The sequence below is a fragment of the Bdellovibrio sp. KM01 genome (assembly GCF_013752535.1).
In the GTDB taxonomy this organism is placed as follows: Bacteria; Bdellovibrionota; Bdellovibrionia; order Bdellovibrionales; family Bdellovibrionaceae; genus Bdellovibrio.
Map to the genome: position 1 here is coordinate 1 of NZ_CP058348.1, position 57671 is coordinate 57671.

At 44.5% G+C, this 57671-nt stretch carries 58 protein-coding genes (1 of these 58 running past the window's edge); 40 read left to right on the forward strand and 18 right to left on the reverse strand.

The genetic code is table 11. The annotated features are described in order from the left end of the window. The 11 genes from dnaA to HW988_RS00055 all read left to right on the forward strand — a co-directional run bounded on the left by dnaA (position 1) and on the right by HW988_RS00055 (position 12487). Positions 1-1419 carry a chromosomal replication initiator protein DnaA gene (gene dnaA, locus HW988_RS00005; RefSeq protein ID WP_181605681.1) on the forward strand — a complete coding sequence of 473 codons (1419 nt, stop codon included), beginning with the start codon at positions 1-3 and terminating at the stop codon, positions 1417-1419. Positions 1420-1654: 235 nt separating this feature from the next. Continuing rightward, positions 1655-2761, forward strand: coding sequence for a DNA polymerase III subunit beta (gene dnaN, locus HW988_RS00010; RefSeq protein ID WP_181605682.1), 1107 nt, complete (start codon positions 1655-1657; stop codon positions 2759-2761). Beyond that, the gene (locus tag HW988_RS00015; RefSeq protein ID WP_181605683.1) at positions 2761-3885 is read left to right on the forward strand and encodes a DNA replication/repair protein RecF; all 1125 of its coding nucleotides are present in this window, start codon (positions 2761-2763) and stop codon (positions 3883-3885) included. Before dnaN ends, HW988_RS00015 begins: the two co-directional genes overlap by 1 nt. 87 nt (positions 3886-3972) lie before the next feature. Beyond that, positions 3973-6402 carry a DNA topoisomerase (ATP-hydrolyzing) subunit B gene (gyrB, locus tag HW988_RS00020; protein WP_181605684.1) on the forward strand — a complete coding sequence of 810 codons (2430 nt, stop codon included), beginning with the start codon at positions 3973-3975 and terminating at the stop codon, positions 6400-6402. A gap of 23 nt (positions 6403-6425) precedes the next feature. After that, positions 6426-8915, forward strand: a complete 2490-nt coding sequence (gene gyrA / locus HW988_RS00025) for a DNA gyrase subunit A (RefSeq protein ID WP_181605685.1) — start codon at positions 6426-6428, stop codon at positions 8913-8915. Positions 8916-9006: 91 nt separating this feature from the next. Then, positions 9007-9714: a tetratricopeptide repeat protein gene (locus HW988_RS00030; RefSeq protein WP_255490125.1), complete on the forward strand. Its 708-nt coding sequence runs from the start codon at positions 9007-9009 to the stop codon at positions 9712-9714. Continuing rightward, positions 9714-9938: an AtpZ/AtpI family protein gene (locus tag HW988_RS00035; protein ID WP_181605687.1), complete on the forward strand. Its 225-nt coding sequence runs from the start codon at positions 9714-9716 to the stop codon at positions 9936-9938. Before HW988_RS00030 ends, HW988_RS00035 begins: the two co-directional genes overlap by 1 nt. Next, a complete protein-coding gene (locus HW988_RS00040) occupies positions 9939-10310 on the forward strand; it encodes a hypothetical protein (RefSeq protein WP_181605688.1) in 372 nt (123 codons plus the stop codon). Continuing rightward, on the forward strand, positions 10285-10989 hold the full coding sequence (gene atpB / locus HW988_RS00045) for a F0F1 ATP synthase subunit A (protein ID WP_142698431.1): 705 nt from the start codon (positions 10285-10287) through the stop codon (positions 10987-10989). The genes HW988_RS00040 and atpB overlap by 26 nt, the downstream gene beginning before the upstream one ends. 37 nt (positions 10990-11026) lie before the next feature. Next, positions 11027-11338, forward strand: a complete 312-nt coding sequence (locus HW988_RS00050) for an ATP synthase F0 subunit C (protein ID WP_142698432.1) — start codon at positions 11027-11029, stop codon at positions 11336-11338. 168 nt (positions 11339-11506) lie between these two features. Then, on the forward strand, positions 11507-12487 hold the full coding sequence (locus tag HW988_RS00055; RefSeq protein ID WP_181605689.1) for a MerR family transcriptional regulator: 981 nt from the start codon (positions 11507-11509) through the stop codon (positions 12485-12487). Between the two features lie 81 nt (positions 12488-12568). Here HW988_RS00055 and HW988_RS00060 read toward each other — a convergent pair whose 3' ends face one another. Genes HW988_RS00060 through HW988_RS00095 form a run of 8 tightly spaced genes read right to left on the reverse strand, consistent with a single transcriptional unit; the run spans position 12569 to position 20121 of the window. Beyond that, entirely contained in the window at positions 12569-13936 is a 1368-nt protein-coding gene (locus HW988_RS00060) for a phosphomannomutase/phosphoglucomutase (RefSeq protein WP_181605690.1), read from the reverse strand. Between the two features lie 49 nt (positions 13937-13985). After that, positions 13986-14942, reverse strand: coding sequence for a 4-hydroxythreonine-4-phosphate dehydrogenase PdxA (locus tag HW988_RS00065; RefSeq protein ID WP_181605691.1), 957 nt, complete (start codon positions 14940-14942; stop codon positions 13986-13988). Further along, positions 14935-15879, reverse strand: a complete 945-nt coding sequence (locus HW988_RS00070) for a peptidylprolyl isomerase (protein ID WP_181605692.1) — start codon at positions 15877-15879, stop codon at positions 14935-14937. Before HW988_RS00070 ends, HW988_RS00065 begins: the two co-directional genes overlap by 8 nt. Next, complete coding sequence (locus HW988_RS00075; protein WP_181605693.1) at positions 15872-16840, reverse strand: peptidyl-prolyl cis-trans isomerase; 969 nt, start codon at positions 16838-16840, stop codon at positions 15872-15874. Before HW988_RS00075 ends, HW988_RS00070 begins: the two co-directional genes overlap by 8 nt. Positions 16841-16851: 11 nt before the next feature. After that, on the reverse strand, positions 16852-17661 hold the full coding sequence (locus HW988_RS00080; RefSeq protein WP_181605694.1) for a peptidylprolyl isomerase: 810 nt from the start codon (positions 17659-17661) through the stop codon (positions 16852-16854). A gap of 52 nt (positions 17662-17713) precedes the next feature. Then, the gene (locus HW988_RS00085; RefSeq protein WP_181605695.1) at positions 17714-18367 is read right to left on the reverse strand and encodes a lysophospholipid acyltransferase family protein; all 654 of its coding nucleotides are present in this window, start codon (positions 18365-18367) and stop codon (positions 17714-17716) included. A 2-nt stretch (positions 18368-18369) separates the two neighbouring features. Continuing rightward, the gene (locus HW988_RS00090) at positions 18370-19338 is read right to left on the reverse strand and encodes an electron transfer flavoprotein subunit alpha/FixB family protein (RefSeq protein ID WP_181605696.1); all 969 of its coding nucleotides are present in this window, start codon (positions 19336-19338) and stop codon (positions 18370-18372) included. A 9-nt stretch (positions 19339-19347) separates the two neighbouring features. Further along, a complete protein-coding gene (locus HW988_RS00095; protein WP_181605697.1) occupies positions 19348-20121 on the reverse strand; it encodes an electron transfer flavoprotein subunit beta/FixA family protein in 774 nt (257 codons plus the stop codon). Between the two features lie 182 nt (positions 20122-20303). Between HW988_RS00095 and HW988_RS00100 the strand changes: the two genes are divergently transcribed. From HW988_RS00100 to HW988_RS00125, 6 genes are all read left to right on the forward strand, one after another. Then, positions 20304-20960: a succinate dehydrogenase cytochrome b subunit gene (locus tag HW988_RS00100; RefSeq protein ID WP_181605698.1), complete on the forward strand. Its 657-nt coding sequence runs from the start codon at positions 20304-20306 to the stop codon at positions 20958-20960. A 12-nt stretch (positions 20961-20972) separates the two neighbouring features. Then, positions 20973-22889 (forward strand): fumarate reductase/succinate dehydrogenase flavoprotein subunit, encoded by a 1917-nt coding sequence (locus HW988_RS00105; RefSeq protein WP_181605699.1) that lies wholly within the window; start codon positions 20973-20975, stop codon positions 22887-22889. 10 nt (positions 22890-22899) lie between these two features. Then, positions 22900-23688 carry a succinate dehydrogenase/fumarate reductase iron-sulfur subunit gene (locus tag HW988_RS00110; protein ID WP_181605700.1) on the forward strand — a complete coding sequence of 263 codons (789 nt, stop codon included), beginning with the start codon at positions 22900-22902 and terminating at the stop codon, positions 23686-23688. 215 nt (positions 23689-23903) lie between these two features. After that, complete coding sequence (locus HW988_RS00115; protein WP_181605701.1) at positions 23904-24149, forward strand: hypothetical protein; 246 nt, start codon at positions 23904-23906, stop codon at positions 24147-24149. A gap of 176 nt (positions 24150-24325) precedes the next feature. Next, the gene (locus HW988_RS00120) at positions 24326-25927 is read left to right on the forward strand and encodes a S8 family serine peptidase (RefSeq protein WP_181605702.1); all 1602 of its coding nucleotides are present in this window, start codon (positions 24326-24328) and stop codon (positions 25925-25927) included. Between the two features lie 135 nt (positions 25928-26062). Beyond that, positions 26063-26623, forward strand: a complete 561-nt coding sequence (locus HW988_RS00125) for a hypothetical protein (RefSeq protein WP_181605703.1) — start codon at positions 26063-26065, stop codon at positions 26621-26623. Here HW988_RS00125 and HW988_RS00130 read toward each other — a convergent pair. After that, positions 26620-27501, reverse strand: coding sequence for an alpha/beta fold hydrolase (locus HW988_RS00130; RefSeq protein ID WP_181605704.1), 882 nt, complete (start codon positions 27499-27501; stop codon positions 26620-26622). The genes HW988_RS00125 and HW988_RS00130 overlap by 4 nt on opposite strands. 13 nt (positions 27502-27514) lie before the next feature. After that, a complete protein-coding gene (locus HW988_RS00135; RefSeq protein WP_181605705.1) occupies positions 27515-28204 on the reverse strand; it encodes an FHA domain-containing protein in 690 nt (229 codons plus the stop codon). A 146-nt stretch (positions 28205-28350) separates the two neighbouring features. Between HW988_RS00135 and rpsF the strand changes: the two genes are divergently transcribed. From rpsF to HW988_RS00155, 4 genes are all read left to right on the forward strand, one after another. Continuing rightward, on the forward strand, positions 28351-28797 hold the full coding sequence (gene rpsF / locus HW988_RS00140; RefSeq protein ID WP_181605706.1) for a 30S ribosomal protein S6: 447 nt from the start codon (positions 28351-28353) through the stop codon (positions 28795-28797). Positions 28798-28812: 15 nt separating this feature from the next. After that, positions 28813-29700, forward strand: coding sequence for a DUF2232 domain-containing protein (locus HW988_RS00145; protein WP_181605707.1), 888 nt, complete (start codon positions 28813-28815; stop codon positions 29698-29700). 40 nt (positions 29701-29740) lie between these two features. Next, positions 29741-30187: a 50S ribosomal protein L9 gene (rplI, locus tag HW988_RS00150; RefSeq protein ID WP_142698455.1), complete on the forward strand. Its 447-nt coding sequence runs from the start codon at positions 29741-29743 to the stop codon at positions 30185-30187. A gap of 197 nt (positions 30188-30384) precedes the next feature. Further along, on the forward strand, positions 30385-31470 hold the full coding sequence (locus tag HW988_RS00155) for a trypsin-like serine protease (RefSeq protein ID WP_181605708.1): 1086 nt from the start codon (positions 30385-30387) through the stop codon (positions 31468-31470). Between the two features lie 93 nt (positions 31471-31563). Here HW988_RS00155 and HW988_RS00160 read toward each other — a convergent pair whose 3' ends face one another. The 5 genes from HW988_RS00160 to HW988_RS00180 form a co-directional block, all read right to left on the reverse strand. Next, the gene (locus HW988_RS00160; RefSeq protein ID WP_181605709.1) at positions 31564-31767 is read right to left on the reverse strand and encodes a hypothetical protein; all 204 of its coding nucleotides are present in this window, start codon (positions 31765-31767) and stop codon (positions 31564-31566) included. Between the two features lie 124 nt (positions 31768-31891). Further along, a complete protein-coding gene (locus HW988_RS00165; protein WP_181605710.1) occupies positions 31892-32818 on the reverse strand; it encodes an SDR family oxidoreductase in 927 nt (308 codons plus the stop codon). 17 nt (positions 32819-32835) lie between these two features. Further along, positions 32836-34251, reverse strand: a complete 1416-nt coding sequence (gene dnaB / locus HW988_RS00170) for a replicative DNA helicase (protein ID WP_181605711.1) — start codon at positions 34249-34251, stop codon at positions 32836-32838. 241 nt (positions 34252-34492) lie between these two features. Continuing rightward, positions 34493-34792: a helix-turn-helix domain-containing protein gene (locus tag HW988_RS00175; protein WP_061834327.1), complete on the reverse strand. Its 300-nt coding sequence runs from the start codon at positions 34790-34792 to the stop codon at positions 34493-34495. A 42-nt stretch (positions 34793-34834) separates the two neighbouring features. Beyond that, complete coding sequence (locus tag HW988_RS00180) at positions 34835-35473, reverse strand: radical SAM protein (RefSeq protein ID WP_181605712.1); 639 nt, start codon at positions 35471-35473, stop codon at positions 34835-34837. Positions 35474-35610: 137 nt separating this feature from the next. On the opposite strand from HW988_RS00180, the gene HW988_RS00185 reads away from it, so the two are divergent. The 11 genes from HW988_RS00185 to HW988_RS00235 all read left to right on the forward strand — a co-directional run bounded on the left by HW988_RS00185 (position 35611) and on the right by HW988_RS00235 (position 46000). Then, positions 35611-38022, forward strand: a complete 2412-nt coding sequence (locus HW988_RS00185; RefSeq protein ID WP_181605713.1) for a DNA translocase FtsK — start codon at positions 35611-35613, stop codon at positions 38020-38022. A gap of 70 nt (positions 38023-38092) precedes the next feature. Further along, positions 38093-38668, forward strand: coding sequence for a hypothetical protein (locus tag HW988_RS00190; protein WP_168196514.1), 576 nt, complete (start codon positions 38093-38095; stop codon positions 38666-38668). Between the two features lie 3 nt (positions 38669-38671). Further along, a complete protein-coding gene (locus tag HW988_RS00195; protein ID WP_181605714.1) occupies positions 38672-39526 on the forward strand; it encodes a hypothetical protein in 855 nt (284 codons plus the stop codon). Then, the gene (locus HW988_RS00200; RefSeq protein ID WP_181605715.1) at positions 39510-39725 is read left to right on the forward strand and encodes a hypothetical protein; all 216 of its coding nucleotides are present in this window, start codon (positions 39510-39512) and stop codon (positions 39723-39725) included. The genes HW988_RS00195 and HW988_RS00200 overlap by 17 nt, the downstream gene beginning before the upstream one ends. Before the next feature lie 5 nt (positions 39726-39730). Next, a complete protein-coding gene (gene dapF, locus HW988_RS00205) occupies positions 39731-40579 on the forward strand; it encodes a diaminopimelate epimerase (protein ID WP_255490327.1) in 849 nt (282 codons plus the stop codon). After that, positions 40576-41460, forward strand: a complete 885-nt coding sequence (gene dapA / locus HW988_RS00210) for a 4-hydroxy-tetrahydrodipicolinate synthase (protein WP_181605717.1) — start codon at positions 40576-40578, stop codon at positions 41458-41460. Before dapF ends, dapA begins: the two co-directional genes overlap by 4 nt. After that, positions 41457-42140 carry a 4-hydroxy-tetrahydrodipicolinate reductase gene (locus HW988_RS00215; RefSeq protein WP_181605718.1) on the forward strand — a complete coding sequence of 228 codons (684 nt, stop codon included), beginning with the start codon at positions 41457-41459 and terminating at the stop codon, positions 42138-42140. Before dapA ends, HW988_RS00215 begins: the two co-directional genes overlap by 4 nt. Positions 42141-42142: 2 nt before the next feature. Beyond that, entirely contained in the window at positions 42143-42652 is a 510-nt protein-coding gene (locus HW988_RS00220) for a hypothetical protein (RefSeq protein WP_181605719.1), read from the forward strand. A 55-nt stretch (positions 42653-42707) separates the two neighbouring features. Next, on the forward strand, positions 42708-43355 hold the full coding sequence (gene fsa, locus HW988_RS00225; RefSeq protein ID WP_181605720.1) for a fructose-6-phosphate aldolase: 648 nt from the start codon (positions 42708-42710) through the stop codon (positions 43353-43355). Beyond that, entirely contained in the window at positions 43355-43792 is a 438-nt protein-coding gene (locus HW988_RS00230; RefSeq protein ID WP_255490126.1) for a hypothetical protein, read from the forward strand. The genes fsa and HW988_RS00230 overlap by 1 nt, the downstream gene beginning before the upstream one ends. Before the next feature lie 57 nt (positions 43793-43849). After that, positions 43850-46000 (forward strand): hypothetical protein, encoded by a 2151-nt coding sequence (locus tag HW988_RS00235; RefSeq protein ID WP_255490127.1) that lies wholly within the window; start codon positions 43850-43852, stop codon positions 45998-46000. Here HW988_RS00235 and murD read toward each other — a convergent pair. Beyond that, the gene (murD, locus tag HW988_RS00240; protein ID WP_255490128.1) at positions 45990-47294 is read right to left on the reverse strand and encodes a UDP-N-acetylmuramoyl-L-alanine--D-glutamate ligase; all 1305 of its coding nucleotides are present in this window, start codon (positions 47292-47294) and stop codon (positions 45990-45992) included. The genes HW988_RS00235 and murD overlap by 11 nt on opposite strands. Before the next feature lie 29 nt (positions 47295-47323). Between murD and HW988_RS00245 the strand changes: the two genes are divergently transcribed. Continuing rightward, entirely contained in the window at positions 47324-48787 is a 1464-nt protein-coding gene (locus tag HW988_RS00245) for a metallophosphoesterase (RefSeq protein WP_181605722.1), read from the forward strand. A 104-nt stretch (positions 48788-48891) separates the two neighbouring features. Continuing rightward, positions 48892-49086, forward strand: a complete 195-nt coding sequence (locus HW988_RS00250) for a histone-like protein (protein ID WP_142698475.1) — start codon at positions 48892-48894, stop codon at positions 49084-49086. Between the two features lie 59 nt (positions 49087-49145). On the opposite strand, the gene ligA is transcribed toward HW988_RS00250, so the two are convergent. Further along, positions 49146-51137 carry an NAD-dependent DNA ligase LigA gene (ligA, locus tag HW988_RS00255; RefSeq protein WP_181605723.1) on the reverse strand — a complete coding sequence of 664 codons (1992 nt, stop codon included), beginning with the start codon at positions 51135-51137 and terminating at the stop codon, positions 49146-49148. Positions 51138-51286: 149 nt separating this feature from the next. Between ligA and gatC the strand changes: the two genes are divergently transcribed. The 6 genes from gatC (at position 51287) to HW988_RS00285 (ending at position 57241) form a co-directional block, all read left to right on the forward strand. Then, positions 51287-51568: an Asp-tRNA(Asn)/Glu-tRNA(Gln) amidotransferase subunit GatC gene (gene gatC, locus HW988_RS00260; RefSeq protein WP_181605724.1), complete on the forward strand. Its 282-nt coding sequence runs from the start codon at positions 51287-51289 to the stop codon at positions 51566-51568. Positions 51569-51577: 9 nt separating this feature from the next. After that, a complete protein-coding gene (gatA, locus tag HW988_RS00265; RefSeq protein ID WP_181605725.1) occupies positions 51578-53050 on the forward strand; it encodes an Asp-tRNA(Asn)/Glu-tRNA(Gln) amidotransferase subunit GatA in 1473 nt (490 codons plus the stop codon). Further along, positions 53040-54473 (forward strand): Asp-tRNA(Asn)/Glu-tRNA(Gln) amidotransferase subunit GatB, encoded by a 1434-nt coding sequence (gatB, locus tag HW988_RS00270; protein WP_181605726.1) that lies wholly within the window; start codon positions 53040-53042, stop codon positions 54471-54473. Before gatA ends, gatB begins: the two co-directional genes overlap by 11 nt. Position 54474: 1 nt before the next feature. Then, positions 54475-55395: a Ppx/GppA phosphatase family protein gene (locus HW988_RS00275; RefSeq protein ID WP_181605727.1), complete on the forward strand. Its 921-nt coding sequence runs from the start codon at positions 54475-54477 to the stop codon at positions 55393-55395. Then, complete coding sequence (locus HW988_RS00280; protein ID WP_181605728.1) at positions 55352-55801, forward strand: DUF192 domain-containing protein; 450 nt, start codon at positions 55352-55354, stop codon at positions 55799-55801. The genes HW988_RS00275 and HW988_RS00280 overlap by 44 nt, the downstream gene beginning before the upstream one ends. A 105-nt stretch (positions 55802-55906) precedes the next feature. Beyond that, positions 55907-57241 carry a LysM peptidoglycan-binding domain-containing protein gene (locus tag HW988_RS00285; RefSeq protein ID WP_181605729.1) on the forward strand — a complete coding sequence of 445 codons (1335 nt, stop codon included), beginning with the start codon at positions 55907-55909 and terminating at the stop codon, positions 57239-57241. A gap of 101 nt (positions 57242-57342) precedes the next feature. Here the strand turns inward: HW988_RS00285 and HW988_RS00290 are convergent, their stop codons facing one another. Further along, positions 57343-57671, reverse strand: partial view of a PilZ domain-containing protein gene (locus tag HW988_RS00290; RefSeq protein WP_142698483.1) — the 3' portion only. The gene runs 40 nt beyond the window's last position; 329 of the gene's 369 nt are visible here — the last part of the coding sequence; its start codon lies beyond the right edge, outside the window; its stop codon occupies positions 57343-57345.

The following is a 57671-nucleotide window of genomic DNA, read 5'->3' on the forward strand; positions in this document are numbered from 1 at the left end:
ATGGAGTTAAACGCTTCTTTCTGGACATTGATTAAGACAAAAATGAAAAGTCGTAATGATAACAATAAGTTATTAGATACGTGGCTAGACCCTATTGAGTATATCAGTACTGGGGGCTCGTTTGAGCGTCCCAAATTGATACTCGGAGTACCCAACGCCCTCCACCAATATTTCGTAATTGAGAACCTGCAGGATAAGATTTATACTGAGATTTCAGATACTTATAAAAGACCTTTCGAAGTTGAGTTTAATGTTACGGGCACCAAAGTGAATACCCACATTGAAACCATGAACACTGTTGAGGAGTCTCCTTCTCACCAAGGTTCCGAGGTTCTTCAGGCGCAACTTTCACGTGCTCAGGCTATTCAGACTACTCAACCTAGGTCCAGCGACACTTTAAATGTGGATTTAACCTTTTCGACCTTCGTCGTGGGTAAGAATTCTGAGTTTGCACATGCAGCTTGCTTTAATGTAGCCAGAAATCCAGGAGCGGACGATTACAACCCACTCTATATATATGGACCGGTTGGAATGGGTAAGACCCATCTTTTGCACGCGGCTGGAAATCACATTCGCGAACAATTTCCACAGCTTAGAATCACTTATTTATCAGCTGAACGCTTTATGAATGAATGTATCTCAGCGATTCGTCGTCACGAGATGGACAAGTTCCGCCAAAAATACCGCGAAAACTCCGACATCCTATTAGTGGATGACGTGCAGTTCATTGCGCGTGGTGAAGCTGTTCAAGAAGAGTTCTTCCACACAGTGAATAGCTTCATCGACACTCGTAAGCAGGTTATCCTGGCAAGTGATCGTATGCCGAAGGATATCCACGGCCTTGAAGATCGCAGTCGTACCCGTCTTGAACGTGGTTTGATCGCAGACATCACAATGCCCGATTTGGAAACTCGTATCGCGATCCTTAGATATAAAGCTGAAAAGTTTAATATGCGCCTGCCTGAAGATGTTGTTCATCACATCGCACGCATCTCTAAACGTTCTATCAGAGAGCTGGAAGGCAACCTTAAAAAGGTTAAGATGTTCTCTGAGCTTCAAGGTCTGCCGATTGATGGCGAGCTTGTGAAGCGCATCCTTTCACACCATGAAACTCAATCTACTATCTCTGTTGAAGAGATTATGAAGATGACTGCGGATCACTTTAAAGTCCGTGTTTTGGATCTAAAATCCTCTACGCGCGCCAAGCCAATTGTCGTTCCACGTCAAATCTCGATGTATTTGATTAAGAAGTTTTTGGACAAATCACTCGTGGATATCGGCAAAGCTTTTGGCGGAAAAGATCACACAACCGTGATGAACGCGCTGGATCGAGTGAAATCTCTACAGGCGACGGATCAAGATATCGCAAAAGATATCGAGGATTTAGAGCAGAGAATCCACAATATCACAGGTGTGTGAATGTGGACTGTGGATAGAGTTGTGGAAGGATCTGGGGGAAGAAATGTGGATCCAAGTTACCCCCAAAATTCGCAACTTTCAGCCAAACTTGTACAGAGGCTTTATCCACAATTGTTTTTTAGTGTTTACACGCACTTACAGGATTTGTTAGGTTTTCCACGCCCCTACTACTACTACTAGTTATTTATATTAATAGTAATAGATAATAAGAAGGGTGTTTTAAGAGGAATTAGTTATGAAGATCGAAATTGATAAAAGAGATCTATTAAGCCTTATCGGTAAAACTCAAAACATCGTTGAGAAGCGCAATACAATGCCCATTCTCATCAACGTACTTCTTGAAGCAGATCAAAATTTACTGAAAGTATTCGCAACAGATTTGGAAGTAAGCCTTACGGACCAAATCAAAGCGCAAGTTCATCAACCAGGTAAAGTTGCAGTATCTGCAAAAAGTCTTTTCGAAATCGCAAAAGAACTTTCTGAAGGTCCAATCACTTTAATCAAAAAAGAAAATAACTGGTTAGAGATCAAACAAGGGAAATACACATCCAAGATTGTTGGTATCTCTGCAGAAGAATATCCGATCTTCCCTACTTACAACTCTCAAGCATTCATCAAAATTGCAGCGCAAGTTTTGAAAGAGATGATTGATAAAACAATTTACTCAGTATCAAACGATGAAACTCGTTACCACTTGAACGGTGTCTTCTTCGAATTGAATCCACAAGCTGGTTTCAAAATGGTTGCAACTGATGGTCATCGTATGAGTTTGGTTTCGAAAGAATCCACGGACGTCAAAGTTTCTGCCACTCAAGGAGTGATCATTCCTCGTAAAGGTCTTCATGAAATCAAAAAGATTTTGGAAGGTATCGACGGGTCTGTGGAAATAGCTGTGGAAGGCTCCCAATTCGTATTAAAACATTCATCAACAATCTTGATGATTCGTTTGATTGAAGGAAAGTACCCGAATTATCAACAGTTTATTCCACAGAAGCTGACGCAAAAAGTGATGATCAACAAGGAAGCTTTCCTAACTTCACTAAAACGCGTTTCTCTTTTGGCGAATCAAAAATCAAAAGCAGTATTGTTGAATCTTTCAAACGGTCGTATGGAAATTTCTTCGAACAATCCAGAGTTGGGTGACGCGAAAGAGGAAATCGAAGTTGAATACGCTGGTGGCGATATCAAAATCGGTTTCAATGCAAAATACATCACTGACATTTTGACGAGCATGAACCACGACAAGATCGATTTCGAATTGAACGATCACTTGTCACCGGGTTTGATGAGACCTCATAACGACACTTCTTACACTTGTGTTGTTATGCCTATGAGAATCTAATGATCTTTGAACGACTACGTCTTGTAAATTTTCGTAACTACCGAGACGTAGTATTAAAGTTTTCCCCTCGCGTGAATGTTTTCGTCGGAGACAACGGTCAGGGGAAAACAAATCTCCTTGAAGCAATGTACATGATCTCTCAGGGCGATTCCTTCCGCTACTCTGACAATTCCACCATGATCAACTCGAATAATCAGGAAGCGCTTATTCAAGCACTGATTACTCAAAACGATCTTCACTACAAATTAAAATTAGGATTGTCGAAAAGTCGCAAGGTACTAACGTTGAATGAAAAACGTGTGACCTCTGCCGACGTTCGCAAAATTTTCGCTAGTGTAGTGTTCAGCCCGGAAAGTTTAGCAGCGATCAAAGAAGGCGCTGATCACCGCCGCGAACTGGTTGATGATTTACTCGTGACCTTTGATCGCAAGAACACCGATTTAATCGCCGATTATCGAAAAGCTCTGAAAACACGCAACAAGATGCTTAAGAACTTTGTTGAAGGTGAGGCTGACCGAGGGCTTACTCAGAACCTTTTAGAGTCCCTACACCCCCAATTTGTGCGTTTAGCGACGGATTTGACTCATGCGCGCATCACCGCTTTGGCTGGTTTGGCGAAAGATTTTAATAATGCCATGCAATACATTTCTGGCACTTCTGCTGTGGATATCTCAGTGGAATACCTGATTTCAGATGAAAATGCTGTGAGTTTCACTCGTGAACAAGTCCAAATGTCGCTCGAAAAACGTCTTGGAGAATTGCATGATGCGGAGCTCTCATCTGGAACCAGTTTGGTGGGGCCACACAAACATGACATCGTCTTCCTATATGGTGGAAAAGACTCAAGATTTTTTTGTAGCCAAGGGCAGCAAAGAGCGATCATTCTTTCTTTCAAAATGGCTCAAATTGTGTATCATAGGAAGGCTCACGGAACCTATCCTGTGCTGATGTTAGACGATGTCTTATCTGAGCTCGATAAAACCAAAAGAGATGCGCTGATTACGTTCTTACACGAGATCAACACTCAAATTTTTGTTACGACGACAGACTTCACATTGCCTGACTCTTTCAGCCTCGATCAGCTTTCCGTTGTGCGCATCAAGGATGGCCAAATTCTTGATTAATCGTTTCAGTTTTTAAACTGCGATGAATGTATGAACGCGACTTACTCGACAGCGTCGAGTGGTATGCAAAAGCAATGAGGGGTTACAGTGTCTACAGAAGAACAACAGCAACCAGCTTCCTATTCAGCTGATTCGATTCAGGTTCTTGAAGGTCTCGAAGCGGTTCGTAAACGTCCTGGGATGTATATCGGTGATACACAGTTCAAAGGTTACCATCACCTTGTGTATGAAATTGTGGATAACTCGGTAGACGAACATCTTGCGGGATATTGCAAAACAATCAAAGTTTCTATCAACGCCGATGAATCCATCACAGTCGAAGATGACGGTCGTGGTATTCCTGTTGCGACTCAAAAACAAACTGGTAAATCAGCTCTTGAGCTAGTTATGACCGTACTTCACGCCGGTGGTAAATTCGACGGCGGTGGATATAAAGTTTCCGGTGGTCTACATGGTGTGGGTGCTTCCGTTGTGAATGCCCTATCGACTCGCGTAAGTGTTGAAGTTCAACGTGAAGGTCATTTCTGGAGACAAAACTACGAACGTGGTAAAATCTTGGCGCCAATCGAAAAAGGCGAAGAGACTACTAAAACTGGAACGAAAACAACTTTCAAACCAGATCGTGATATTTTCAAAGATGAAACTTTGACTTACGATTTCGCGACTCTTGCTAATCGTTTCCGTGAACTTGCATTCCTAAATGCGGGCCTTCACATTTCTTTGTCTGACGAACGCACAGGTAAAAAACAAGACTTCCAATACGCTGAAGGTGTTGCGGAATTCGTGAAGTACATGAATCAATCTAAAAAATCTCTTCACAACGAAGTGGTTTATTTCAAAGGCGAAAAAGACGAAGTCGAAGTTGAGATCGCTATGCAGTGGAATGATTCTTATTCAGAATCTATTTTCACATATTGTAACAACATCAACACGCATGAAGGTGGTACTCACCTGGTGGGTTTCCGTGCAGCGCTGACTCGTACAACGAATGCGTATGCTACTGAAAAAAATCTTTTGAAAGATCTAAAAACGAATCTTGAGGGTGAAGACATCCGTGAAGGTTTGGCAGCAGTTATCTCCGTAAAAGTTCGCGAACCGCAATTCGAAGGACAAACGAAAACAAAACTTGGTAATGCCGAAGTCAAAGGTATCGTCGAGTCTTTGGTAAATGAAAAACTTGCTGACTGGATGGATCGCAATCCTTCCGTTTCTAAAAACGTTATCATGAAATGCGTGGAATCAGCGCGTGCTCGTGAGGCGGCTCGTAAAGCTCGTGATCTTACTCGTCGTAAGACAGCGTTGGATGGTGGTTCATTGCCAGGTAAAATGGCGGATTGCCAGGAACGTGATCCAGCTCTTTGCGAACTATACCTGGTGGAAGGGGACTCCGCGGGAGGTTCCGCGAAGCAAGGTCGCGATCGTCGTACGCAAGCGATTCTGCCGTTGAAAGGTAAAATCCTAAACGTAGAAAAAGCGCGCTTTGACAAAATTATTTCATCTGAAGAGATCAAAGTTATTATCTCGGCACTTGGTACTGGTATCGGTAAAGACAACGTGAACGTTGATAAAATCCGTTACCACAAAATCATCATCATGACCGATGCCGACGTCGACGGATCTCACATCATGACTCTTCTTTTGACGTTCTTCTATCGTCAAATGCCATTGGTACTTGAGCGCGGTTATGTGTATATCGCACAACCACCTTTGTATCGTGCGAAAAAAGGTAAAGAAGAAACATACTTGAAAAATGAAGCTGCATTGACTGAGTATCTTTTGAGCTCGGGTCTTAACAACTTCAAAATCAAGGGCAAAGAAAACTTGCCTGAAGCAGATCTTCGTCAGTTGATCTTGAACATCCAAAAACTAAACAGCTTGATCCGTGTTTCTTCCAAGAAATACGACAAAGACGTTTTGTATTTCATGCTAAGCAAAGTTGCTGATCTTGAAAAAACATTGGCTGATGAAGGTAAGTTGAAAACTGTTCTTGCTGACATGACGGCTTGGGTGAATGCGGATCCAAAACTTGGAATCACAGAATTCAAAGCGGAAGTAAAACAAGATGAAGCCACTGGAAAACCATACGCGGACATCTACACTGTTCGTTATGCAGACCGCATGACAACGAAGTTCAGTCTGGATAGCTTGCGCTCTTCAGAAATGATCGAACTTCGCAATATCTGGGGTCAAATCCAAGGTATCAGCACATTGCCATTAACAATCATTGAGGGCGAAAACGAAGTTCAATTCGAAAGCTACAATGAGTTCTATGAACACGTTATGGAATCTACGAAAAAAGGAATCTACATCCAACGTTATAAAGGATTGGGAGAGATGAATCCGGAGCAGTTGTGGGAAACTACACTGAACAAGGAAAACAGAACTCTTCTAAGAGTTTCAATCGAGGACGCTGTTGCGGCCGATGAAACATTCTCTATCTTGATGGGTGAGATGGTTGAGCCTCGTCGTAACTTTATCCACGAAAATGCTCTTCTTGCTCGTAGCTTAGACGTTTAATTTTTAAGTATTGGTGATTGAATATGGAAAATAGTAATCAAGAAAAAGGCGTCACGGTTGTCGATATCAGCAAGGAAATGCGAGGAGCATACCTTCAGTACTCGATGTCAGTTATCGTGGGTCGTGCACTTCCAGACGTACGTGATGGTTTGAAACCTGTTCATCGTCGTGTTCTTTTCGCACAAAGTGAAATGAACAACCGTCACAACAGACCGTATTTGAAATCTGCCCGTGTGGTGGGTGACGTCATCGGTAAATACCATCCGCATGGTGACTCGGCTGTTTACGAAACGATGGTTCGTATGGCCCAGGACTTCTCTCTTCGCTACCCGCTTGAAGATGGTCAAGGTAACTTCGGTTCTATCGACGGCGACAGCGCAGCAGCCATGCGTTATACGGAAATCCGTATGACTCCGATGGCAGAAGAACTTCTGAATGATTTAGAAAAAGAAACTGTCGCGTTCGGTCCGAACTACGATGACTCTTTGCAAATCCCATTGGTATTGCCAGCGAAATTCCCAAATCTTTTGGTGAATGGTTCTTCTGGTATCGCGGTTGGTATGGCGACAAATATTCCGCCACACAATTTGGGTGAAGTGATCGATGGTACAATACATTTGATCAACAACCCAACTTGCCAACTTGAAGACTTGATGGTGCACATCAAGGGACCTGACTTCCCTTCTGCGGGTGTGATTGCAGGACGTGAAGGTATCTTGCAGGCTTACAAGAAAGGCCGCGGTATCATTTCACTTAAAGCGGTTGCGGAAATCGTTCCAAACAAAGACCGTGAGGATATCATCATCACGGAAATCCCGTACCAAGTTAATAAAGCGAAACTTATCGAAAGCATCGCGGACCTGGTTCGTGACAAAGCAATCGAAGGTATCTCTGATATCCGTGATGAATCTTCTCGTGAAGGTATGCGTATCGTGATCAATCTAAAACGTGGCGAAAACGCTTCCGTTATTTTGAATCGCTTGTACAAATTCACTCAGATGCAAGTTTCAGTTGGTATCATCATGCTTGCGCTTGATGCGAAAAACCAACCGGTCACTTTCGATTTGAAAGGCATGCTTGAGGCCTTCGTAGATCACCGTCGTGACGTCGTTACGAAACGTTGTATCTTCGAACTTAAAAAAGCCCAAGAACGCGCGCACATCTTGGAAGGTTTAAAAAAAGCCCTAGATCACATCGAAGAAGTTATCAAGACGATCCGTGCTTCCAAGGAAGCGCACGCAGCTCGTGAAGCCTTGATGTCTAAATTCGAATTCTCTGAACGCCAAGCAGTTGCAATCCTGGAAATGCGTTTGCAACGTTTAACTGGTTTAGAGCGTGATAAAATCATCGAAGAACTTGCTGAACTTCAAAAAACAATCGATTGGTTGAAATTCGTTTTGGCCGATGTTCGCGAAATCTACAAAATTATCGTAGGCGAACTTGAAGACATGAAAAAACGTTATGCAGATCCTCGTCGTACACAACTTCAAGGCAGCCTGGATGACATCGAAGACGAAGATTTGATCGCTGACGAAGATATGGTTGTGACTGTCACAAACACAGGTCTGATCAAGCGTATGCCAACAGCTGAATACCGTGTTCAAAAACGTGGTGGTAAAGGCTTGAAAGGCATGGAAACAAAAGAAGAAGACTATGTAACAGACTTGTTCTCTGCTTCCACAAAAACGATGCTTCTGGTGTTTACTGATAAAGGTAAAGTGTACTGGGTGAAAGTTCATAAACTTCCACTTGGCAGCAGAACTTCAAAAGGTAAGTCATTGGCAAATGTTGTCCAACTTGCTTCAGGCGAAAGTGTTCGTGCGATTCTTCCGGTGGATGAATTCAACGAAAACAAATTCGCTGTTATGTTGACTGAAAAAGGTATTATCAAAAAAACATCTTTGGATTCATTCGCTAATCCAAGAACTGCGGGTGTTATCGCTCTGACGACAGATCTTGATGACGGTATTATCGCTGTTAAGATTTCTGATGGTCAGTCAGACATCTTCATCGCAACTAAAGAAGGTATGTCGATTCGTTTCAACGAAAACGACGTGCGTGGAATGGGTCGTACTGCCCGCGGCGTGAAAGCAATCACTCTTGCGAAAGACGACGTAGTTGTGGCGATGGAAGTGCTTGAGAAAAATACTCCAGATACAATCTTGATGGTAACGTCTAAAGGTTACGGTAAGCGCTCAGAAGTGGGTGAATACCGTGTTCAATCTCGTGGTGGTGTAGGTATCATCACTCAGAAAACGACGGACAAAGTTGGTAGCGTTGTCGGTACCAAAAAAGTTTCTGAGAAACACGAATTGATTCTTTCAACAGACAATGGGCAAGTTATCCGTATGAAAATGACGGACATCTCTGTTCTTGGCCGTAACACTCAAGGTGTTCGTTTGATTAACATCGACGAAAAAGACGAGACAGTAACTGGTTTGGCAGTGGTTGAAGACGATCACTCTGATGAAGCAGCTTCTGCTCCGACTGCACCTGAAGGCGTAACTCACTAGTATGATCAGAGGAGTACTGGCTGTAATATTCCTACTCCTCACCGCCTGCTCCACCCAGGAGCAGGGTGATTATAAGACCGCAGAAAAAAATGTGTCCCAGGGTAACTACAAGGTCGCCCTGGAATATTTTGACCGAGTCATTCTTCGCAATAATAAATCAGAATACCCCATGGAAGCAGCTCGTGAAGCTGCCCGTGTCGCTTTCTTCGAATTAAAAGACTATGAGCGCACGATTGGGTATCACCGCTTTATCGTTCTGCATTCGAGTGATGAGAAAGAGCGTCTGCAATCGCAAAAGCAAATTGCAGAGATCTATTTTAACAATCTTCAGAATTACCAGGCTTCGATTGTGGAGTTTAGTAAGCTTCAGCAAATGCCTCACACCGATCTAGAGGCTTCTCAATATCAGATGAGTGTTGCACGTGCGCACTACTACATGAATAACTTCTTTCAGGCTGAATCAGAGATTGATTCGTTGTTGCGTTTGAAATCTGACGACAATATTCGCTTCCAAGCATTGATGCTAAAAGGAAATATTCTAGTCGCTAAGAAAGAATTCAATAAAGCTACGGATATCTTTAAAGGCATTATCGAGAAATACCCTCAACGTGCTATTCAAGAAAATGTGGGACTGACTTTGGCCGTCTGCTATGAGGAAAATGATAATTTCAAAGAAGCGATCAAGGTTCTTGAGGGTTATCGCGGAAAATACAGCCCACCAGAATACATCGAGCTTCGTATTAAACGTCTGCAAGAGCGTATGAAAAATGCCCCGGGTGCGAAAGGCTTTAGGAAGTAATGAAAAAGTATATAATTTTTGCATCTATCGGCTTCGAACTTGTCGGTTTGATCATCGGGTGTTTTTACTTGGGCGAACTTCTGGATAGTAAGTATCAAACCAAGGGCATGGCCTTTGTTGGTTTGAGTTTGGCCGCCCTGGTGGGTTGGCTCGTCCGTGTGATTTGGCTTTTAAAGCGCATGGATGCCCAAGAAGAAAATGAAAACGCGAATAAGAAACCATAAATGATTAGAGTTTTAATTTCTCAGGCCCTCATTACAGCCCTTGGCTACCTTGCCCTGCTGTTTTTTGCTGCACCTAATCATGCAAACTCTTACGTCTGGGGCGCCTCAACCATCCTTTTAAGCTTTTCCATGATGGGCTTGGGCTACGGGCTTATCTTCCGAAAGAAATTGGTTGCCCTAGGCATCTCCCTCATTGTATTTAAGTACGCGATTTTAGGCATTATTATCTTCACTCTGGTTAAACTCGATTGGTTTTCATCAATCTGGTTTGCGATGGGTGTTGCTAGCTTTATTTTATCGGCAATTTACTATGCGATCAGTGAAGCTTTGAGAGAGGAAAGAGAAGATGGCGGCAGAACACCACCCGTTTAACTGGACACAGCTTATCCCTGCAGTTGGCGTTGAGTATTATCACATTGCAACTCTTGCGATCGCAACGGTAGCAACTATCGGTATCGGTTTGATGGCTCGTGCATCTTTGGGTAAAGGCGAGGTTGCAGTTCTTCCAGCTGACAAATTCTCTCTTCGCGGAATCATGGAGATGCTGACTGAGATGATGTCAGGTCTTTCTGAAATGGTTATCGGCGAGCACGGTAAACACTACGTTCCTTTCTTTACTTCTGTATTCTTCTTTGTGGTATTCAACAACTTGATCGGTATGATCCCGGGTATGACTCCGGCGACTGAAAACATCAACACGACATTTGGTTTCGGTATCTTGATGTTCTTGTTCTATAACTTCCAAGGTGTAAAAGAAAACGGCCCTATCGCTTACCTTAAACACTTCATGGGCCCAGTTATCTTCTTGGCTCCGTTGATGTTCGTAATCGAAATCGTTTCCCACTTGGTTCGTCCCTTCTCATTAGGTCTTCGTCTTGCGAACGTAATGATGGGTGACCACACGGTACTATCTGTATTCTTGGATCTAGTACCAATCGGCGTACCAATTCCATTCTATATGATGGGATTGTTCGTATGCTTTGTTCAGGCTTTTGTATTTACTTTGCTTTCAATGGTTTACGTAGCATTCGCGATTGCACACGACCACTAAGAAGCAAATATTTAACCGTTCTCTAAAGGAGACACACATGAAAAAAATGATCGTAACTTTGGTAGCTATGTTGGTATCTGTATCTGCATTCGCTCAAGAAACTGCTGCTCCAGTAGTTGCTGCAGCTGGCACTGACAAAGGTTTGGTAGCTATCGCTGCTGCTTTGGCAATCGCTTTGTCTGTATTCGGTGGCGCTTTGGCACAAGGTAAAACTGCTGCTACAGCTCTTGATGGTATCGCTCGTAACCCAGCGGCTTCTGGTAAACTTTTGATCCCAATGATCTTGGGTCTAGCTCTTATCGAGTCTCTAGTTATCTACGCGTTGATCATCGCTTTGAAACTTTCTTAATTCCTCGCTGCAAAAGCAGCAGAATTAAAAAGATCAGAATTGATTTCAAAAAGGCTGGGTTCATCCCGGCCTTTTTTATTTGGTACGGACACACTTTCTCCATCCGGCCTAACTTTTTTCTATTTACCTTGCCCCAAGGACAACCTCGATAAATAACCTGAGGTTAGGATGAAGAACTGGCTTACAATCGGACAATTTGCGAAAGAAATTGGTGTTTCGGCGAAGGCCCTCCGCCTTTACGAGGAAATGGGTTTACTAAAATCCCACGTACGTGGAGAAAATGGCTATCGCTATTACGATGAAGCGCAATTGGAAATCGCCCGCCGTTTAAGGGAATTCAAAGATCTGGGTTTTACTTTAAGTGAGATCAAAAATCTCCTTGAGGCAGATATAGATTTGGATTCTAAGAAGTTAATCCAAGCAATGCAGCGAAGATCTCGTGCGATTGCCCTGCAAGCCGAGGTTCTAAAGTCACAAAAAGATCAAATCGATGAAATTCTCTCCTCTTTGGAAATGAAAACCGGGCCACTGGCGGCCCAACAAAGGAGAGCTATCATGAATTATTACGGAAAAGCTTCAATACTGGTCGTTGGAAAGTCTGATTTGGAAAGCACGGCCACTTTTATCAGTAAGCAATTTCAAAACTCTGGAATCAACATTCCCATTTATGAATGGAGTAAGTTAGAAAACCTTCCCGAAGAGAAACCCTACATTCTTATTCTTTGTGAAAATGACTTAGATAAAAACGTAAAGTCTATAAATGCTGATATTATTGTCGTTCGCAGTATTGGTGGCATCTCTGAAGATATAGAAAAGAAATACCTGCAACTGTTTGAAGGTGTGGGTCCCCATGTCTCGACAATTATTCATGCAGATGATGCCGCAGGATTAGCTATTGCCCGTCACAAGCAGGTGCAAAAGGGTCGTATCTACTATGTTACTAAGAATGGAAATCTTGAGCCACAAATGAAGAAAATTGGTGGCGTATATAGTGATGGTGAAGAGATGAAAATCTTTGGCCTTAATTGGACGCCGCTAACTGAATTAAAGACCTCTCGCGCTTATTCTTTTCAAGAGGAACTATCACTGATGTATTCACTATGTGCAGTTTTGCACATGGATTTAAAAAAAGACGATCTGTTTGTTTAACAATAAGGGGCTGACGTATTTGCGTCAGCCCTCTATTTTAGAACAAAATATTTTGCGTTGGAGAAAGTGTGTCCGTACCTTTTAAAGGTATTTATTCACGACGGCTTCGACGCGGTCTTGGATGCGTTTCATACCTTCGGCGGTTGTTGCTTCATAACGAACAACCAATACGGGTTGCGTGTTTGAAGCTCTGCAAAGTGCCCAACCGTCTTCGAAGCTTAGGCGAATACCATCAGTCAAGTTTACTTGGTAATCTGCACCAGGGCCGCCCTTGAAAGCTTCTTTCATTTTCTCGACGATCAAGACTTTTTTCTCTTCGGTCGTGTCGATACGAATTTCTGGAGTGTTGAATGCTGGAGGCAAACCTTCAAGCAATTGCGGGATGGTTTTACCAGTTTTCGCCAGGATTTCTACCAAACGAAGACCTGCGTATGGAGCATCGTCGTAACCGAAATTGCGATCTGCAAAGAAGATGTGACCAGACATCTCGCCGCCGAATGGTGCTTTTTCCACTTTGATTTTTTCTTTAATCAAAGAGTGACCTGTTTTCCACATGATCGGTTGGCCATCGTGTTTAGCGATATCGTGGTACAGACGATCAGAACACTTCACGTCACCTACGATTTTCGCACCTTTGTTTGTTTCAAGGATAGCGCGGGATACGATCGTCATAAGCTCATCGCCATAAACCATGCGACCTGTATGATCCACGACACCGATGCGATCTGCGTCGCCGTCAAAACCGATACCGCAAACGGCACCTTCTTTTTTAACTTGAGCAGCAAGATCCACCAAGTTTTCCTCAACAGTTGGATCCGGATGGTGATTTGGGAATGTGCCATCTGGTTCTTCAAACATGATTGTCGGCTTCAAGCCGCATGCCTCGAATAAACCACGAACAACAGAACCGCCGGCACCGTTGCCGCAATCCAAAACGACTTTAACGTTCTTCATTTGTCCGAATTCTTTTTTGTAGTGCTCGTAGTAGCTTGGGCGGATATCGAAAGATTCAACAGAACCTTTACCGTCGATATATTCACCCTTTTCGATGATTTTACGAAGCTCTTGAATTTCTTCACCAAAGATCGTCGTTTTACCCAAAGAGATCTTGAAGCCGTTAAACTCTGGAGGATTGTGTGAGCCAGTCACTTGAACAGCGCCATCCACTTTCATTGTGAATGTTGAGAAATAGCACACAGGGCTGGTTACAAGGCCCAAGTGAATAACCTTAGCGCCCGAATCAACAAAACCTTTTTCCATGCTCTTAACGATTGATGGAGAGCTTACACGGGCATCGTGGCCGATAGTCAGTGTTGGATTAGAAATGTTTTTAACGTTCTTCATGTGAACTACGAATGCGCGCGCCAAAAGATAGGCGAAATTGTCGTCAAACTGACCGTTGTAAACGCCACGGATGTCGTATTCTCTGAAAATTACCGGTTGATACATAGAAACCTCACTTCAACTAGGTATTGGAAAATATTAGAAATAATCCTAACTAGGACTGCTGTCGAGTCAAATTAATAGACCAGCGAATAGCATCAATCATAGAGTTGGGATTGGCTTTGTTTTTGCCAAAAATATCCTTCGCTGTGCCGTGATCGACACTGGTGCGAACAAATGGAATTCCCAGACTGATGTGAACACCACTGTCTTGTCCGTGAATCATTTTAAAAGGGATTAAACCTTGGTCATGATACAGACATAGATACACGGAATATTTTTTCCAGTTCTCTTTAAAGAAAGCCGCATCTGGAACTAATGGACCCACATAGGGAATACTTTTTTCTTTAGCAAAAGAAGCAAGATTTGGAAAAACCAAAAGTTCTTCGCCACCGATCATCCCCTGCTCGCCAGCGTGGGGATTTAGGCCTAAAACGCCAATGGGTTTTGAGCGTTTGGATGCAGGTAAAGATTTACGCAATTGATCCGCATGCAACAAGGCCTCAGCGACGGTGCTAAAACTAATGTGCTTTGAAATATGAGCAACCGACAAATGCCCCGTTGCCAAAACGACATTGAATTCGCGGCCCGCAAAACCCATGTGCACAGTTTTAGTTCTGGAAACTCGTTTAAGAATATCGGTGTGTCCAAGATCTTTGAAGCCGGCTTCTTTGATCAAAGTTTTTGATAAAGGAGCTGTTGCCATCCCGTCGAGTTGTTTTTTCATGCAGGCTTTGGCCGTGCTTTCAACCCAATGAGCCGGCGACAAATCAGAGCATATATCAACCAGGTAAGGGCCTTCGATTTTTAGGCCCTCTTCCAGTGAGTCGACAACAATACGTTCGAATTTCTGATCAATAAGTCTTAAATATTTTGCAGAGGCGTTGTCGTTTCGCCACAAGAAGAATTGCACACCCTTTTGTGGGCCGAGCTTGTGCAGGGCTTTGGCTGTGACTTCAAAGCCAATACCATCATCGTCACCCGTGGTAAGTGCAATTCGTTTGTTACTCATTAATTCTGATGAACGAGTCGTCGCGTTTGTTTTGCAACCAAAGACGAAGTTGTCTTTTGAAACTAGTTTCCAAAAGTTGAGCTTTAATACGGTCTTTTTGTTTTTCAAATTTAGGATCTGGCGTCAGCTTTTTAGTCGTCAATTTTACGATGTGGAAACCCAGGCGAGATTTTACGATACCTGTTGTTTCACCCACTTTAAGACTGGAAATAGCTTCTTCAATTTCCGGAATAAATTCGCCGGATTTGAAAGTACCTAAAGCACCACCAGCTGAGAAGTTTGGATCTTCACTGAATTGCTGTGCCAGAGTTTCAAAGTTTTCACCGGAACGAAGTTTGGAAAGAGCCGTCTCCGCACGTTTGTAAGCAGCTTCAGAGCCACCTTTTTTCGGAGAGAAGAAAATGTGGGAAACGGAGAATTCGTCAATTGCAGGCTTGTTGTTTGGATTTGATTTTAAGTATTCATTCAAAGCGTCTTCGTCAGAAATACGCAATTTTGAAATGATCTCTGTATCCATCAAATTTTGCTTTTCAATTTTTTCTTTCAGGAAAATCTTGTATTCAGGGATATTGATTCCCTGCCCCTTAAGAATGCTCATAAGCTCGGCTTCGCTTACATTGTTTCTTTTGGCCATGTCTTTGAACTCTTGTTCAACACGATCATTTGTCACAGTCAGATTCAAGCGTTTGATTTCAGAAGAAAGAATTTTCTCATTAATCAAATAGTCCATCTGCGCTTTGCGATCTTTCTTTAAAGCATCAGCAGACTTACCATCCATCAAAGCGTCATCAACCATACCGGGCTTTGCAATTCGATTTTGCAATTCCTTAAGGTCAGATTCCAAGATGATTTCGTTGTTCACAACGGCCAAAGTTTTTTCAACGACTTCGGCTTTAACCGGCACTGCTAAAAATAAAGAAACAAGTAAACTAATCATTATTCCCTCGGGTATCTACGGAGATGGAATTCATCAACTCGTAGTCCTTTAGAACTTTACTACTTCTGAGCTGGGCATCAAGCCACGCCACGTATTCTGCCTGCTCGCGTTGTGCTTTAAGCGCGCGCGTAATCTGGGGGCGAACCTCTTCAAGAGTCAAAGTAGACGCTGGAGCCTTTTTTTCCACACGAATCAGGTGAATACCGAAGGGGCTTTTGATCATTTGTACGCCAACAGAGTTTGTAAACAGACGGTCAAAGTAATCCACAGTGCCCTTTTCAATCCACCCGATGACACCACCCTGCTTAGCTTCCGGAGTGATGGAGAATTTCTTGGCAAGTTCCGCAAAATCTTTGGTTTTTAGATCCGTTTTTATCGCGTCAGCCTTAGATTCTTCGTCGACTACGATCTGGCGGATATAAATGCGTTCTTTGCGTTTATACATATCCTTGTGGTCGTCGTAATAACGTTTGATCTCTTCTTCGGCGATTGGCTTCGCTTTCTCGTTAATCTTTTTGAAAACCTCACGTTCAATCAGAGTGTAACGAAGTTCTTCGCGCCACTCTGCAAAGGACAGGTTTTCTTGGGCCAAAGCACGACGGAAAGAAAGATCATCAGGATAGTTTGCTCGCAACTTATCCACTTCTTGATCCAGACTGTTTTCAGAAACGACGATGCTTTGAGCGCGTGCCCAATCCAAAGTTAAACTCTTCACCAGGAAGTCGCGAAGAATTTCCTCTTTGATTCGTTGAACGTTATTGGGATCTTTGGCGGCCAGCGCATCAAAGTTTTTAAGCTTACGCGCCAACTGATTTGCGAATTCCTTCGCTGTCAGAACGTGTTCGTTTACTTTCTCAACTGGTTGTTTAGAAAGTTTTTGATATTTGGAAGGACAACCCGCCAACAACATGCTTGTTAAAATAAAAAGCCCCGTTTTGGCGGGGCTCTTTAGAAATTTCATCTGCTAGTTCCTTATTTGATAAGGTTTTTGTTTTCTTTGATCGAGTACGATTTTTTCAATTTTTCGAAGTACTCGTTAAAGATCACTTTTCTTTTCTCGTCGTATACTGCGGCTCTGATTTGGCGTTTATCCGCATTTTCAAAGCTGCGACGTCCTGTTACTTTGATGATGTGGAAGCCATATGGAGATTCGATGAGCCCCTTGATGTCACCGACCTTCATGGAAGCTGCCGCCTCATAGTATGCAGGAACGATTGTTACACGTGATTGCCAACCGATGTCGCCACCAGCTTGCTTGGAAATCGCATCATCGGAATAAAGCTTAACCAGCTCTTCAAACGGGCGCTTCGATTTTTTAACTTCAGTATAGATTTCCTCGGCACGTTTTTTAGCTTCGGCGATTTGTGCCGGAGTTGCACCTTGTTTAAACTCAATCAAGATATTGCTAGTGCGGATTTCAGGATTGTTTTTGTACCAATCTTGCAATTCTTTGTCAGAAATCGTGATTTTTTGAACTTTAGGACCCAACTCTTTTTCCAAAAGAGCTTTGTACATCGCCTGACGAAGTTGGTCTTGAACGATAGGATCTTTTTCTAGATTGCGCTTTTCAGCTTCTTGTAAACCCACTTCATAACGAACCATATCTTCCAGGAAAAGATCTTTTGGTGGAGGGTTTGTCGTTTTAGATTTGATGTCGTTGTATTTCTTGTTGAATTCATCAAGAGTGATCGTTTTTTTGCCCACCTGAGCTAACACTTCAGAAGATTTCTGCGCGAACGCCGGTGCTGCGATGAGCATCAAGATGCTGATAACTAATTTCATACTTTAAAAGTCCCTTTTAAAAGTTGATGCAAACTATGTTAAAACGCTAGCACTAGGCCTTATTATCCGCAATGAAATTAACAGCTTGCTGACGAGTCTGGTGTAAAAGAGACTCTAACTCTAGAGCAAGGTCTGGGTTTCTTGGATCTTGTTCCTTTGTGACTGGAGGAAGGCACTCACTCCAAACAATTATCACTTTCGCGAAGGGTTTAGGCAGGAAAGTTTTATTCCAAGATCTTGGGAAATAAATCGCACGATCAACGTACACGCCAGCCGCATAGATCGGGCCATGAATCATGCGTGATAATTCAAAAACTCCGGGCTTTACCTTGTGTAACGGACCCTTGGGGCCATCCACCGCAAAGCTGCAATTTCCCCCGTCTTTTACTAAACGCAAAAGACCTTTCAGGGCTTGAACACTGCCACGCGAAGATGACCCACGACTGGTTTTTGCGCCCATCCATTTAAGCACAGTTGCCATCAACTCGCCGTCTTTGGATTGCGATGCAATTGTAGCGATACGATAGCGTTTAACGATCGAAAGAAGTGCAAGCTCGTCACCATGCCAGTGAGCAAGTACAACCGGGTTTTTATTTTCCAGGGAACTCTTAAGGGATTCAGGCTCGAAAAGACGAACCCTCCACGTCCATGAGAGGGTTCGATAAAATACAAACACAATAATCGGAAGGATGTATTTCCTAAACACGATTAGTGGTGAAGAGCCTTTTTGAACTCTTCAGTCAATTTTGGAACGATATCAAAAGCATCACCCACGATACCGTAAGTAGCTTTTTGGAAGATTGGAGCATTCGCATCGTTATTGATAGCAACGATAACTTTAGAGCTGCCCATACCTGCCAAATGTTGAATCGCGCCCGAGATGCCAACAGCGATGTACAATGTTGGAGCCACTGTTTTACCAGTTTGACCCACTTGCATACCGTGTCCTACCCATCCAGCATCAACCACTGCACGAGTCGCACCTACAGTTGCACCCAATACGTCAGCAAGGTCGTTCAACATTTTGAAGTTCGCAGCTTCTTTCAAACCACGACCACCAGAAACGATGATGTTTGCTTCTGTCAGATCCAACTTCTCTGAGGCACCCTTGACGATTTCTTTGATCAAAGTTTTCAAATCAGTTGCTGCATTTGTGTTTTCGACAACATTTGCAGTTTTAGATGTGTCAGCAGCTTCAACTGGAAGTTGATTAGCACGCATCAAAACGATTTTGATTGGGCTGTTTTCGAAGTTAACAGTCGCAAATGCTTTACCTGAGTACATTGGTTTAACAGCAGTTACGTTGTCACCAGAGATCGTCAACTGAGTGCAATCACTTGCAACACCTGTGTTTAAGCGAGCCGCAACACGTGGGAACAAATCTTTACCTGTTGAAGAAGCAGAAGCCAGGATGATCGAAGGTTGAACTTTGTTTACGATCGCAACTACGTTTGCAGTGTAAGATTCTGGATTGTACGAATCCAAAGCCCCGTCTTTCACAACATGAACTTCAGAAGCACCATTGTGGCCGATGGCCGCTGTTACGTCACCTGCGTGAGAACCGAAAGTCACAGCAACCACTGTGTTGCCGGATTTCGCTGCCGCTTGCAAAAGCTCGATCGAGCTGCGTTTAAGTTTACCGTTTGTTTGTTCAGCAAAAACTAATACTTTACCCATTGCCAGCTCCTACAGAACCTTCGCTTCATCGCGAAGAAGTTTAACAAGCTCAGCTGCTTGTGCAGAAGAGTCACCAGATAGCATTTTAACCGCCGGTTTATCAGCTGGAAGTGTCATGCCAGAGTATTTTACTTTGATGTCAGTTGCAGGAATGTTCAAAGAAGAGAACTCGATTTCTTTGATCACTTTCTTTTTAGCTTTCATGATACCAGGAAGAGAGGCGTAACGTGGCATGTTCAAGCCTTTGTTCGCGCCAACCACTGCTGGTGTCATCATTTGCACAACTTCCTTCGCACCACCCTCGACATCACGCTCAACTGTTACATTTTCGCCGTTGAAAGCGAATTTAGAAACTACAGTCGTGTGAGGTACGTTCAAGAATTCAGCCATCATTTGGCTTACAGAAGAAGCGTTGTCATCAATCGCAAGTTTGCCGGTGAAAATGATTTTCATTCCGCCCTCGGCTTTGATCACTTCTGCAAGTGCTTTCGCAGTAGAGAAGTTATCTAGACCTTCACCGTTGATTACAATGGCTTCGTCAGCACCCATAGCAAGTGCTGTACGCAAAGATTCTACGACACGCGCTTTAGGACCTGCGCTTAAAACCCAAACCTGAGCGCCTGGATTTGCGTCGCGAAGCTTGTTCGCTTCCTCGACAGCGTATTCGTCGTAAGGGTTCATAACCCATTTAATCCCCGCCGTATCGATACCGGTTTGGTCGGGAGAGATTTTGATTTTAGTTTCAGTGTCTGGCACCTGTTTGATGCACACGAAAATCTTCATATTTTTACCCCGTTTTTAGAGGACCAGTTCTATCGCAGATGATTTCAGAGGCAAAACTAAATCCTCAAAGTCTAACATGTTGCGAAACATGACAGGGGTCATGGACAAATCAAACCCCCGAGGAGTAAGTTAATTAAAAACTTAATGAGAATATAAAGCTATCACACAAGGGGTTTCACACCATGTTTGGATTTCTCGGAACGACTGTCGGGAAAAAGTACTTAATGGGAATCACTGGTCTTATTTGGGCGGGTTTCGTGCTTGCTCACATGGCCGGAAACATGCTCATTTTCGTAAGCCACGACGCTTACAATGCTTATGGCCACGCGCTTACAAGCGGTAAAATCATCTACGTTGCGGAACTTGTTCTGGTGCTGGCGTTGATAACCCACGTCTTTATGGCGATTTCTTTGACGAAAAACAATCGCGAAGCAAAAGGCCAAAAATACGCCGTGGCGGCCAAGGGCGCAAAAAGAGTTTCCCTGGCTTCACGAACAATGGCGATTCAGGGCTCGCTGATTCTGGTTTTCGTTATTCTTCATTTGATCACTTTCAAATACGGTCAACATTACGAGACCAACGTAAACGGCGTTCCAATGCGTGATCTGGCAAAATTGATGGAAGAAGTTTTCCAACAACCAGGCTATGTAGTTTGGTACGTGGTTGCCTTGATTCTTTTGGGCTTCCATTTAAAGCACGGTGTGGGTTCCACTTTCCAATCTTTGGGTTTGATGGAAGGCACTTATCGTAATGTTTGGGCTAAGCTAAGTGTTGGTTACGGAATTATCGTAGCCCTTGGTTTTATCTCTCAACCTCTTTACCTTTTCCTCACTCTCTAAGGAGCACACGTCATGGCTAACATTTTAGACAGTAAAATTCCAAGCGGTGCGATTGAAGACAAATGGGAAAAAGCCAAGTTTGAAAATAAACTTGTAAACCCTGCGAACAAAAGAAAACACTCCGTAATCGTTGTGGGTACTGGTCTTGCTGGTGCTTCTGCGGCGGCCTCACTGGGTGAGCTTGGTTACAAAGTAAAAGCATTCTGCGTACATGAATCCCCTCGTCGCGCCCATTCCGTGGCTGCTCAGGGTGGTATCAATGCCGCTAAAAATTATCAAAACGATGGTGACTCAACTTACCGTCTTTTCTATGACACCGTTAAGGGCGGAGACTTCCGTGCCCGTGAAGCAAACGTTTACCGTTTGGCGGAAGTGTCAGCGAACATCATTGACCAAATGGTTTCTCAAGGTGTTCCGTTCGCACGTGAATACGGCGGCACATTAGCGAACCGTTCATTCGGTGGTGCGCAAGTTTCCCGTACATTCTATGCTCGCGGTCAAACGGGTCAGCAGCTTTTGTTGGGTGCTTACTCGCAAATGATGAGACAAGTTGACGCAGGAACTGTGGAACTTCGCTACCGTCGCGAAATGCTGGATCTAGTTGTGATCGACGGAAAAGCACGCGGTATCATCGTTCGTAACTTGTTAACCGGTGAAATTGAAGCCCACGAAGCCGATGCAGTTATCATCGCGTCTGGCGGTTACTCTAACGTGTTCTTCCTTTCTACAAATGCGATGAACTGTGCGGTTACGGCTGCATGGAAAGCACACAAACGTGGCGCTTATTTCGCAAATCCTTGTTACACGCAAATCCATCCAACATGCATCCCAGTTCATGGTGAAAATCAGTCTAAACTTACCTTGATGTCTGAATCACTTCGCAATGACGGTCGCGTATGGGTTCCAAAAGCAGTGGGTGATAAACGTCATCCAAACGACATCCCAGAAAACGAACGCGATTACTACTTGGAGCGCGTTTATCCTTCATTTGGTAACCTGGCTCCTCGTGACGTGGCTTCTCGTCAGGCGAAATACGCTTGTGATGAGGGTCGCGGCGTGAATGAATCTGGTAAAGCTGTTTACTTGGATTTCGCAGATTCCATCAAACGCCTTGGCGAAGATAAAATTTCTGAGCGCTACGGTAACTTGTTTGAAATGTACGAAAAAATCACGGGTGATAATCCTTATAAACGTCCAATGATGATCTACCCCGCTCCCCACTACACAATGGGTGGCTTGTGGGTTGACTACAACCTTCAGTCAACAATTCCAGGTTGTTTTGTCGCTGGTGAAGCCAATTTCTCTGATCACGGAGCAAACCGTTTGGGCGCATCTGCATTGATGCAAGGTTTGGCTGATGGTTATTTCGTAGTTCCTTACTCTATCGGTAACTACTTGGGTGGCACAAAACTTAATAAAGTAACGACGAACGACGATGCTTTCAAAGCAGCAGTTGACGGCGTTAAAAAAGAAATCAGCACGCTAGTAAACATCAAAGGCAACCGAACTGTTGATAGCTTCCATAAAGAGCTTGGCAACATCATGTGGGAAAACTGTGGTATGGGTCGCAATGCTGCTGGCCTTAAGAAAGCTTTGGAAGAAATTCCAAAAGTTCGTGAGGAGTTCTGGCAAAACGTTCGTATCCCAGGTGATCCAAATTATCTTAACGTTGAGCTTGAAAAAGCAGGACGTGTTGCAGACTTCCTGGAGCTTGGCGAGTTGATGTGTCGTGATGCTCTTGAGCGCGAGGAATCATGCGGCGGTCACTTCCGTGAAGAACATCAGGATAATGGTGAGGCTAAGCGTGACGACACCAACTTCTGTCACGTTGCCGCGTGGGAATACACAGGCAACATGAAAACGTCTGTTCGCCACAAAGAAGAACTTACTTTCGAAAACGTTCACCTAGCAACTCGTAGCTATAAATAAGAGGCTTAAAATGAGTGGAAAACATATCAATCTGACTTTGAAAGTTTGGAGACAAAAAGGAGCTAAAGATCAAGGCTCTTTCGTCGAGTACCAAGCAAAGAATGTTTCTGAGCACGCTTCATTTCTAGAGATGCTAGATGCTGTGAACGAAGAGATCGTGGCAAAAGGCGAAGAGCCAATTGCATTTGACCATGACTGCCGCGAAGGTATCTGCGGGACATGCGGTTTCGTTATCGATGGCGAAGCACACGGTAAGTTGAAGGCAACGACAGTTTGCCAACTTCATATGCGTAACTACAACGACGGCGAAACATTGACTATCGAACCGTTCAGAGCGAACTCCTTCCCGGTTATCAAAGACTTGATGGTCGATCGTTCTGCATTTGACCGTATCATTTCTTCTGGTGGTTACATTTCTCAAAATACGGGAAATCCACAAGATGCGAATGCTATCTTGATTCCTAAAGCAGATGCTGACGAAGCTATGAGCTCAGCAACTTGCATCGGTTGTGGTGCGTGTGTGGCAGCTTGTAAGAATGCTTCTGCAGCCCTATTTACTTCTGCAAAAATCTCTCACATGGCTTTGCTTCCGCAAGGTGCCGTTGAAAAAAATGAACGTGCATTGCGCATGGTTGCTGCGATGGATTCTGAAGGTTTCGGTGCTTGTACGACCACAGGTGCGTGTGAAGCCGCTTGTCCTAAAGAAATTCAGCTGACAAATATCTCTCGTATGAACCGTCAGTTCTTGGGAGCTGTTTTAACTCAAAGACCTAAGCACAAAGACGGCGGAGCTGGCTAACGCCCCTTTTCGTCAGAGTAACGCATAGTTCTTAAAAATATACGTGATATTAAGGGGTTCAGGTAACTGAGCCCCTTTTTTTGTACTATTTTTTAACCTTTAAATTCTGCATCATCGGTCCGTCTTAATGAGAGACGCATCCTCGACCTTCATCTGTGAATTTCCCCTAAAGCTCGAACATCAAACTTCCGAAAACTAGACCAAGGATTGGGCTTATGAAGAAGATTGATCAACTTATGGCAGAACTTGGCTTTAATAAAAATGCGCCTGATAGCGTGAAAGAAGCCTTTATCAAACATCTTATTAAAGTATCTGAAGGTGTAAACGTTGTTACTCCCTCTGAGAAAAGAGAGATGGCCCAGAATCCTCAAAAGATTGTGCAGTTCAAACTGCCCGAGCAAATGAGCTTCGGATTCGCCGACGAGAAGTCCATTCGTCCGACAAGACCAAAGACTGGATAGTTCACCTCATTTACTTTAACTTCAGCAAACTTGTATATGGACAATGGTCTAGGTTTCGCTGTTGACTCCAAAAACAAATAAAATCCTGACTTTCGCATTGGTACCATTTTGGAACTGGAGGACCACCCGGCAATTTTTGCCGAGACTTTCCTCCTGTACCCATCAAGGAGGGATTTATGAGAGGGCTTATTGGAAGAGCCGTGCTCGGTTTGTTCGTTTCTGCTAGCGCTTTCGCTGCTAAACCTGAAGCTGTGCCTGGTGAATATATCGTTCAATTGAAAAATCAATACGCGATTCAGTCGACACAAGTTTTGAGTCAGCAACTGGGTGCTTTCGTTAAAGAAACAATCCCTAGCATGAACATCGTGGTTATCAAAAGACCTGTGTTCGAACTTACTGACAGCGTAATCAAAACGCTTTCTCAAAACCCACTAGTAGATATCGTTGAACCAAACTATATCTATCGCATCAACAAAACTCCAAATGATCCAATGTTCACGCGCCTATGGGGCATGAACAACACGAAAACTGCGGGCATCGACATTGGCGCTCTTCAGGCGTGGGATATCACAACAGGTTCTCAAGATGTTTTGGTTGCGGTAATCGATACTGGTATCGACTACAACCATCCAGATCTTAAAGACAACTTGTGGACGAACGCTGCTGAACTTAACGGTCAAGCAGGTGTAGACGATGATGGCAACGGCGTTGTCGACGATATCTACGGTGCAAACTTTGTTAAGGCTGACAAACCAACGGGCAACCCACTTGATGACCACGGTCACGGCTCTCACTGCTCTGGTACTATCGGCGCTAAAGGTGACGACGGTAAAGGTATCGTTGGCGTTAACTGGAATGTTCGCTTAATGGGTGTAAAATTCTTGTCTGCTGACGGTTCTGGTTCTCTTGAGGGCGCTCTTAAAGGTATCGACTATGCAGTAAGCATGGGTGCGAAAATCCTTTCAAATTCTTGGGGTGGCGGTGGTTACTCTGAAACTTTGAAGCAAGCTATCCAAAGAGCAAATGACAAAGGTGTTCTGTTCGTAGCAGCAGCGGGTAACGAATCTAATGATAACGATGCAAATCCGACTTACCCAGCAACGTACGATATTCCAAACGTACTAGCGGTAGCAGCGATTGATGATGGCGGTCGTTTGGCTTCATTCTCGAACTACGGAAAAACAAAAGTTCACGTGGGTGCTCCAGGCGTAAACATCTATTCTTCAATTAAGAATGGTGGTTACGACTCTTGGTCTGGTACTTCTATGGCAACTCCGCACGTTTCTGGTATCGCCGCTCTTCTTGCAGCTAACGAACCAAACTTGACGGGCTTGCAACTTAAAGAACGTATCATGGCGACTGCGAAACCAATTCCTGGTCTTCGCGGTAAAGTTCGCACAATGGGTATCGCAAACGCATACTCTGCGTTGACGAATACGATTGCTCCACCAGATGCAAATGATCCGGTTAACTGGCAAACAGTTTCTGCAAGCGTTTCCTCAGCTCACCCTTACGCAAGCAAAACAAATGCAACTTTCGAGGTAAGAGCAGCGGGCGCGAAACAAATCGCGATCTATTTCGAAAAATTCGATACAGAACGTGATTACGATAAAGTTGAGATTTACGATTCAGCTGGCAAACTGGTTCAAACGTTGTCTGGCAAAGCTGACGATACATTTTCTAGCGTCATCGAAGGTGACTCTGCAAAAGTAGTGTTCACTTCTGACGACTCTGTAAACCGTTACGGTTTCGACATCACAAAAATTGCTTTCCGCTAGTCCGGGAACATTTCAAATTCAAATAAAGCCATCACGTCCTGCGTGGTGGCTTTTTGTTTTTAGTCATATGTACAATCTCAACGCTGCCTTTTCGAGTGCTGCCGCCGATAATAGGGCTTATTGACGGAGGTTTGCATGCAACCCGAAATAGATCGCAATAGGAGTAATGCCAGAAACAATGCTGGCAAGAAACCAGGTATTCGTGGTCGCCTCAGAGACGAATACGATATTCAAAGTGAAACCATTAAAAAAGGACAACTTGAAGGTGTGCTTGAGCGCAAAACGTTTGCACAAGAAACCAGTGTCTTCATCGGAACCGCGTTGGTGGTTTTTGCCCTTGTGGGTTTTGTTGTGGATAACCTGTTGGGCGCGCACCTATCACCGGCTCACAATCTAATTCACTTAGTGGGTGGTGCCTTATTAGTATGGTTTGGTTTTAGCGGCGAGCAAAAAGCCAAAAAGTGTTCTTTAATTTTTGGTGCTTTCTATGCGGTCCTGGGCGTGCTGGGGTTTATGGTCGGAACACCAGGGATGCCGAGCGTGGGAAATCTTGTTCGTGACGATTCTTTGTGGTTGGTTTCTCCCGAACATCTGGAGCTGGGATCCACAGATCACGTGATCCATTTGCTTTTGGCGACAGTACTTCTTGGTGGAGCGTTGATGAAATTTCGCCGACTTCGTCGCGAGGAGCTTTAATCCTCGCGCACGCCCTGTTGCAGAAATTTTTCAATTTTCAAATTCGTATAGTCTGGGAAATCAAGCTGAGTACAGTGTGAACCATATGGCACCAAAACGAATTCAGAGTGTTTGATTTTTTCTTTTAAATGATACTGAAAGCGGATCGGAGTGACGGCGTCTTTCTCTCCAGAAATCACCAGCACCGGCACTTCAATTGTTTCCAGAATGCCTTCGCCATCAAATTTCATCAGCTCTTCAAAAAAAGAAATGAAAACTTTTAAGTTCATGCGGGCGACTCCCCGGCAATAAACTTCAATGTCTTTAAAATGAGTAACTCGCAGATTGAAACCACCAGCGAGAGCCGCAGCATACATCGCCAAGGGATTATCCACGGCAACTTTCCACAGAGTATTCCACAGATCCGGTTGATTTTCGTACTGTGCTTTTACGAAATAAAAAAATGGTTCAATTACATCTAGACCAAACATTCCTTTGATCGGATTTCTGGCGAAACCATTAATAAACGTCATGGAACGAATCACTTCCGGATTTGAAGAATATAAATTCAATAAAACCGGAGCACCAAAACTGTGTCCTGCAAAGTGCGCACTTTTGATATTTAAATGTTCAAGCAAGCCCAGAATATCTTTATTAAGAGAATCCAAAGTCAGCTGGCTCATGTCGACGATCGGTGTGCTTTTGTGGTGGCCACGCAAATCAAAAGCAATCACTTGATAGTTCTTAGAGAAATACTCGATTTGATAGTGCCAGTGATTGATCAGGCAAGCGATACCATAGATCAATATCAATGGCTCACCTTGCCCATGAGTTTCATAATAGATGGAAGTGCCATCATAGCTTTCAAATGTTCCGATGCTTTTAGGCGTTGTTTCCATAAGACCTTCTTAACTAGAGATAAGAGACTTTAATCAATGTGTTGCCAACAGAGATCATGTCTCCATCCGAGAGCATTTCGGCAGACACCTTCTTATTATTAAGAGTCACCCGTCCCGTTGCCAAAACTTTTAACTCCACCTGGCCTGGTCCCGCAATAAGTTGGAAGGCATCGCGAGGCGCGTCCACATCCAATAATTCAACATCCAAAGAGTCTGCCCCCGCGGTTCTGGGCCCGTACCCTAAAATAATTTCCTCATCGGCTTGGATCCCGCGAAGGAAAGTTAACTTCAGCGCAGGTGAAAATCTGTGCAAGCTTTGTGGCGGTTCTGAATTCTGAATTTGCAGCTGAGGAATCGTCGCGCTCACAATATTGCGCCAAGTCAGAAGGCGCTCAAAGCTGCTTGCTTGTTCTTCTTCAACCGTCACAACTTTAAACTGGGTGCGCCCAATCTCAAAGATAACCCCTGGAATTAACGCGACTTTTTTCACACGGCGACCGGATATGTACAGCCCGTTCGAGGAATCTAAATCAAGCAGAACCAGCTGTCCTTTACCATCCAAAGCGATCTGAGCATGCTTGCTGGAGACCTTGGGGTCCTTCACAATGATGTCGGCATTGGCTCTACCCATAGTCATTCCGTCCGTCAGTTGATGCCGGGAGCCTTCGTTTACGCCGTTAAGAACCTCAATAAATGTGACCATTTAGGTATGATAGGGCTGGATTCGGGCGAATCAAAGGACTATTCCTTGTGCTCAAACTTAAGGCGTGCTAAACCCGTTAAACATTTTAAAAAGTCATCCTTGTTCCCACCCCTGTATGGTGGGGGCTTTAACCGAAAGGATTATACATGGAAACTAAAAACACTATGCCTTACGAGGTTGTTGTTCTTATGCATCCAGATGCAACTTCTGAAGATCAAAAAGATCTTTTCAAGAAGAACAAAGCAACTATCGAAACTTTCAAGGGTTCTATCAACTCTCTTGAAACTTGGGGCAAACGTAACTTGGCGACTCCAATCGGCAAGTTGAAAAAAGCGATCTACTTCCACTCTACATTCGAAGCTGACACTCAAGCTATCGCTGAGTTGGAACGTACTATGCGTATCAACGACAAAGTACTTCGCTTTATGCATACTCGCCTAGACGAGCGTGTATCTTTGGCTAAATTCATGGAAGGCTTCAAAAAAGGTCTTTCTGAATCTGCTGCTCGTGAAAAAGAGCGCGAAGCTAAAATGCAAGCACGTAAAGCTGCGTTTGCTGCTGCTAAAGCAGACCGCGCTGAGCGTGGCGAGTAATTAAGGGCGTAAGCCATGAAGAAGTACGCGTCCCCACAGAAACTCATTACGATTTCATCTCTCTCGATCTTGTTGTCGATGATGACTGTGGTTCTTCACGCGCCTCTTCTTCGTGTGCTCCGTCAGGCTTTCGGTCCTTGGGCCTTTTGGATCCTTGGACTGTTAGTAACAGGGGCTGCGTGGCTCCTCAACGCTCAACCTTTAGCGATGTTTATTGGCTCCGTTTGGATGACTTTAGGAGTATACAATGAACTTGAGCAAAGAGGTCTTGGGTGGTGGCTATCCGGTATTCTGAGTGTGTTGCTCGGGACAGGTGCTGCAAGCATCTCTCTTTATGGCTCATTCACAGTAAATGGGATTAACACGTACGCTGAAGTTCAAAAACTGGTCGAACAATTTATTGAGCAGATTCAACAAGTGAATCCCGCTGTTAAGTTAGACGCTTCAGAATTGATGCAGCAATTCCCATCAGCCATTGCTATTACTCTGATTGTAGCACTAGGTGTGGGATTAATTTTTGAGAGAAGGGTTTTTTCGTGGCTCAATTTGCCCCGCGAGAAAATTGCCTCTCAGCTCAAGTTGTCGGAATATCGTTTGCCTGACTTTTTTATTTGGGTAGCGATGACAGCCTTCCTTCTGACAATGGTGAGTTTTGGCGGTAAGGCCATTGCGATCCTCGCAGTAAATATTGTGAACGTAGCACTCGTTCTCTATTTCTTTCAGGGGTTAGCAGTGTTGGAGGTATTCCTAAATTCGATTAAGGCAGGAACTGTCACTCGAGTTTTGGTGTACATAATCTTGGTCGGCCAGTTGGTACTTATTTTGAGTATTGTTGGTTTGATCGATTACTGGCTGGATTTTAGAAGTCGCATTCGTAAGATGACGGCTCCAAAAGCTAGCTAAACTAGATGCACTTCGGCTCTGCCGAAGTAATGGAGATCACATGAAAGTTATTCTTCAAAAAGACGTAAAAGATGTAGGCCGTGTTGGTGAGTTGGTGAACGTTTCTGAAGGTTTCGCAAGAAACTTCTTGTTCCCACGCAAATTGGCTGCTGAAGCTACAGAAAAACGCGTAAAAGAGTACGAACACTTGAAACGCGTTGCTGAGACTAAAAAGAAAAAAGCATTGGCTGAACGCCAAGAGCTTTTGAACAAAATCAACGGCACAACTGTATCCTTCAAATTGCAAGCTGGTGCAGACTCTGACAAGCTTTTCGGTACTGTAACAACTACAGATATCTCTAAAGAGCTTCAAAAAATGGGTCACTCTATCGACCGTCGCGATATCCACTTGGAAGAGCCAATCAAAGTATTGGGTCAGCACAAAGCGGTTATCCGTTACGCTGAAGGTTTGGAAGCTAAGATCCAAATCGCAGTTGAGCGCGCATAATTTACATTAGGTACGCATAACTATGAAAAGGTCTCGGGAAACCGGGACCTTTTTTATTTGGAAAACGTGCTCTCGCAGTTTTGCAGCCGTAAATTTTTGTCAACTTTACCATAAGGTAATCTTATGGGGCGTATCGAATTTTTTATATTGCCCTGGTTCCAAAATGGGTGTTTAAAGAGCGCCATTGGAGGGGTTCCATGAACACAATCAAATCTCTTAAGTTGGCTTTATCTTTGGGTGCATTAGCGACGATCGCTGCTTGTACTCCAAACAAATCTGCATCTCTTAAGTCAGGCAACAACTCCGGTATTATCGGTGGTGAAGCTGTAGCTCAAAACGATATCATCAGAAAATCTACTGTATCTATCGTTGTGAACGTACTGACTCAAGACAATCAACAAGGTCAGTTCCTGTGCACAGGTTCAATCATCGCTGACAACATGATCCTTACAGCTGCTCACTGTATCCCTGGTACCGAGTACAAAAAAGCTGCGATGTTCGTAGTGTTCGCTACTGATCTTAACAAAATGACTAAAGACCAAATCAAACCAGTTACCGGTGTGGTTGTTCACAACCAATACGGTGAAGGCGATGCGCGTCTTCGTGCCACGATTGAAAAGCTTAAAAAAGCCGGTAATCCAAATGGTGATGGCGTAGAGCTTTCTGATCGCGATCAGGGTGCTGATAACTACGATCTAGCAGTTATCAAAATCCAAGGTAAAATTCCTGCTGACTACCAAATTGCAAACATCCTTAAAGATGAAACGATCTTGAAAAACGGCGCGAACGTAACTCTTGCTGGTTACGGTTTGACGAACGTTAAAAAAGAACAAGTTGATCTTAAAAAGTACCCAGATCTAGATGCAGCGATCGCTAGCGGCCAAATCGCTTGTACTTATGACAAGAAAACTTGCTACATCCTGACTCAAGAAAACGAAAACATCTTGAAGAAAACTGATGTAGGCGTGATCCAACCATACGGTGATACTGAGGTTGCTTTGGATCAATCTCAAGGTAAAGGTGCTTGCCACGGTGACTCTGGTGGTCCAGCGTTCATCAACGTTGGTGGGGTTGAATACCTTTGGGGTGTTACAAGCCGCGGTACTGGTAAAGAAGGTATCGACGATTGTTCAAACTACGCGATCTACACAAAAATCAACGCTGAATGGAACTTCGTTTCTGCAGCGATGAAACAATTGAACACTTCTGCTAAAGAAGACGTTCAAACTCAAGAAGCTCCAGCGGATACTCAAGAAGAAGCGGCTCTTGACTACGAAATCTAATTTTTAAATTTAAAGATTAATGCGAAAGGCCTCGGGAAACCGGGGCCTTTTTTATTTTGTATGTTATGGCTAAACCGATCGGAGGCCTTTAGCCTATGCGGATTTGATTTCTTCTTCGTTCGCAAGTTCCAGGAACACCTGATTTAAATAATCGGCCATAATTTCTCTTAATTGGTCGATGGTCATCTCTTCTGCATTCGTTCCATGCGCAGCCATCAGTTTGTGTAGCTCATTTGCTACCGAGTTTTGGGGAAGTCCTGTGGCTTCAACCACGACTTGCGCTAAACCCTTTTCCATCGTTGCCTCCGTGCTCTCAAGTAAGCGCGATCCATGCGCCTATGTCTTATCGACCCTTTCACTCAATCAAGGGGTTAAAATATCCTCAATCTAAAAACGAATATGTGGGCTTTGGTCCAGTAGGTTAGCGGCGATTCGTGTGCCTTTTTCCCCAGTGTTTGGCATTTGGTAAGAACCAATACAGCACTGGCAGCAGGATTCTGCGCGGAAGAAGCCTGCGAATATAATAAAACATCGTCGCGTCTAAGGTCGCCGGAATCCATAGTGACGGATTTTCAGTTTTAATCGTTTTGATAATCAATTTTGCAATTTTGTGCGCCGAGGAGCGCGACATGCGCATCATCTTAGCCACAAACGGGGTCATGTTCTGATAGAAATCACAGTAAGGTCCGTCCCAGTTATGCGCAGGATCTGATAACTCTGAATGATAAACATTTTGAAACGAGTTACTGTTCACGAATCCCGGCTGAATCAATGAAACCTGCACACCAAAGGGACGCATCTCATACCACAAAGACTCACTGGCTCCCTCAAGCGCATACTTGGAGGCCGAGTATGAAGACATCGTTGGCATCGCAAGCATTCCCGCCACGGAAGACACGTTGATGATTTTACCCCTGCCCGTCTCGCGCATATACGGCAGCACCCTGCGAATTAAACCCATCGGTCCCAGATAGTTTGTTTCCATTTGCAGAAGTTCATCTTTGGCAGTCATGTGTTCAATGACCGAACGATAAGAGATCCCGGCATTATTCACCAAGATATCCACACCACCCCAAGTTTTATTCACATGATTGATGAGTTCTTTGCGTTCTTCCTCTTTAGTGACATCCAGTGGATAAATCATAAAGCGATCATTTTCTAAAAATTGATCATGAAGTTTTTGAATACTTTTTTCTCTGGCGGTTGCGACGACACGATATTCAGGATGTTCATTGTAAAGCAAATGAGCAAGCTCGAGCCCAATACCATTTGAACAACCTGTAACCAAAACAACAGGTTTATAACTCTGAGGAATATCTCTGCGGTGATAACGTGAAAAAGGCCACATACGTGGCCCTTATTATCCTAGGCTGGAGCTCCAGGAGCAAAGTTTTTCGGTCTGCCACCTGGCATCGGAGGTGGTGCTTGAGGTGGAGGAAGAGAATTAACCCCGGGTCCTTCATTCTCAGCATCTTTAAAGCGGGAGTGTTTCGCGTCGAAACGAAGTTTAACGGTACCTGTGGCACCATTACGTTGCTTACCAACGATAACTTCCGCATGGCCTGCTTTATCTGGATCTTCCTTATCGTAGTAGTCATCACGATAAAGCATCATGATAACGTCGGCATCTTGCTCGATTGATCCGGACTCACGAAGGTCAGAAAGCATCGGGCGGCGGTCCGCACGACCCTCTACCCCACGATTCAGCTGGGCTAGTGCGATGATAGGAACTTGAAGTTCCTTGGCAATGGCCTTCAAGCTTTTGGAAATTTCCGCAACCTCTTGCTCACGCGAAGAGAATTTTTGCTTCATGCTCATCAGCTGCAAGTAGTCGATCATGATGCAATCAAGTCCGTGTTCTGCTTTTAAACGACGAGCACGGGAGCGGATCTCGAACGGTGACATACCTGGAGTATCATCGATAAAGATTCCGGCCTCAGAAAGGGCGCTGGCTGCATTAATTAGCTTCGGCCAAGCAGAGTCCTGGATCTTACCATTACGGATTTCGTTCATGTTCACGCGCGCCTCAGAGGACAACATACGCATCATCATGGCTTCCTTACCCATCTCGAGAGAGAAGTAAGCAATAACCTTTTTAGCGCGAAGGGCGATGTGTTGGGCAACGTTCAGAGAGAACGCCGTTTTACCCATGGAAGGACGAGCGGCGATAATCGTCATCTCACCTGGGTGAAGTCCCGATGTCATCTTATCAAGCTCAGTAAAGCCCGAAGGAAGCCCGGTAACGTCGGCTTTACGTTTGTAAAGCTCTTCGATCTTTTGGATGGAAGCCTTAACGATTTCCATGGAGCCCACAAGACCGGTTGCCTGTTTTGTTTCGGATAACTTAAAGATTTCGCTCTCGGCCTGATCCATAAAGGATTCAACGTCGACGAAATCCTGATCGTACGCGCGCTCGATCAATTTGCTGTTTGTCGTGATCATTTTGCGCAACATGCTTTTCTCGCGAACGATTTTCGCGTGAGAGCCAATGTTGGCAGAGGAAATTGTTTTATCCAAAAGACCGATCAAATATTCAGGTCCACCGACCATATCCATGGAACCTTCGGCCTGAAGCACGTTGGTAACAGTGATAATGTCGATTGGCTGATTCTTGCTGTGCAGATCTTTGATCGCAGCGTAAATTTTTTGATGTGAAGGCTTATAAAAGTCCTCAGCAAAGAGAACGTCACCAACTTGATCGAGAGCTTCTCGATCAAGCATCAGGCCGCCCAGAATTGACTGTTCGGCATCTAGATTTTGCGGTGGAATGCGAGTACTCACGACACAACCCCTCGTGTTGAGAACACCGGTTTGATTTGAAAAACCGCCATCTCCGTCGTTGCTTCGTTGTCGGCCTACCTTCAGTAGGGCCTCCGCCTTGCGCCTCGGGTCTGTGACTTTTTGAAATCAAACCTATTTTAACAAACCCCAAGAATAAAATTTTTTGGGGGAGAATAAAATTGCGAGACTAAGCGTGATGGTGGTTCTGGGTGGCTCGCTGGTGTAAATTATGAACGAATTATTAGTTCAATTTTTTAACACGAATTTTGTAGTTATCAATTTTCTTCTTAAGAGTGTTGCGATTGATGCCAAGCATCTGAGCTGTTTTAACTTGGTTGCCATTGTAGGCACGTAGAGCAAGCTCAAGTAGCGGTTTTTCAACTTGTTCGATTACAACATTGTACAAACCGTTCAATTCTACTTGCGCTTCTTTTTGTTGAGCAAAAAGAACTTCAAGTTTGCTTTTAACAAGCTTTTCCAAGCTTACAGACTGAAGGTTAGCGACAAAAAGATTATCAGAACTGTTAAGGTTCGGCGTCATGGATCTCCCGGAATTACATCAGTGCTTGGGTTTTTGGAGTAACTATACTCCGCGTGTTTCGGGAGACCAAATATACTTATGCAGTTGTAATTGCAACCTTGCAGATGATTTTTGCTGCAATATTTTTTCTGCCAACCAGCGTTCAGATACTTGGGTGTATGATGGGCTGTATAAAACCACAAATTTTTCGAACAATTTGTGTTGACGACAGAAATTTTCAGACCAGTTGAAGTCTTCCTCAGAACAGATCACAAACTTGTATTCCGTGCTGGGCGTGGAGTGCGCGATGTTCTCCATCAAGAAAGAATCTGCTGCGCCACTGTCAGGAGTTTTCACATCCAAAATAATTTTTACGCGTGAATCTACTGCTGCAATATTTTTGGAACCAGAAGTTTCCAAAGAAACTTTGTAACCTTTGTCGCACAACTCTTTCATCAAAGTATGAACTTCTTTTTGCAACAACGGCTCGCCACCTGTAATGCAAACATACGGAGCTTGGTGAGAATCAATCTCTTTGATGATGGCATCCAAAGACTGCATTTCGCCCTCATAGTAGGAATACTTTGTATCGCAATACGTGCAACGCAGGTTGCACGCAGTTGTGCGCACAAACACCGTAGGGTTCCCTACGTACGTTGTTTCACCTTGGATACTATAAAAAATCTCATTAATTTTAAGCATTCTAACTGGCTCTTTGTCTTGGAGGCCCTGCGCCACTCGGTGCGAGGCAGGTCCGTACTTGTACCCTCCTCCAGTCCTAAGTCAAGGTTGTGCTTCCCGAGCATGACTAACCCAGCGAAATTTCGTAAATTTTTTAAATGAACCAATTCCTCAAAAAGTTCCGTCAAGACGTCACTGCTATCTGTTTTTTGGGCCTAGGTCTTTTTATCACCCTGTCCTTGGTAAGCTATAACCCTCAAGACCCGTCCCTTAACTCCATTGGACAAGGACTAAAAGCCCTGAATTACTGCGGAATTGTCGGCAGTTTCCTGGCTGACGGGCTTTATCAGCTCTTTGGATTGGCAGCTTGGGTCATAGTTGCGAGCCTGGGCCGTATGGCTTTTGCGGCTTTTAGAGGTGAATCTCTGAATATTAAAAACATTCGTTTTGTGTGGGCGCTTTTGTTGATCGTCGATGTGGCGGCTTTGCTTTCGATCTATATGCCGACGACTCGCTTGTTCCAGAATCAAATCGCCTTAGGTGGAATGCTGGGCATGGGAGTGTCGTCAGCATTGATGCGTGCGTTTGCCTTTGCTGGCGTGCAGGTGATTTTGTGGACGTTCATGGCCGTGTTGGTGGTGTTCTATTCCGAGAAAACTTTGCAGGAACTTGCGGAAGTGCCGCAAGAATTCTTTGCGATGCTTAAGAAACAGAAGGTTGGCGATCGCATTGCTGCTTTCTTTGGTGGCGCTTTTGTAAACAAGAAGAAGGCCGCTCCCAAAAAAGATAAGAAAAAAGACGAGCCGAAAAAGGCCTTCCCTCTTGCTGACAAAAAATTTGTAGGTAAAGACGAAGAGGAAGAAGACAAGGATCTGAAACTTCTTCTGGATGCCGCTGAGGAAGAAGAGGAAGAGGACGAAGAAGAAGACGATGAGCTTTTTGCAGACGCCGATTCTGATGAAGACGAGGATGAGGAGGAAGAAGAAACTCCGGCTCTTCGTATGGCGCAAAAACGTAAAGTGGTGATGAAGGCAAAACCACCTCGTCGCATCGAAAACTGGGAAATGCCAAAACTGGCACTGCTTGAAGACCCTCCAGTTTCTCGTATCAAAATTGATAAAGCCGAGATTCAAAGAAAAGCCGACGCCTTGGTTGAGAAACTTAAAAACTTCTCAGTTGAAGGTTCGATTCAAGATGCGAAACCAGGTCCACTGGTTACGATGTATGAATTTAAACCGAATGCGGATGTTAAGATCTCTAAAATTTCTGAACTTGAAGATGACTTGTCGCTGGCGCTTTCTTCAGAGTCTGTGCGCGTTGTTGGTCACATCCCAGGAACGGATGTGGTGGGTATCGAGACAGCAAACTTAAAGCGTGAAACAGTTTACTATAAAGACTTGATCGCGGAAGACACATTCTGGAGCGAGGACCTGGCATTACCAATGGCAGTGGGCCGTACGGTGGACGGTGAGCCGAAAGTTGTGGATCTGCGCAAGATGCCTCACTTGTTGATCGCTGGTACGACAGGTTCTGGTAAGTCCGTGTTTGTTGGATCCATCATCACGGGATTGTTGTTCCGTCACTCCCCTAAAACGTTGCGTTTGGTTTTGATCGATCCAAAAATGGTCGACTTGGCTCCGTTTGCAACCGTTCCGCACTTGGCAATTCCTCACGTAACTGAACCTAAGAAGGCAGCCACGGCTTTGAAGTGGGCCGTGCGTGAAATGGAAAAACGGTATAAGTCTCTTTCTAAGTTCGGTGTTGGTAAAATCGAAGCGTTCAATGAAAAAACTGGCGGTCTTGCAAAAGACGAAATTGAGCAGCATGAAAAAATCAATCAAGAGCTGGAAGAAGGCAAAGCAAAACTTGATCAGTATTACTATCAGCCACTTCCTTACGTTGTGATCGTAGTGGATGAGCTAGCTGACTTGATGATCACTGAAAAACAAAACATCGAAGAGCCAATTCAGCGCCTGACACAGAAAGCGCGTGCCTGCGGAATCCATTTGATCTTGGCGACTCAGTCTCCACGTAAAGACGTTGTGACGGGTTTGATTAAAACAAATATTCCGGGTCGTGTGGCTTTGAAGGTTGCTTCGAAAATGGACTCCAGAATTATCATCGATGACTCCGGAGCCGAGCGCCTTCTGCCAAATGGTGACATGTTATTCCAGGCGCCCGGCATTGGAAAACCAACTCGTCATCACGGGCCGTATTTGAAGGACGCCGAGATCGCCAATGTCGTAAAACATTGGGCGTCGCAAGGTGAACCAGAGTATGACCCACTCGCAATGAAGGCGCTGGATGGATTCGCTGGTGACGGCGCTGAAGCTGGTGGCGATGACGGTGGCGGATTTGGTGATGAAGAGTACGATGAACGTTACGACGAAATCCTTTCGTGGGCTTCGGGTCAGAAAGAAATTTCAGCGTCGTTGATCCAACGTAAATTCCGTTTAGGTTATCCACGTGCTGCTCGCATGATTGAAGTTTTCGAAAAAGAAGGTGTTGTTGGTCCAGCTAATGGCAGCAAGCCGCGTCAAGTCCTCGTTACTTCTTACCGCGAAACTTAATAGAAGCTTGCTAGTCCTCCTTTGGTCGTGCTGCAATAGATAGCAACAAAACCATCAAGGAGGATTTTTTATGATCAAAGCAATTATTGCTACTCTTGCACTAACTTTTTCAGTTTCTGCATTCGCAACGCCATCTATCGCTGACGTAGTAGTTCAGGCTCAATTGCCTGCTATCGCTGAGCAAGCTCACACGTTGGGTTTGGACTGGAAAGTTGGCGACACTGCTAACTACAACCTGGATATGGGTGGATTCATCAAAGGTAAAATGGTGATGTCTGTTAAATCTATCGGTGCTGATGGCATCTGGATGCAACAAGATATGGATCTTGGTTTCGCAGGTAAACAAAACGTAGAAACTCTTATCGATCCAAACACTGGCGCGGTTAAAAAAATGATCGTGAACGGTAAAGAGCAAGAAGTACCTAAACAAGACGTTGAAGTTGTCGACATCAAAGAAGACAAAATCACAGTTCCAGCTGGTACATTTGAATGCGTTCACGCAATCCTAAAAGACAAAAAAGACAACTCTGAAATCAACGCGTGGATCAACCCACAATTGATTCCAATGTCTGGTTTGTTGAAACAAGTTGCTCCAAGCCAATTCGGCCAAGTAACTGTTGAATTGACTTCTTTCTCTAAAAAGTAGTCCATGAAGTCGATCTTCTTAAAAGCCGCTCTAGGAGCGGCTTTTTTATTACCGGCTCCCGCCTTTTCTCAGTCAAAAGCTGAGACCTACAAAGATATTATCGAGAAAGCCTATAACCTGAGTTTGCAAAAGGATCGTCAACAAGCTTTGAATATCCTGAATGCAGCAATTGCGCGTGATTCCCGACCTCTGGCGCAGGCAGAATTAAAAAAAGCGGCCCTTGATGTGGCCCATGTTTTCTTTAGCGACAAAGCTCAACAGCTTTATGAAACCTCTCTTTCGCTAAAAAAATCCGATTTAAATCAGGCTGTTTCTAAACTGAGTGAAGCTCAACGCATTGAGCCTGATAATTTGACCATCATCATTGAAGCGGCCCGCTTGCAGATCGCTAAAAGTGATTGTTCAAACGCCCAAGAAGGTTTGGCAAAGGCGCTAAAACTCGTGCCTTTTGATGAGGATCTAAAGCTCGCGAACGCACAGGCCCAGGTCTGCAGCGGATCGTGGGTGGAGTTTGCCAAAAACCTCGAGTCGGTTGATGCGAAAAAGTCTTCGTTTCAGAAATATTGGATGGCCTTAACTGTTGAGCACCAGCTGAAACTAAAAAACCTCACTAAAGCTTCTGAGGTTTCCGCAAATTTGATGAAATTGGAGCCTAAATATCCTGAAGCCAGCTATTGGAGCTGGAAGGTTTCGCAAGCATTGAAAAAGAGCAATGTCGAATTCGGTCAGAAATACGTGATGGCATGCAAAAACATTTCAGCGAGCCAATACAGACAGTATATGATAGATCCCATGCTTTGTCGCCGCACCACTGAAGTCGAAGGCGAAATCAAGGGGATGAATGGAACCACTGAATAAATCCATATTATTTTTTCTGGCCAGCGCATTTATCGCTGGCTGTGGAGTGAAGGGCGCGCCTCTTCCACCACTCACCCCTCCTCCGTTGGGACGTGGGGAGCCGACTTATTCGGATGCCACACGGAAGGCAAAACAAAAAGCTCGTCCCGTAAATCAGGATAACGAAGAAGCTCCGGGCAACTCAGGGGGCGAGCAGTGAACCATATGCTTCCAGTGAAAATCACGAAAATGTCGGGCGCAGGAAATACTTTTGCGTTTGTGGATGGTCGTGGTGCTTCAGGTTGGAAGGACGTGGAAAAGCATCTGGGTAAATCCAGAACGGAGATTGCAAAACTTGTTTGTGATCGCGTTCTTGGTATCGCAACAGACGGATTCATTGTGATCGAAGACCCGTCCGAAGGCTTTGATTTCAATTGGGATTTTTATAACTCAGACGGCTCAACCGCCGAAATGTGCGGCAATGCGGCTCGCTGTGCTGCCCGTTATTGTTATGAACATATAGGCAACAAAGAACACGCGAATATTCGTTTTAAAACTGGTGCAGGCTTAGTGACCGCGCAGATTCTAGGAAATGGTAAGATCCGCGTTAAAATGCCGGAAGCTCGCGTCTTGAAAAACCCGATCGAGTTAGAAACTCGATCAAGTGTTAAAGAAAAATTCATCCTGGTTAATACCGGCGTTCCACATTTGGTTCAAAAAATTCATGCCTTTGTGGACTCCGTGAATCTGAAAGATCTGGCGCGAGAAATGAGAGCTCATGAATCGCTTAAGCCAGCTGGAGCGAATGTAACTTTCTATGCTGAAGATGAAGCAGGTAAAGTAAGAGCTGTAACCTTTGAACGTGGAGTTGAAGACTATACTTTGGCTTGTGGGACAGGGGCTGTGGCTGCCGCATTAGCAAGTTCGCTGGAAAATCATTTAAAAGTGATCGAAGTACAAATGCCTGGGGGAGTGATGGAAGTCAACTTCTTTGACGGCGACCCAAAACCACTTTTGGTGGGTGATGCTGTTTTTGTCGGAGACTTCCAATACAACCTTGAGGTGGTACGATGAAAAATTTCAAAGGCACATTCACGGCACTGTTGACGCCGTTTAAAAACGGAAAAATTGATTACACATCTTTGGATAAGATGGTGAAGCATCAACTGGAAAACGGTGTTGATGGCTTTGTGATCAATGGCACGACTGCTGAAAGCCCCACACTAACAGAGACAGAAAAATCTGAACTGTTTAAGCATGCGCGCAAATTGGTTGGTCCAACAGTTCCTTTGATCATGGGAACGGGCTCTAATGACACGGCAAAAACTATCGAAGATTCCCAAAAAGCAGAAGCATTAGGTGCCGACGCGATTTTGGTTGTTGTGCCCTACTACAATAAACCTCCTCAACGTGGATTGTTTGCTCACTTTAAAGCGGTTGCTGAATCCGTAAAAATTCCTACAATTCTATACAATGTCCCCGGCAGAACTATTACCGCCCTGGCGCCCGAAACGGTTGCGGATCTTGCAAAAGTAAGGGGTGTTGTGGGTATCAAAGAGGCCTCTGGAAAAATGGATGTGGCCGAACAAATCATCAAGGCGTGCGGGAAAGAATTCATCATGCTTTCAGGGGACGACGGAACTTACGTTGATTTCTTGAGCCGTGGTGGCCATGGAGTTATCTCTGTTGCTTCCCACGTTATTCCTAAGCAAATGGTGCAATGGAAAAAATGGGTTCAAGAGGGCAAGCTTGCTGAAGCAAATGCCGACATCCAAAAATACATGAATCTGATTGACCTGTTGTTCGTCGAGGCAAATCCCATTCCAGTAAAAAAAGCTGTGCAGCTGATGGGCTTGGTTGATTCCGCAGAGATGCGTTTGCCATTGATGGAGCTTACCCCAGAGCATACGGAAAAGCTGAAGATGGAAATGAAAAAAGTGGGAGTGCTGGCGTGAAAAAGTTAAAGGTCGGACTGGTCGGTGCCAATGGTCGCATGGGTCGCGAGATTGCAGAAGTTATCAGCGCAAGCTCCAGCTGTGATGTTATCTATACCTTGGGCCGCGACAAAAAAGTCGATCATAAGATGGCCGAAAAAGTTGACGTATGGATCGACTTTTCTTCGCCAGAAGCCCTGCCAGAGGTTTTGAAAATCGCGTCTCGCCACGGAACTCCGGTTGTTTGTGGCACCACGGGATTTAGCAAAAAAGAAAAATCACTTTTAGAAAAAGCCAGCAAAGATGTCCCAGTGTTGTGGGCGTCCAATATGAGCATGGGTGTTGCGGTTCTTAATGAAGCTCTAAAAGTATTCTCATCTATTGCGAACTTTGATTTTCAAATTGAAGAGTTTCATCACATCCGAAAAAAAGACAAACCATCAGGCACCGCCATCACTCTTCAGGAAAATCTAGAAAAGGCTGTGGGTAAAAAATGTCCCGAGCCCCTGGCTATTCGTGGTGGTGGCATCTTCGGTATTCATAAAATTCACGCCATGAGCGACGAAGAGGTTATCACTTTTGAACACTCTGCTTTAAATCGTTCCGTTTTTGCTAAAGGAGCGGTGCGAGCGGCAGAGTGGTTAGCAAAACAGAAAAAGCCAGGTCTTTATCAGATCCGCGACGTATTGTTCGGTAAATAATAATGTCCAGTGTTTTACATAACTCTCTTATTTCTGTGACTTTGGATTTAATGGGCGGCGAGGAAAAGGCCCGTGAGCTTTTACATAAAATTTCTGAGTGTGGTGAAATTTTAAATGTTTCGTCGATCTATAAGCGCTACACCAGTGACGCTAAAAATGATCTGAGTGCGCGCATCGAGTTTGTCCTGCGTTTTGAAACGATGATGAGCGTTGAACAGCATTTGCATTTGGTTTTATCTTTGTGCGATGAGGGATCATCGGGATTGGTGCAAAGAAGTCAGGTGGAAATGATTTTGCTGGCGTATGATGACATGATTCTGATGTCACCACGTCTAACCCTTCCCTACCCCGAGCTTCATACAGATGCTCTCATTATTCGCTGCGCGGCAGAGGCTTGGGGGCAATATGAGCACCCGATTTATCAAAAAACCCTCAGTGAAATTTCGAAAACCGCGAGAACCGCGCGGGATGCAGAGTTCTATAAACAGGGTAAAAGCCTTATTGATTTTTAGTCTCCGCCAACGTACAAATTTAGGGGTTCTATTGTGACCTTAAATTGGAGATTTCATGAAGTTTTTCATCGATACAGCTGATACTGAAGAAATTAAACAAGCCAACCTTCGTGGTTGGGTTGATGGCGTAACTACAAATCCTTCTTTGATTGCAAAATCAGGTCGCGATTTCCACACGGTGATCAAAGAAATCTGCAAAGAGATCTCTGGTCCGGTTTCCGCTGAAGTAATCAGCTTGCAGCACGAAGAAATGGTTCGCGAAGGTCGCGAGCTGGCAAAACTTGCTGACAACGTTGTTGTTAAAGTTCCGATGACTGAAGACGGTATGATCGCAGTTAAGAAATTCACTGCTGAAGGCATCAAGACTAACGTCACGTTGGTGTTCTCTCCACTTCAAGCGCTTCTAGCTGCTAAAGCTGGTGCTTCGATGGTTTCTCCATTCGTGGGTCGTTTGGACGACATTGGATCTGATGGTATGGAAATGGTTAATCAGGTTATCCAAATCTATCAAAACTATGATTTTGCTACGGAAGTTTTGGTGGCGTCTGTTCGTTCACCAATGCATTTGCAATTCGCGGCACAAATGGGCGCGGATATCGCAACTATTCCATTCAAAGTTATGCAAGGTATGACTCACCATCCACTTACGGACAAAGGTATTAAATTGTTCATGGATGACTGGAACAAGGTTCAAAAGAAATAATGAAATCTCAACTACTGATCGCCTTAGTTTTTTCTATTTTTCTTGCTGGATGCCAAACATCCGGAGTGCTTCTTCGCGAAACACCATTGGGAGTTAGTGAAACACGCAAGGTGATCATGTCAGTTATCGGGGAAGTTCGCGAAGTCAGTGAAAACGGCCGCGAGCTTTTCTCTAAGTACTACGATCGCAAAGGCAACCCCATCCAAAGTATGGATATGGCTAAAGAACGCTATTATAGCCACCTTATTGTACTTGGTGATCGCCGCCCCTATGACATCTCGGTCGAGGTGATGGTCGAGGCTAGGGACTCTGACGGCGGTTGGGAACTTGTAGACCGTGATGATCACAAAGCTCAAGTGCTTGCCGACAAGCTTAAAAGAGCGCTTAACCAAAGTCGTGACTCGCGTAACGTCATTGACGACTTCCGTAGCTTCTAAATACCATAAAAGAGTAGGCAATTTGCCTAATTGATCAAGGGGAGTACGTTGCAAGGAATGCGACTTAAACGGTTGATACCGTTTGCTATGCTAGCTGGATGCTTTGCATGGTCAAGCCATACAGGTGGTTTGAAGTACATCCCTATTTACGAAGGCCTTACAATTCGTGCGCAAAAAAGTTCTCCTCCGCACGTAGCATTCGAAGAAACAATTCGTCCAAATTCAAATTTTAGCGAGTGGGATCATTTTCAGTCCATGATGCCTGTGGCATTGGGGGTTGAAAAAAAGTCTCCGGCACTATTCGCGAAAAAGGTCGTCCTCGCTGAGATGACTATTCAAAAGCAAGTTGAGACTGTGGCGACAAATGTTCGCAGTGAAGCTTCTTCAGCGAGTGTAGGTTACAGCGCCGATGATGCCTGGATGTCCCAACTGTCCAATGCCCAAAGAAACCGTCTGCAGGCTGCGCAAGTTCGTGATGATGTTTTAAATCACGATTGGCAGCAAGAGCCGTCATGGGCTGAATCAGCAGCAGCGGCTTTAGAAAAATCTGGTCTTATTAATTCACGCGGAGATGTTTTAGCTCCGAATAATAAAAAAGGCATCGCTGTTAATGGTGTTCGTGGGGAATCTTTGGATCGCCCTTCGGTTCAACGTTCCAGTGCGTCCGATGTTAATCAAAATAGCTTCGCTTCTTCAGCAAATGGCAGCGACGGCAGCCAATCTTTTGTTGGTGGAAATAGTTCTTCTGCCGTAACGACGGGAGTTCGCAGAATCGTCGGCCCGATCGAAATCACAGGTGGTTTGGCTGTTACGAACGAACATCATATTGAAATTCGTCGCAACGATGAGGGTGTACTTAAAGAACTGGGTCGAGTTGATCTGATGAAAGGCACTTATAATATCGATGTTGAGCAAACGACTGGAACTGTGGTTGCCCGCCTGGTGAATAAAGAAGGCAAAACTATGGGTGAAGGCAGCTTCCGTTTGAATCGTTTGGTTGCAGGAACCCAAAATCTTCTGTCGGGTCCAAAAATCAAAGTCGAACCACACCCTGATTACACAGTTGCTTTAACGGGGGCTTACAACTCGAAGGCAAATGATGCGGCTCCAGCGCAAACTCGCGTGACCTTTGTTAAAGGTGTCAGTGATGTGAAAGTAAACCGCGAAGGCATTGCCTCGATGGAAAATGTCACACGAGGATCTTCAACCGTGATGAGGGCGGCCGCTCCAAAGCATTTAGAAACCACCAACTTGATAGTCTCCGGTAAAGAGTCTCGTTCGACACTTTACCCTGAATCTATGGTGACGGCGTTGATGGATATCATCGCACAACACAGAAATGAATCCTATGAAGGCGCACCTTCCCTGATCTGGGGCAAGGTGATGCTGGATGGAAAGCCGGTATCAGGAATCGAAGTAACGGTTGAAACAGCTCCGGATTTGAAGCCAATTTATTTCAATCAGTTTATGATGCCGGACATGAACCTGACTAAGACCAGCGATAACGGTCTTTATGTTTTCGTTCAAGTTCCGACTGGATTCCACTCTTTGCTAGCGACAAGATCAGATTCGATCTTTGGTTACGTTAACGTCGTTTCTGAAGAAGGCGCCGTTGCCCAGGGGGACTTGGAAGCGACAATGAAAAACGAGTCGGTTCCACTAAGAGTTTTTGATGCTTTCAGCGGCGAGCCGATTTCAGCGACAGTCACGATGCAGTCTTTGTCAGAGGACCTTTCCGTGCCCACGGGTGCAACGACGGTCAGCCTGCCACACTTGAATCGCTTTGGTCTGACAAGAGTTCATGCTGACGGCGCAGATTATATCCCCGCCCGTTATGTATATAATGACAACGATGATTTCATCCATTTTCCGTTGGTTCGGTGGGAATGGCTAAGAGCTATTAAATCGTTTATGAAAATTAACGAAATGCCAAAGTCTGGATTAATTGTTGGTTTCGTTCCTGATGAGGACTTTGAAGTATTCTTGGCGGCATACGATAACTTCAATCAGCAAGACATCGTGTACTTTGACATGCAAGGTCGCATCCTGCAGAACCATAAAGGCGCTGCGGGAGGTGGATTTGTTATCTATAATGTACCAGAAGATACTCACGAAGTGGTGGTTACCGGAACTCGCACGCAAAAGATTTACTCTCGTGTTGTTCCAGTCGATGCAAACTCGTTATCGGTTCTTAATTTTAGAGAATAGAAAACTCAGAAACCTTCATTTTAAAGAAATCTCCGCGATCTTCAAATGATTTAAATTCATCAAGGCTTGTTCCGCCAGGGCTTAACAAAACTGTGTCGGCGGCTTTTACCTTTGAAAAGATGTATCCGATAGCTTCATCCAGGCGGGCGAAACTATTTCCCTTAAGTTGAGATTTGCTTTGAGCAATAGCTCGGCACTCACCAAAAAATACGAATTCAGTGCGATTCATTTTAGACAAAGACGACAACTGTTCCCATGGAAGATTTTTGTCTCTGCCACCCAAAAGCAAAAATAAAACTCCGTCAGGATGAAGAGTATCGGAAGCTGCAGTAGCAGCGATCATCACACTATCAAGTGCCGTGGCCTTGCTGTCGTTAATGAAACGCACGCCCTTGACCTCACCCAGATTTTCCAAGCGGTGGCTAAGACCTTTAAAGTTTTTCATCGCTTCAACAGCCGCGTTTGGCCATCCGGCCTCCATGGCTAGTGCTGTTGCCAGCGCCATGTTATCCTGATTGTGTTGGCCAATTAGTTGCGCTTTTTGCAACTGATAGGACTGAAGTTCGGAGTCTTTTTTGGAGACCACTTTGACTTGATTTGAGGGCTTCTGGGCCTTTGAGTACTCGATCAAGTCACCACCCTCTGAATTTAAAAGCATCTTATTCTTGGTCATTCCCAAGATACTCCACTTAGTTTGATAGTAGTGCTCGATGCTGTCGTATCGCTCTAAATGATTCGAAGTGAAGTAGGTGATGGCTGAATAATCCAAAGACAAAAGATCGCAATTTTCCAACTGATAGCTGGAAAGTTCTAAGACAACCCAGTCAGCGACGGGACGCTTCTTTTCAACTACTTCCGCGGCGTAGGTCGCAAAAGGAATTCCCAAATTGCCGCCAACAAAGCCATTTTTGGAAAAGCCCTCAAGACCAGCCTGAAGAAGAGACACCGTCGTACTTTTTCCTACTGATCCGGTAACACCGATTAGTTTTTCAGTGGACAAACATGAGCACGCCAAAGTGATTTCACTGGTGATGCGAATCCCCTGATTTTTTGCGTCTTTGATCCATGCAGATGCCAAGGGAACGCCGGGAGAAACCACAAGAGTCTGTGGTTTACCTTCAGACATGAGTTTATTTGAATCCTTGAAGTCAGCTGAATCCAGTTTTCCGTCGAAAGTTAGAATGTTTTCTGGGCTGATTCCGCAAGCCACAAGTAAGCGCTTCGCGGAGTCTCCGCTTTTTCCCATACCTACGATAGCAATTGGTGTCTTCAGGTTCTTGATATATTGGCTCATCTGGCAGATAGTATTATTAGGAGGGTGTTTTGCCCACTTCTTTTTTTGCGCATCCAAAGTCTGATTTTAAATCAGCGCAATATACAGCAATCATCAGCGACCTGCATCTAACTGAAGCAGAGCCGGTGAACTTGCGTTTTCCTTTATGGAAAAAATTTAAGACTCGCCAGTTTTTCTATGATGATGTTTTTGAAACGTTTCTAAGACATATTGAACAGCGTGCGCAGGGAGCTCCTGTTGAGCTGATTTTGAATGGCGATATTTTCGACTTTGATAGCGTAATGAATTTGCCCGAGGAGCCAGTGTTTCGCATCAGCTGGCTTGAAAAACATCGTGGACTGTATCCGCATGCAGAAAGATCTCGTCACAAAATTGAAGTGATTCTGCGCGATCACATGCCGTTTGTCAGATCTTTGAAAGAGTTTATTCTTCGCGGAAATCGTGCAGTATTTGTCATTGGGAATCATGACCTGGAATTGCACTTTTTGGAAGTGCAAGACGAGATTATGAGGCATTTGAATTTGCCTGAAGATAAACGTGAAGAAGTGCGTTTCGTCGAATGGTTCTATATCAGCAACCAAGATACATTGATTGAGCACGGTAATCAGTATGACCCGTATTGTATGTGTGAAGATCCCGTGAACCCGTTTGTTCGTGGATACAACTATGTGGCACTGAAACTCCCGTTTGGAAATTTGGCCTGTCGCTATATTTCCAACGGTATGGGGTTCTTTAATCCTCACGTCGATACGAACTATATTATGACTCTGAAAGAGTACATTCTGTTCTTTTTTAAATATATCTGGAGAGCACAACCGGGCTTAGTATTCACTTGGTTCTGGGGATCGCTTGCGACTTTGGTGCATTCGTTCTTTGACCGTCTTTCTGCGCCGATACGCAATCCTTTAAAAATTGAGGACCGTATCGAAGTAATTGCGGAAAAATCCAATGCAGAACCGCGTATGGTTCGAGAAATGAAGGAGCTTTTTGTCGCACCCGCTGCAAGTGAGCCGATGCTCCTGGCTCGAGAGCTTTGGCTTGATCGCGCCTTTATTGTGTTCATTGCGTTCTTTTTGATCTTTGAATTGATGGTTTTTGTTCGCTCCGTTTATGAAATTTCATTTTTCTGGGCGTTTATTCCCCTGTTTTTGCTGTTGCCGTTCTTTTTGTTCTACAGCAAATCGGTCACATCGTTGGTTTCCAGTTACAAAGAACCGGATGATCGGGTTTTGGCTATGGCGAGTGCCATCACTAAAGTGAAACGAATTGTTTACGGGCATACGCACCACACAAGACATGAAATTATCGGTTCCGTGGAACACCTAAACAGTGGATGCTGGTCTCCGGCATTCCTGGATGTTGAGTGTACAAAACCGATTGATCAAAAAACCTTTGTTTGGATCTCTCCTGGAGAACATAATTCTCGTCAGGCAGAGCTTTGTAAGTTTGTAGACGGAACCACTGAAGTAATGACAGGTAATCGCGGCGCTTAACCGCTCAACATTATTGCGCCGCAAAAAGATTTCCCATTGTCAATTATAGGTCCCTTATGCAAACCTTTTACTGTTCAATTTTTAACTAAGGATGGAGAGTCATCATGGCAGAAGTACTTGTTGTAACTAGCAAAGTGAAAAAACTTATCAAAGAAAAAGGTGGCATGAACACTTCCGCTGAAACTATCGACGTTCTCAGCAAAGCTATCGAGCAACTTTGCCTTAAAGGTGTAGAGTCTGCAAAAGCTGACGGCCGTAAAACAGTTATGGCTCGCGATATCGTTATCGATCACCTTTAATTTTGAATTAAAGACGATACGAAAAAACCCACAGCCAAAAACTGTGGGTTTTTTATTTTCTAAATCATCTTCTGTAGATCTTCCCAGGAGATGATTTTGACACCCAGGGTTTGTGCTTTATCGACTTTAGAACCCGGGTCGTCGCCGACGACAAGATAGCTTAGCTTTGAAGAAACTGAGCTCAGAATCTTACCACCATTTTTTTCAATCACATCTTTGGCATCATCACGCTTCACCGGCAAAGTGCCCGTGATCAGAAAGCTCATTCCAGAAAGTGCACCTTCGGTGGCGCGCACGGGGTTTGTGATTTCCACCCCAAGCCTAATCATTTCGTGAACTTCTTTGACGAGCTTTTTGTTAGACGTCCATTCGCGAATAGAAGTTGCAACCTTGGGCCCGATTTCTGGCACTTGCAACAGCTCTTCTTCAGAAGCGTTTAAAAAGTTTTCAATATTAACAAAGTGGTCAGCAAGCAGCTTGGCAGTTTGCTCGCCGACGAAACGAATTCCCAAACCGAAAATGAATCTGGCAAGCGTTGGCTTTTTGCTGTTCTCAATGCTGGTAATAATATTTTCTGCAGACTTGTCTCCTTGGCGTTCCAAAGAAAGGATGTCTTCTTTTGTCAGTCGGTAAAAATCAGAGAAGGAGGTTAGCATTTTATTATCAACTAAAGTTTCGATCAGACGATCACCAACTTTATCCAAATTCATCGCACGACGTCCGACGAAGTGTTTTAGAGACTCTTTTACCATCGCGATACAAAGTGGATTTGTACAACGAGTAACGACTTCACCCTCGGTCTTATGTGCCGGAGAGCCGCAGGCCGGGCATTTTTCAGGTATCAAGAATGGTTTGCTTCCTTTGGGGCGTTTTTCTAATACAACGGCCACAACTTCTGGAATCACATCGCCGGCACGTTGAATGATGACGGTATCGCCAATGCGAACATCTTTGCGATCAATTTCATCTTGATTGTGAAGAGTTGAGTTTGTGACGGTGACGCCGCCCACCTTCACCGGCTTCATGATAGCAACGGGAGTAAGGGCTCCGGTGCGACCAACCTGTATGTGAATGTTTTCAATTACCGTCGTCGCCTGTTCGGGCTTAAACTTCGCAGCTGTTGCCCAGCGCGGACTTCTTGCGACTAAGCCCAGATCATCTTGCAAGCGCAAAGAATTTACCTTGATCACGATGCCGTCAATATCAAATGGCAAAGACGATCGAACTTTTTCGATGTGGTGATAGTACTCAACGACTTCTTGCGGCCCCTTACACAGGCAAACTAAGTCAGGATTTGATTTGATTGCTGTGGGAATTCCGTGATCAGCAAAATATTTTTGAATGCCCTCTTGGGTTTCAAAGGCTTTACCCTCAACCATTCCCAGCGCATAACCAAAGAACTTCAGCGGACGTGCAGCCGCAACTTTAGAATCCAGTTGGCGCATGGATCCAGCCGCCGCATTACGAGGGTTTGCGAATGTGGGCTGACCATTCTCTTGTTGAGTATCATTAAGTTCAGCGAAATCTTTTTTGAAAATTAATACTTCACCACGAACTTCGAAAATTTCTGGAGCATTCTTAATCTTTAATGGAATGCTTTTAATCGTTTTTATATTTTCAGTAACGTCCTCGCCGATAGTACCGTCACCACGAGTTAATGCACGAACCAGTTGACCGTTCTCATAGATGATTTCCATCGAAAGACCGTCAAACTTAAGTTCGCACAAATATTCCACCTCTTTGTCGGAACCCAGAAATTTTTTAATGCGTTCATCGAATTCAAAAATGTCTTCCGGAGAATAACTATTGGCAAGAGACAACATCGGTAGGCGATGTGTTGCCTTGGTGAAACTTTCTAAAACTTTTCCACCCACGCGCTGGCTTGGTGAATCTGATAGGTCCAATCCCTTTTCAGACTTTTCTATCTTTAAAAGCTCATCAAAGAGCTGATCGTACTCATAGTCGGTGATCGCCGGGCGATCCATGACGTAATAGTTGTGGTCGTGTTCAGCAATGATCTTTTTAAGCTCTTCGTGGCGTTTCTTTGACATAGGGAGCACATTATCACGAGCACTTAAAGTGAATCACGCAATTGCGTACGCCCCTGCGGCGCTTCAAGGTCTAGAGGCCGATTCGCTTGATGACTGACACGGGAATTTTGAATATTCTCATCGCTGGAATTGCTCCTAAGGAGATTGTCATGATCGATAAAAAAGCTATCGAACACATCGCCAAGCTGGCTCGACTGCAAATCACGGATGCCGAGGCTGCCGAATTCAGCGCGCAGATGGAAAAAATCCTCCAGAATTTTAAAAAAATTGAGAATATCAATACTCAGGGTGTGGAACCCATGGTGACGCCAACGGAAATCGAATCTTTTTGGCGCGAAGACCAGGTTGTTCAAAACTACAAACCTGAAGACATGGTAGCCAATGCACCTGATCGCGCCGGAAATCTGTTTAAAGTCCCGCCTGTGGTATAGGAGTTGATCGTGGATTTAACTTTTGCCTCGTTAAGTGAGATCTCTGAAGCGGTAAAATCAAAAAAAGTGAGTGCGAAAGAAGTAGCCGCGCATTTTCAAAAAAGAATCGAGTCACTTGATCCAAAATTGAACGCGTTTACTTCGCATAATCCGAATGCTCTTGAAGATGCCGAAAGTACGGATTCAAGGATTGCAAAGGGCGAAGACGTCGGTCTGCTTGCGGGCGTGCCTTTTGGCATTAAAGAAATGCTTTGCACCAAAGATTTAAAAACGACAGCGGGCTCAAAGATTTTAAGTAACTTTGTTCCACCTTATGATTCGACCGTGGTTGCGCGACTGAAAAAACAAGGCGTCACAGTCATGGGAAAATTGAATCAAGATGAATTCGCGATGGGTTCTTCGAATGAAACATCTTTTTTTGGTGCAGTAAAGAATCCCTGGGATGTAAATCGCGTACCCGGTGGATCTTCTGGTGGATCCGCTGCAGCCCAAGCGGCTCGATTGGTTGCAGGCACAATTGGAACTGATACGGGTGGATCCATTCGACAACCAGCAAGTTTCTGTGGAATTGTGGGAGTAAAGCCTACGTATGGACGTGTCAGTCGTTACGGAATTATTGCGTTTGCTTCGTCGCTGGATCAAGCCGGCCCCATGGTCAGCTCAGTTAAAGATGCGGCGCTGACGATGGAAGTAATTTCCGGCCATGATCCGATGGACTCAACTTCATCTCAAAAATTAGTTCCTGCGTGGTCTCAGAAACTTTCGACTGATGTGAAAGGTGTAAAGATCGGCGTGATCAAAGAATATATGAAGGGCGGCTTGGACGCCGATACTGAAAAAACTTTCAGCGAATCTTTGAACACTTTAAAAAGCATGGGTGCGGAGATTGTTGAAGTTTCTGTATCAATGTCAGAATTTGCCGTGCCTATTTACTATCTGATCGCAACAAGTGAAGCGTCTTCAAATTTAGCTCGCTATGATGGAGTTCGTTATGGCTACCGCGCGGAATTTTCAAGCCTTGCAGGCGTAGAGCTTGAAGACTTTTATGCAAAAACTCGCGGTGAAGGATTTGGCCAAGAAGTAAAACGCAGAATCATGTTGGGTACATATTGTCTTTCAAGCGGTTATTATGACGCTTACTATACCAAGGCAGGTCAAGTTCGTCGCATGTTGACTGAGCAATATCTGGCGGCGTTTAAAAAATGCGACGTGATTTTGAGTCCGGTAACAACTTCGCCGGCCTTTAAAATAGGTGAATTAGTATCAGATCCGTTGGCGATGTATATGAATGACATCTTTACAACTTCTACAAACTTAGCGGGTCTGCCAGGCATGAGTGTTCCTTTTGGAGCATCTCACGCCGGTTTGCCAATTGGTGTCCAGGTCACAGCAAATCACTTTGATGAGCAACGCATGCTGAATGTGGCTGCGGCCTTGGAATCGGTTTCTCCGGTGAAAGGAAGAAAACCCCATGTCATATAGAGGTTATGAACCTGTCATCGGTATCGAAATTCATGTGCAGCTGCAGACGCACAGTAAAATGTTTTGCGCGGACGCAACGAACTTTGATGCAGCCGACAATGAAAATGTATCGCCGGTCAGCGCAGGCATGCCGGGAACCTTGCCGGTCGTAAATAAACGCGCTATCGAATTCGGAATTAAAACTGGATTGGCATTGGGCTGTGATATCAGAAGAAAATCTGTCTTTGCTAGAAAGAACTATTTTTATCCAGACATGCCCAAGGGCTATCAGATTTCTCAGTATGAACAGCCGATCTGTGAGAATGGAAAAATCACATTCAAAGTAAATGGTGTGGATAAAACTGTTAATATCTCTCGAGCGCATTTGGAAGAAGACGCAGGAAAATCAAATCACAGTGGTGCGCACACTCTTATTAATTTAAATCGTGCCGGCATTCCACTTTTGGAAGTCGTGACCGGTCCTGATTTGCGTTCGCCGGCGGAAGCTGCGGAATACGGGCGTACTATTCGTCAAATTGTTCGCTACCTTGATGTCTGTGACGGAAACCTTGAGGAGGGATCGTTGCGCTGTGATTGCAATGTCTCCGTTCGAAAAACCGGTGCTGAGCAATTTGGAACGAAAGTCGAAATCAAGAACGTGAACTCTTTCCGCTTTGTTGAAAAAGCGATCGAGTACGAAATTGAAAGACAGATCGATGAACTTGAACGTGGCGGGAAAATCATTCAGGAAACCCGACTGTGGGATCCTGATAAAAATCGTACCTTTTCGATGCGTTCAAAAGAAGATGCTCAAGACTATCGCTATTTCCCTGACCCAGATTTGCTGCCACTGATTGTTACAGATCAGTGGATTGAGCAACTTCGTCAGGAACTTCCAGAGCTACCAATTGCCAGAGCCAAAAGATTTCACGAAGAACACAGTCTTCCGGAATCCGATGCGCAGGTTCTGACAATTGAAAAATCGGTGGCGGACTTTTACGAAGCCACAGCCCAGGCATCTAAAAATCATAAAGCCTCGGCGAACTGGATTATGTCAGAATTGATGCGTGAGTTAAATACGGCAAATATGGATATCGATAAATCACCGATTAAACCCGCGCAATTAGGAAAAATGATTGCGATGATCGACGCTGGCACAATATCGGGAAAAATGGCAAAATCCGTTTTTCAAGAAATGTGGGATTCGGGTAAAGAGCCAGATACTATCGTAAAAGAAAAAGGACTTGTGCAAATCACCGATACGTCGGCGATTGAAAAAATTGTCGATGAAGTTTTGGTGAATAATGCTCAGGCGGTCGAAGACCATAAATCCGGCAAAAAGAAAAATCTCTTTGGATTCTTTGTGGGAGCGGTTATGAAGGCTTCCAAAGGCCAAGCCAGCCCGGATCTGGTAAATAAGATTCTGCAGGAGAAACTTAAGTAATATGAAAGTCGCAGCTCTTGATTTAGGAACGAATACCTTTTTATGTCTGATCGCCGAAGGTGATAAGAACGGAATCACCAAGGTTCATAAAGACTTGGTTGAAGTCGTGCGCCTGGGACAAGATGTGGATAAAACCGGAGAGCTTCATCCAGATGCACTTGTTCGCGCCAAAAAATGTCTGACAGGGTTTAAAAAAGAAATCGATAGGCATAACGTTGATAAAATTCTTGCGATGGCAACATCGGCTGCGCGTGATGCAAAGAATGGTCAGGATCTTTTTAATATCGGAAAAGAACTGGGTATTCCTATTGAAGTCATTCCTGGCGAAGACGAAGCACGCATCAGCTATCAAGGTGCAACCGGTGGCGTGATCGACCCTGCTAAAACCAATCTGGTGATTGACGTTGGTGGTGGTTCGACGGAGTTCATCGTGGGGCATGGGGAAAAGATCCTGTTCGGCGAAAGTCTAAACATGGGTGGCGTTCGATTGACTGAAAGATTTGTTACGCAACAACCTGTTCCCCAAAATGAACAAGCGAAACTTAATCTATATATAGATGAACAGCTTCAAAAAATTCTGCCAGATCTCCGCAAGTACAAACTGGATCAGATTCTGGCTGTTGCGGGCACCCCAACTTCAATCGTGGCCATTGAGGTGGGCGGCTTTGATGAAAAGAAAGTTGATAACTATTTCGTTACCAAAGAGAGATTGGAGCATTGGGTGAATGTCTTTGCCCAAACTTCGGTCGAGGAAAAGCGAAGCAAGTACCACCTAGGGGGTCGTGCCGATATTATTTTTGCTGGAGCCTCCATCTTGTTAAATACAGTCAAAGCTTTGGGTATGGCGGGTATGGTTGTTTCTACTAAAGGGGTTAGATATGGCGTCGCTCTTGAGATGCTTCGTTCTGGGGATCATTCTTAGTTTTGCTGTAACTTCTGGAGCAGCAGAAAAGTTTCCGACTAAATCAATTAAAGTGGGCAACAAAACGTTAACTGTCGAGGTTGCAACAACATCGAAACAGCAAGAGCAGGGCTTGATGTTTCGCACGCACCTTGGAGAAGACGAAGGCATGCTCTTTATTTTCTCCAATGAAGAAACCAGATTTTTTTGGATGAAAGACACGATGATTGATCTTTCCATCGGATATTTTAATAAGGATGGAAAACTAATCGACGTCCAGGAAATGAAGTCCGGCAAAGGTCTAGCGGATACATCCCTTCCCTCTTATGCCAGCGCACAACCCGCAAAGTACGCTCTGGAGATGAATAAGGGCTGGTTTGACAAAAATAAAATTAAGCTTGGAACAAAGTTAAAAATCAATCCATAGTCTAGGCTAAGCATAAATAATTGCCAGCCTTCTATACTTGGCTTTAGATTGATATTAACGGTTTACTGAAACAGTATGTTTCGTAGCATCACTCAAGGACGAAAAATGATGAAAAAACTCGTTGTACTACTAGCGTGTTTCGGTTTGGTTGCAAATCTTAGTGCCTGCAGCCTTTTTAGTAAGGATTCTAAATCTGGTGAAGAAGTCACTTCTGACTTTGATTCAGCTGATTTGGAAAAACTTGAAGGCGAAGACGCTCTTCAAGCAGAAGGTGGCGCAGCTCCGGCAGCATCCGACCAACTTCCAGAAGATGCACTTGGCGAAACTCAAACTGACACTGCAGCAGCAGCTCCATCGGATATGCCGGCTGAAGCTCCCGCAGAACCGACTATAGCGGATCTTCCTGCAGACCCGTTTGCTCCACAACCAGATGCAGGTGCTCCAACTGATACGGCATCTTCGTCTGTTCCAGAGCCAACAACTCCAGATATGCCAGCACCAATGTCGGATTCTTCAAGCACGGCTTCTACTACATACGTAGATCAAAGCTCTGAGCCTGCAGCTCCGAAAGTTTCTAAGCCACTTCAAAAAGTTGCAACAGCACCTTGGCAAGTTGGTAAAGTTTGGTACAACACGGTTTACTTCGCACGCCCAGGTGACTCTTTGAAGAGCATCAGCACGATGATCTATGGCAACAGCAAAAAAGTTGGCGAACTTAAAAAAGGAAATCCAACGATTGCCTCTCGTGGTGTAAAACCAGGTGATAAAGTTTATTACAACTCTCCTCACCGCGCTGACGACTCTGGCCGTTTGATTACTTACTACGAAGATAACGGAATCCAGCCTGAAGTTTATACTGCACAAGAAGGCGATGATCTTAAGAAAATCTCCAAAGAACTTTTGGGTTATAAAGATGCATGGAAAGAAGTTTGGGCAAGCAACTCTGTTGAATCCAAGACAAGTTTGCCTGCAGGAACTCAATTGCAATACTGGAAAGGTGGCCAAGTTGCTGCCGCAGCTACAGCTCCAACGGAACAGCATCAAGAAGTAGCAGGAACTCAAGCGCCTCCTCCAATGCCGGAAGCACCAGCAATGCCAGAGGCTCCGCCGATGCCAGAAGCTCCTCCACAACAGGCAGCTGCTGATATTCCACCTCCACCAGACATGCAACCTCCAGCTGATCAGATGGCACCTCCTCCTCCTCCGCCACCTGAGATGGCCCAAAATATGGCTCCGCCTCCACCGCCTCCTCCAATGCCGGTTATGAATCAACCGCACCAGGAAGCAGCTCCCGGTGGAATGGATAACGACACAACTATGGCTTTGGGTGTAGTTGGTTTGGCAGCAGCAGGTCTTGCAATCTTGATCGTGATGAGAAAGAAACGCAGACAACGTGAACTTGAACAACAATCAATGGACAACACTCACGTAGGAACTTAGTAAAACCGGAGATTCGAAACAGAATCTCTGAAAAAGTAAAAAGCCCACTTCAACAGTGGGCTTTTTTATTTTAAACCTACAACGAGCTACTTTGTGATAACTTATCCGACCTTTTTAAAGATCGAATCAATCACTGAGCGAGATTCACTGCGACCGTTCTCAACGAAATAAATCAAATCATCAACGATTTGAACGTCTCTGTTGTTCACGGGCATGAACTTCACTCCGCACCCATTTGAATTTGCCCAAATTATATGAGCGGCAACCTTGCGCTCTCGTCCTGCAACGACAAATATAAGGTGCAATTTTTCATTGGCGCGCACTTGGCCACCTGTAAACTCTAAAAAGGCTCCCGAGATGCTGATATTCTTAAGCGTGCCTTTAGTTTCCTCACGCGCATAATTACGCTTGAAAGAAACCTCTAGGTTTA

Excerpts from the sequence above, each read along its gene's own strand:
- HW988_RS00015 (WP_181605683.1), top strand. The coding sequence starts at position 2,761 with ATGATCTTTGAACGACTACGTCTTGTAAATTTTCGTAACTACCGAGAC.
- HW988_RS00250 (WP_142698475.1), top strand. The coding sequence starts at position 48,892 with ATGGCAGAAGTACTTGTTGTAACTAGCAAAGTGAAAAAACTTATCAAA.
- dnaN (WP_181605682.1), top strand. The coding sequence starts at position 1,655 with ATGAAGATCGAAATTGATAAAAGAGATCTATTAAGCCTTATCGGTAAA.
- HW988_RS00060 (WP_181605690.1), bottom strand. The coding sequence starts at position 13,936 with ATGTATCAACCGGTAATTTTCAGAGAATACGACATCCGTGGCGTTTAC.
- HW988_RS00120 (WP_181605702.1), top strand. The coding sequence starts at position 24,326 with ATGAGAGGGCTTATTGGAAGAGCCGTGCTCGGTTTGTTCGTTTCTGCT.
- HW988_RS00115 (WP_181605701.1), top strand. The coding sequence starts at position 23,904 with ATGAAGAAGATTGATCAACTTATGGCAGAACTTGGCTTTAATAAAAAT.
- HW988_RS00130 (WP_181605704.1), bottom strand. The coding sequence starts at position 27,501 with ATGGAAACAACGCCTAAAAGCATCGGAACATTTGAAAGCTATGATGGC.
- HW988_RS00135 (WP_181605705.1), bottom strand. The coding sequence starts at position 28,204 with ATGGTCACATTTATTGAGGTTCTTAACGGCGTAAACGAAGGCTCCCGG.
- HW988_RS00175 (WP_061834327.1), bottom strand. The coding sequence starts at position 34,792 with ATGACGCCGAACCTTAACAGTTCTGATAATCTTTTTGTCGCTAACCTT.
- HW988_RS00080 (WP_181605694.1), bottom strand. The coding sequence starts at position 17,661 with ATGAAATTAGTTATCAGCATCTTGATGCTCATCGCAGCACCGGCGTTC.
- HW988_RS00230 (WP_255490126.1), top strand. The coding sequence starts at position 43,355 with ATGAAATCTCAACTACTGATCGCCTTAGTTTTTTCTATTTTTCTTGCT.
- gyrA (WP_181605685.1), top strand. The coding sequence starts at position 6,426 with ATGGAAAATAGTAATCAAGAAAAAGGCGTCACGGTTGTCGATATCAGC.
- HW988_RS00155 (WP_181605708.1), top strand. The coding sequence starts at position 30,385 with ATGAACACAATCAAATCTCTTAAGTTGGCTTTATCTTTGGGTGCATTA.
- HW988_RS00195 (WP_181605714.1), top strand. The coding sequence starts at position 38,672 with ATGAAGTCGATCTTCTTAAAAGCCGCTCTAGGAGCGGCTTTTTTATTA.
- rplI (WP_142698455.1), top strand. The coding sequence starts at position 29,741 with ATGAAAGTTATTCTTCAAAAAGACGTAAAAGATGTAGGCCGTGTTGGT.
- dapA (WP_181605717.1), top strand. The coding sequence starts at position 40,576 with ATGAAAAATTTCAAAGGCACATTCACGGCACTGTTGACGCCGTTTAAA.
- HW988_RS00285 (WP_181605729.1), top strand. The coding sequence starts at position 55,907 with ATGATGAAAAAACTCGTTGTACTACTAGCGTGTTTCGGTTTGGTTGCA.
- HW988_RS00160 (WP_181605709.1), bottom strand. The coding sequence starts at position 31,767 with ATGGAAAAGGGTTTAGCGCAAGTCGTGGTTGAAGCCACAGGACTTCCC.
- dapF (WP_255490327.1), top strand. The coding sequence starts at position 39,731 with ATGCTTCCAGTGAAAATCACGAAAATGTCGGGCGCAGGAAATACTTTT.
- HW988_RS00235 (WP_255490127.1), top strand. The coding sequence starts at position 43,850 with ATGCGACTTAAACGGTTGATACCGTTTGCTATGCTAGCTGGATGCTTT.
- HW988_RS00105 (WP_181605699.1), top strand. The coding sequence starts at position 20,973 with ATGGCTAACATTTTAGACAGTAAAATTCCAAGCGGTGCGATTGAAGAC.
- HW988_RS00220 (WP_181605719.1), top strand. The coding sequence starts at position 42,143 with ATGTCCAGTGTTTTACATAACTCTCTTATTTCTGTGACTTTGGATTTA.
- HW988_RS00040 (WP_181605688.1), top strand. The coding sequence starts at position 9,939 with ATGATTAGAGTTTTAATTTCTCAGGCCCTCATTACAGCCCTTGGCTAC.
- HW988_RS00095 (WP_181605697.1), bottom strand. The coding sequence starts at position 20,121 with ATGAAGATTTTCGTGTGCATCAAACAGGTGCCAGACACTGAAACTAAA.
- atpB (WP_142698431.1), top strand. The coding sequence starts at position 10,285 with ATGGCGGCAGAACACCACCCGTTTAACTGGACACAGCTTATCCCTGCA.
- HW988_RS00065 (WP_181605691.1), bottom strand. The coding sequence starts at position 14,942 with ATGAGTAACAAACGAATTGCACTTACCACGGGTGACGATGATGGTATT.
- HW988_RS00055 (WP_181605689.1), top strand. The coding sequence starts at position 11,507 with ATGAAGAACTGGCTTACAATCGGACAATTTGCGAAAGAAATTGGTGTT.
- HW988_RS00075 (WP_181605693.1), bottom strand. The coding sequence starts at position 16,840 with ATGAAATTTCTAAAGAGCCCCGCCAAAACGGGGCTTTTTATTTTAACA.
- HW988_RS00190 (WP_168196514.1), top strand. The coding sequence starts at position 38,093 with ATGATCAAAGCAATTATTGCTACTCTTGCACTAACTTTTTCAGTTTCT.
- HW988_RS00100 (WP_181605698.1), top strand. The coding sequence starts at position 20,304 with ATGTTTGGATTTCTCGGAACGACTGTCGGGAAAAAGTACTTAATGGGA.
- HW988_RS00185 (WP_181605713.1), top strand. The coding sequence starts at position 35,611 with ATGAACCAATTCCTCAAAAAGTTCCGTCAAGACGTCACTGCTATCTGT.
- HW988_RS00070 (WP_181605692.1), bottom strand. The coding sequence starts at position 15,879 with ATGATTAGTTTACTTGTTTCTTTATTTTTAGCAGTGCCGGTTAAAGCC.
- fsa (WP_181605720.1), top strand. The coding sequence starts at position 42,708 with ATGAAGTTTTTCATCGATACAGCTGATACTGAAGAAATTAAACAAGCC.
- rpsF (WP_181605706.1), top strand. The coding sequence starts at position 28,351 with ATGGAAACTAAAAACACTATGCCTTACGAGGTTGTTGTTCTTATGCAT.
- HW988_RS00180 (WP_181605712.1), bottom strand. The coding sequence starts at position 35,473 with ATGCTTAAAATTAATGAGATTTTTTATAGTATCCAAGGTGAAACAACG.
- HW988_RS00280 (WP_181605728.1), top strand. The coding sequence starts at position 55,352 with ATGGCGTCGCTCTTGAGATGCTTCGTTCTGGGGATCATTCTTAGTTTT.
- HW988_RS00090 (WP_181605696.1), bottom strand. The coding sequence starts at position 19,338 with ATGGGTAAAGTATTAGTTTTTGCTGAACAAACAAACGGTAAACTTAAA.
- HW988_RS00035 (WP_181605687.1), top strand. The coding sequence starts at position 9,714 with ATGAAAAAGTATATAATTTTTGCATCTATCGGCTTCGAACTTGTCGGT.
- HW988_RS00125 (WP_181605703.1), top strand. The coding sequence starts at position 26,063 with ATGCAACCCGAAATAGATCGCAATAGGAGTAATGCCAGAAACAATGCT.
- dnaA (WP_181605681.1), top strand. The coding sequence starts at position 1 with ATGGAGTTAAACGCTTCTTTCTGGACATTGATTAAGACAAAAATGAAA.
- ligA (WP_181605723.1), bottom strand. The coding sequence starts at position 51,137 with ATGTCAAAGAAACGCCACGAAGAGCTTAAAAAGATCATTGCTGAACAC.
- HW988_RS00200 (WP_181605715.1), top strand. The coding sequence starts at position 39,510 with ATGGAACCACTGAATAAATCCATATTATTTTTTCTGGCCAGCGCATTT.
- gatC (WP_181605724.1), top strand. The coding sequence starts at position 51,287 with ATGATCGATAAAAAAGCTATCGAACACATCGCCAAGCTGGCTCGACTG.
- HW988_RS00110 (WP_181605700.1), top strand. The coding sequence starts at position 22,900 with ATGAGTGGAAAACATATCAATCTGACTTTGAAAGTTTGGAGACAAAAA.
- murD (WP_255490128.1), bottom strand. The coding sequence starts at position 47,294 with ATGAGCCAATATATCAAGAACCTGAAGACACCAATTGCTATCGTAGGT.
- HW988_RS00145 (WP_181605707.1), top strand. The coding sequence starts at position 28,813 with ATGAAGAAGTACGCGTCCCCACAGAAACTCATTACGATTTCATCTCTC.
- HW988_RS00275 (WP_181605727.1), top strand. The coding sequence starts at position 54,475 with ATGAAAGTCGCAGCTCTTGATTTAGGAACGAATACCTTTTTATGTCTG.
- HW988_RS00165 (WP_181605710.1), bottom strand. The coding sequence starts at position 32,818 with ATGTGGCCTTTTTCACGTTATCACCGCAGAGATATTCCTCAGAGTTAT.
- gatB (WP_181605726.1), top strand. The coding sequence starts at position 53,040 with ATGTCATATAGAGGTTATGAACCTGTCATCGGTATCGAAATTCATGTG.
- HW988_RS00050 (WP_142698432.1), top strand. The coding sequence starts at position 11,027 with ATGAAAAAAATGATCGTAACTTTGGTAGCTATGTTGGTATCTGTATCT.